This is a genomic window from Sphingomonas arabinosi, from assembly GCF_036663715.1.
Classification (GTDB): domain Bacteria; phylum Pseudomonadota; class Alphaproteobacteria; order Sphingomonadales; family Sphingomonadaceae; genus Sphingomonas.
The window spans coordinates 1-54,714 of record NZ_JAXOJN010000012.1 but is presented as its reverse complement, the minus strand read 5'-3'; the positions used below and the strand labels follow the sequence as shown (position 1 = coordinate 54,714).

Annotated in this window: 64 protein-coding genes, 1 other RNA gene and 1 pseudogene (1 of these 66 only partly in view); 31 read left to right on the top strand and 35 right to left on the bottom strand. The window is 65.8% G+C overall.

Annotation, left to right across the window (positions count from 1 at the left end; all coding sequences use genetic code 11):
- The 3 genes from U1708_RS16695 to U1708_RS16685 all read right to left on the bottom strand — a co-directional run.
- Positions 1–370: the 5' end (the start) of a glycoside hydrolase family 130 protein gene (locus U1708_RS16695; RefSeq protein ID WP_332747056.1), read on the bottom strand. Its footprint begins 740 nt before the window's first position; 370 of the gene's 1,110 nt are visible here — the first part of the coding sequence; the start codon lies at positions 368–370; its stop codon lies off the left edge, out of view.
- A gap of 179 nt (positions 371–549) precedes the next feature.
- Positions 550–1,308 carry an SDR family oxidoreductase gene (locus U1708_RS16690; protein WP_332747054.1) on the bottom strand — a complete coding sequence of 253 codons (759 nt, stop codon included), beginning with the start codon at positions 1,306–1,308 and terminating at the stop codon, positions 550–552.
- Positions 1,309–1,367: 59 nt separating this feature from the next.
- Complete coding sequence (locus U1708_RS16685) at positions 1,368–2,249, bottom strand: alpha/beta fold hydrolase (protein WP_332747052.1); 882 nt, start codon at positions 2,247–2,249, stop codon at positions 1,368–1,370.
- 37 nt (positions 2,250–2,286) lie between these two features.
- On the opposite strand from U1708_RS16685, the gene U1708_RS16680 reads away from it, so the two are divergent.
- From U1708_RS16680 to U1708_RS16650, 7 genes are all read left to right on the top strand, one after another.
- Positions 2,287–3,648, top strand: coding sequence for a protein adenylyltransferase SelO (locus U1708_RS16680; protein WP_332747051.1), 1,362 nt, complete (start codon positions 2,287–2,289; stop codon positions 3,646–3,648).
- Between the two features lie 349 nt (positions 3,649–3,997).
- Positions 3,998–5,410 (top strand): succinylglutamate-semialdehyde dehydrogenase, encoded by a 1,413-nt coding sequence (gene astD / locus U1708_RS16675; RefSeq protein ID WP_332747049.1) that lies wholly within the window; start codon positions 3,998–4,000, stop codon positions 5,408–5,410.
- Between the two features lie 253 nt (positions 5,411–5,663).
- Positions 5,664–6,455: a uroporphyrinogen-III C-methyltransferase gene (gene cobA / locus U1708_RS16670; RefSeq protein WP_307084499.1), complete on the top strand. Its 792-nt coding sequence runs from the start codon at positions 5,664–5,666 to the stop codon at positions 6,453–6,455.
- Positions 6,452–6,748 carry a DUF2849 domain-containing protein gene (locus U1708_RS16665; RefSeq protein WP_332747047.1) on the top strand — a complete coding sequence of 99 codons (297 nt, stop codon included), beginning with the start codon at positions 6,452–6,454 and terminating at the stop codon, positions 6,746–6,748. The genes cobA and U1708_RS16665 overlap by 4 nt, the downstream gene beginning before the upstream one ends.
- 201 nt (positions 6,749–6,949) lie before the next feature.
- Entirely contained in the window at positions 6,950–8,581 is a 1,632-nt protein-coding gene (locus U1708_RS16660; protein ID WP_332747046.1) for a nitrite/sulfite reductase, read from the top strand.
- Positions 8,574–9,014, top strand: a complete 441-nt coding sequence (locus U1708_RS16655) for a DUF934 domain-containing protein (protein ID WP_332747045.1) — start codon at positions 8,574–8,576, stop codon at positions 9,012–9,014. The genes U1708_RS16660 and U1708_RS16655 overlap by 8 nt, the downstream gene beginning before the upstream one ends.
- On the top strand, positions 9,007–9,759 hold the full coding sequence (locus tag U1708_RS16650; protein WP_332747044.1) for a phosphoadenylyl-sulfate reductase: 753 nt from the start codon (positions 9,007–9,009) through the stop codon (positions 9,757–9,759). Before U1708_RS16655 ends, U1708_RS16650 begins: the two co-directional genes overlap by 8 nt.
- A 166-nt stretch (positions 9,760–9,925) precedes the next feature.
- Here U1708_RS16650 and U1708_RS16645 read toward each other — a convergent pair whose 3' ends face one another.
- On the bottom strand, positions 9,926–11,416 hold the full coding sequence (locus tag U1708_RS16645; protein WP_056050676.1) for a replicative DNA helicase: 1,491 nt from the start codon (positions 11,414–11,416) through the stop codon (positions 9,926–9,928).
- A 259-nt stretch (positions 11,417–11,675) separates the two neighbouring features.
- Here U1708_RS16645 and U1708_RS16640 point away from each other — a divergent pair, with 259 nt between their 5' ends.
- Genes U1708_RS16640 through cdd form a run of 3 tightly spaced genes read left to right on the top strand, consistent with a single transcriptional unit; the run spans position 11,676 to position 13,289 of the window.
- Positions 11,676–12,158 carry a UPF0262 family protein gene (locus U1708_RS16640; RefSeq protein WP_332747043.1) on the top strand — a complete coding sequence of 161 codons (483 nt, stop codon included), beginning with the start codon at positions 11,676–11,678 and terminating at the stop codon, positions 12,156–12,158.
- A 7-nt stretch (positions 12,159–12,165) separates the two neighbouring features.
- Positions 12,166–12,843 (top strand): glycoside hydrolase family 25 protein, encoded by a 678-nt coding sequence (locus U1708_RS16635; protein ID WP_332747042.1) that lies wholly within the window; start codon positions 12,166–12,168, stop codon positions 12,841–12,843.
- Positions 12,840–13,289 carry a cytidine deaminase gene (gene cdd, locus U1708_RS16630; RefSeq protein WP_332747041.1) on the top strand — a complete coding sequence of 150 codons (450 nt, stop codon included), beginning with the start codon at positions 12,840–12,842 and terminating at the stop codon, positions 13,287–13,289. Before U1708_RS16635 ends, cdd begins: the two co-directional genes overlap by 4 nt.
- Here cdd and U1708_RS16625 read toward each other — a convergent pair.
- The 11 genes from U1708_RS16625 to U1708_RS16575 all read right to left on the bottom strand — a co-directional run bounded on the left by U1708_RS16625 (position 13,286) and on the right by U1708_RS16575 (position 17,277).
- On the bottom strand, positions 13,286–13,570 hold the full coding sequence (locus tag U1708_RS16625; RefSeq protein ID WP_332747040.1) for a hypothetical protein: 285 nt from the start codon (positions 13,568–13,570) through the stop codon (positions 13,286–13,288). The genes cdd and U1708_RS16625 overlap by 4 nt on opposite strands.
- Positions 13,549–13,989 (bottom strand): HPP family protein, encoded by a 441-nt coding sequence (locus U1708_RS16620; RefSeq protein ID WP_332747038.1) that lies wholly within the window; start codon positions 13,987–13,989, stop codon positions 13,549–13,551. The genes U1708_RS16625 and U1708_RS16620 overlap by 22 nt, the downstream gene beginning before the upstream one ends.
- 75 nt (positions 13,990–14,064) lie before the next feature.
- Entirely contained in the window at positions 14,065–14,559 is a 495-nt protein-coding gene (locus U1708_RS16615; RefSeq protein ID WP_332747036.1) for a CheR family methyltransferase, read from the bottom strand.
- Between the two features lie 85 nt (positions 14,560–14,644).
- Positions 14,645–15,025, bottom strand: a complete 381-nt coding sequence (locus tag U1708_RS16610) for a chemotaxis protein CheB (protein WP_503676849.1) — start codon at positions 15,023–15,025, stop codon at positions 14,645–14,647.
- On the bottom strand, positions 14,974–15,138 hold the full coding sequence (locus U1708_RS16605; RefSeq protein WP_332747033.1) for a hypothetical protein: 165 nt from the start codon (positions 15,136–15,138) through the stop codon (positions 14,974–14,976). The genes U1708_RS16610 and U1708_RS16605 overlap by 52 nt, the downstream gene beginning before the upstream one ends.
- Positions 15,116–15,475 (bottom strand): hypothetical protein, encoded by a 360-nt coding sequence (locus U1708_RS16600; RefSeq protein ID WP_332747031.1) that lies wholly within the window; start codon positions 15,473–15,475, stop codon positions 15,116–15,118. The genes U1708_RS16605 and U1708_RS16600 overlap by 23 nt, the downstream gene beginning before the upstream one ends.
- Before the next feature lie 14 nt (positions 15,476–15,489).
- On the bottom strand, positions 15,490–15,675 hold the full coding sequence (locus U1708_RS16595; RefSeq protein WP_332747029.1) for a hypothetical protein: 186 nt from the start codon (positions 15,673–15,675) through the stop codon (positions 15,490–15,492).
- Positions 15,672–16,352, bottom strand: a complete 681-nt coding sequence (locus tag U1708_RS16590) for a chemotaxis protein CheW (RefSeq protein WP_332747028.1) — start codon at positions 16,350–16,352, stop codon at positions 15,672–15,674. Before U1708_RS16590 ends, U1708_RS16595 begins: the two co-directional genes overlap by 4 nt.
- A 97-nt stretch (positions 16,353–16,449) precedes the next feature.
- Positions 16,450–16,689, bottom strand: coding sequence for an ATP-binding protein (locus U1708_RS16585; RefSeq protein ID WP_332747027.1), 240 nt, complete (start codon positions 16,687–16,689; stop codon positions 16,450–16,452).
- A 40-nt stretch (positions 16,690–16,729) separates the two neighbouring features.
- A complete protein-coding gene (locus U1708_RS16580) occupies positions 16,730–17,167 on the bottom strand; it encodes a hypothetical protein (protein WP_332747025.1) in 438 nt (145 codons plus the stop codon).
- Positions 17,089–17,277 carry a hypothetical protein gene (locus tag U1708_RS16575; RefSeq protein ID WP_332747148.1) on the bottom strand — a complete coding sequence of 63 codons (189 nt, stop codon included), beginning with the start codon at positions 17,275–17,277 and terminating at the stop codon, positions 17,089–17,091. The genes U1708_RS16580 and U1708_RS16575 overlap by 79 nt, the downstream gene beginning before the upstream one ends.
- Here U1708_RS16575 and U1708_RS16570 point away from each other — a divergent pair.
- The gene (locus tag U1708_RS16570) at positions 17,221–17,448 is read left to right on the top strand and encodes a hypothetical protein (protein WP_332747024.1); all 228 of its coding nucleotides are present in this window, start codon (positions 17,221–17,223) and stop codon (positions 17,446–17,448) included. The genes U1708_RS16575 and U1708_RS16570 overlap by 57 nt on opposite strands.
- Positions 17,449–17,486: 38 nt before the next feature.
- Here the strand turns inward: U1708_RS16570 and U1708_RS16565 are convergent, their stop codons facing one another.
- Entirely contained in the window at positions 17,487–18,131 is a 645-nt protein-coding gene (locus U1708_RS16565) for a histidine phosphotransferase family protein (protein ID WP_332747023.1), read from the bottom strand.
- A gap of 271 nt (positions 18,132–18,402) precedes the next feature.
- Positions 18,403–18,795 (bottom strand): M67 family metallopeptidase, encoded by a 393-nt coding sequence (locus U1708_RS16560; RefSeq protein ID WP_332747021.1) that lies wholly within the window; start codon positions 18,793–18,795, stop codon positions 18,403–18,405.
- Between the two features lie 17 nt (positions 18,796–18,812).
- Here U1708_RS16560 and U1708_RS16555 point away from each other — a divergent pair, with 17 nt between their 5' ends.
- From U1708_RS16555 to mtgA, 5 genes are all read left to right on the top strand, one after another.
- Positions 18,813–19,760 (top strand): RluA family pseudouridine synthase, encoded by a 948-nt coding sequence (locus U1708_RS16555; protein ID WP_332747019.1) that lies wholly within the window; start codon positions 18,813–18,815, stop codon positions 19,758–19,760.
- Between the two features lie 78 nt (positions 19,761–19,838).
- A complete protein-coding gene (gene rpoH, locus U1708_RS16550; protein WP_056048373.1) occupies positions 19,839–20,741 on the top strand; it encodes an RNA polymerase sigma factor RpoH in 903 nt (300 codons plus the stop codon).
- A 4-nt stretch (positions 20,742–20,745) separates the two neighbouring features.
- The gene (locus U1708_RS16545) at positions 20,746–21,387 is read left to right on the top strand and encodes an FAD-dependent oxidoreductase (protein ID WP_332747018.1); all 642 of its coding nucleotides are present in this window, start codon (positions 20,746–20,748) and stop codon (positions 21,385–21,387) included.
- A 38-nt stretch (positions 21,388–21,425) separates the two neighbouring features.
- Positions 21,426–22,013 (top strand): flavin monoamine oxidase family protein, encoded by a 588-nt coding sequence (locus tag U1708_RS16540; protein WP_332747016.1) that lies wholly within the window; start codon positions 21,426–21,428, stop codon positions 22,011–22,013.
- Between the two features lie 9 nt (positions 22,014–22,022).
- On the top strand, positions 22,023–22,700 hold the full coding sequence (mtgA, locus tag U1708_RS16535) for a monofunctional biosynthetic peptidoglycan transglycosylase (RefSeq protein WP_332747014.1): 678 nt from the start codon (positions 22,023–22,025) through the stop codon (positions 22,698–22,700).
- A gap of 57 nt (positions 22,701–22,757) precedes the next feature.
- Here mtgA and U1708_RS16530 read toward each other — a convergent pair whose 3' ends face one another.
- The 8 genes from U1708_RS16530 to U1708_RS16495 form a co-directional block, all read right to left on the bottom strand.
- The gene (locus tag U1708_RS16530; RefSeq protein ID WP_056063013.1) at positions 22,758–23,081 is read right to left on the bottom strand and encodes a YbaB/EbfC family nucleoid-associated protein; all 324 of its coding nucleotides are present in this window, start codon (positions 23,079–23,081) and stop codon (positions 22,758–22,760) included.
- The gene (locus U1708_RS16525; protein ID WP_332747012.1) at positions 23,078–24,787 is read right to left on the bottom strand and encodes a DNA polymerase III subunit gamma/tau; all 1,710 of its coding nucleotides are present in this window, start codon (positions 24,785–24,787) and stop codon (positions 23,078–23,080) included. Before U1708_RS16525 ends, U1708_RS16530 begins: the two co-directional genes overlap by 4 nt.
- Before the next feature lie 328 nt (positions 24,788–25,115).
- An RNA gene (gene ffs, locus U1708_RS16520) (signal recognition particle sRNA small type) lies at positions 25,116–25,209 on the bottom strand.
- A gap of 58 nt (positions 25,210–25,267) precedes the next feature.
- Positions 25,268–25,507: a hypothetical protein gene (locus tag U1708_RS16515; protein ID WP_332747011.1), complete on the bottom strand. Its 240-nt coding sequence runs from the start codon at positions 25,505–25,507 to the stop codon at positions 25,268–25,270.
- A 93-nt stretch (positions 25,508–25,600) separates the two neighbouring features.
- On the bottom strand, positions 25,601–25,915 hold the full coding sequence (locus U1708_RS16510; protein WP_332747010.1) for a hypothetical protein: 315 nt from the start codon (positions 25,913–25,915) through the stop codon (positions 25,601–25,603).
- Positions 25,916–26,039: 124 nt separating this feature from the next.
- Entirely contained in the window at positions 26,040–26,345 is a 306-nt protein-coding gene (locus tag U1708_RS16505; protein ID WP_332747009.1) for a 2Fe-2S iron-sulfur cluster-binding protein, read from the bottom strand.
- Complete coding sequence (locus tag U1708_RS16500) at positions 26,342–27,661, bottom strand: cysteine desulfurase family protein (RefSeq protein WP_332747008.1); 1,320 nt, start codon at positions 27,659–27,661, stop codon at positions 26,342–26,344. Before U1708_RS16500 ends, U1708_RS16505 begins: the two co-directional genes overlap by 4 nt.
- Positions 27,658–28,677, bottom strand: coding sequence for a cysteine desulfurase family protein (locus tag U1708_RS16495; RefSeq protein ID WP_332747006.1), 1,020 nt, complete (start codon positions 28,675–28,677; stop codon positions 27,658–27,660). The genes U1708_RS16500 and U1708_RS16495 overlap by 4 nt, the downstream gene beginning before the upstream one ends.
- 81 nt (positions 28,678–28,758) lie before the next feature.
- Between U1708_RS16495 and U1708_RS16490 the strand changes: the two genes are divergently transcribed.
- Complete coding sequence (locus tag U1708_RS16490) at positions 28,759–29,415, top strand: alpha/beta hydrolase (RefSeq protein WP_056048342.1); 657 nt, start codon at positions 28,759–28,761, stop codon at positions 29,413–29,415.
- A 147-nt stretch (positions 29,416–29,562) separates the two neighbouring features.
- Here U1708_RS16490 and U1708_RS16485 read toward each other — a convergent pair whose 3' ends face one another.
- A complete protein-coding gene (locus tag U1708_RS16485; RefSeq protein WP_332747003.1) occupies positions 29,563–29,793 on the bottom strand; it encodes a hypothetical protein in 231 nt (76 codons plus the stop codon).
- Positions 29,794–29,839: 46 nt separating this feature from the next.
- On the opposite strand from U1708_RS16485, the gene U1708_RS16480 reads away from it, so the two are divergent.
- On the top strand, positions 29,840–30,421 hold the full coding sequence (locus U1708_RS16480) for a hypothetical protein (RefSeq protein WP_332747001.1): 582 nt from the start codon (positions 29,840–29,842) through the stop codon (positions 30,419–30,421).
- Here U1708_RS16480 and U1708_RS16475 read toward each other — a convergent pair whose 3' ends face one another.
- Entirely contained in the window at positions 30,422–31,384 is a 963-nt protein-coding gene (locus U1708_RS16475; RefSeq protein WP_332746999.1) for a threonine ammonia-lyase, read from the bottom strand.
- Positions 31,385–31,521: 137 nt separating this feature from the next.
- Between U1708_RS16475 and U1708_RS16470 the strand changes: the two genes are divergently transcribed.
- From U1708_RS16470 to U1708_RS16450, 5 genes are all read left to right on the top strand, one after another.
- Positions 31,522–32,757, top strand: a complete 1,236-nt coding sequence (locus U1708_RS16470) for a type III PLP-dependent enzyme (protein ID WP_332746997.1) — start codon at positions 31,522–31,524, stop codon at positions 32,755–32,757.
- A gap of 198 nt (positions 32,758–32,955) precedes the next feature.
- The gene (locus U1708_RS16465; protein WP_332746995.1) at positions 32,956–34,026 is read left to right on the top strand and encodes a 1,9-bis(guanidino)-5-aza-nonane synthase; all 1,071 of its coding nucleotides are present in this window, start codon (positions 32,956–32,958) and stop codon (positions 34,024–34,026) included.
- Positions 34,027–34,235: 209 nt separating this feature from the next.
- Positions 34,236–34,661, top strand: a complete 426-nt coding sequence (locus U1708_RS16460; RefSeq protein WP_307084421.1) for an MAPEG family protein — start codon at positions 34,236–34,238, stop codon at positions 34,659–34,661.
- A 75-nt stretch (positions 34,662–34,736) separates the two neighbouring features.
- A complete protein-coding gene (locus U1708_RS16455) occupies positions 34,737–35,741 on the top strand; it encodes an alpha/beta hydrolase (RefSeq protein WP_332746991.1) in 1,005 nt (334 codons plus the stop codon).
- An 89-nt stretch (positions 35,742–35,830) separates the two neighbouring features.
- Positions 35,831–36,022 carry a hypothetical protein gene (locus U1708_RS16450; RefSeq protein ID WP_332746989.1) on the top strand — a complete coding sequence of 64 codons (192 nt, stop codon included), beginning with the start codon at positions 35,831–35,833 and terminating at the stop codon, positions 36,020–36,022.
- Positions 36,023–36,032: 10 nt separating this feature from the next.
- On the opposite strand, the gene U1708_RS16445 is transcribed toward U1708_RS16450, so the two are convergent.
- From U1708_RS16445 to thiS, 3 genes are all read right to left on the bottom strand, one after another.
- On the bottom strand, positions 36,033–36,704 hold the full coding sequence (locus U1708_RS16445; protein WP_332746987.1) for an HAD-IA family hydrolase: 672 nt from the start codon (positions 36,702–36,704) through the stop codon (positions 36,033–36,035).
- 241 nt (positions 36,705–36,945) lie between these two features.
- On the bottom strand, positions 36,946–37,128 hold the full coding sequence (locus tag U1708_RS16440) for a CsbD family protein (protein ID WP_307084414.1): 183 nt from the start codon (positions 37,126–37,128) through the stop codon (positions 36,946–36,948).
- A gap of 123 nt (positions 37,129–37,251) precedes the next feature.
- A complete protein-coding gene (thiS, locus tag U1708_RS16435; protein ID WP_332746983.1) occupies positions 37,252–38,244 on the bottom strand; it encodes a sulfur carrier protein ThiS in 993 nt (330 codons plus the stop codon).
- 132 nt (positions 38,245–38,376) lie between these two features.
- On the opposite strand from thiS, the gene aroQ reads away from it, so the two are divergent.
- The 7 genes from aroQ to U1708_RS16400 all read left to right on the top strand — a co-directional run bounded on the left by aroQ (position 38,377) and on the right by U1708_RS16400 (position 44,895).
- Positions 38,377–38,811: a type II 3-dehydroquinate dehydratase gene (aroQ, locus tag U1708_RS16430; RefSeq protein ID WP_332746981.1), complete on the top strand. Its 435-nt coding sequence runs from the start codon at positions 38,377–38,379 to the stop codon at positions 38,809–38,811.
- 14 nt (positions 38,812–38,825) lie between these two features.
- A complete protein-coding gene (accB, locus tag U1708_RS16425) occupies positions 38,826–39,314 on the top strand; it encodes an acetyl-CoA carboxylase biotin carboxyl carrier protein (RefSeq protein WP_332746979.1) in 489 nt (162 codons plus the stop codon).
- Positions 39,314–40,666 (top strand): acetyl-CoA carboxylase biotin carboxylase subunit, encoded by a 1,353-nt coding sequence (gene accC / locus U1708_RS16420; protein ID WP_332746977.1) that lies wholly within the window; start codon positions 39,314–39,316, stop codon positions 40,664–40,666. Before accB ends, accC begins: the two co-directional genes overlap by 1 nt.
- Positions 40,667–40,796: 130 nt before the next feature.
- Positions 40,797–41,132, top strand: coding sequence for an arsenate reductase family protein (locus U1708_RS16415; RefSeq protein ID WP_132896629.1), 336 nt, complete (start codon positions 40,797–40,799; stop codon positions 41,130–41,132).
- A gap of 181 nt (positions 41,133–41,313) precedes the next feature.
- Positions 41,314–41,652: a P-II family nitrogen regulator gene (locus U1708_RS16410; protein ID WP_055875939.1), complete on the top strand. Its 339-nt coding sequence runs from the start codon at positions 41,314–41,316 to the stop codon at positions 41,650–41,652.
- A gap of 143 nt (positions 41,653–41,795) precedes the next feature.
- Entirely contained in the window at positions 41,796–43,208 is a 1,413-nt protein-coding gene (gene glnA, locus U1708_RS16405) for a type I glutamate--ammonia ligase (RefSeq protein WP_176498911.1), read from the top strand.
- Between the two features lie 349 nt (positions 43,209–43,557).
- Positions 43,558–44,895, top strand: a complete 1,338-nt coding sequence (locus U1708_RS16400) for an ABC1 kinase family protein (RefSeq protein WP_332746969.1) — start codon at positions 43,558–43,560, stop codon at positions 44,893–44,895.
- 3 nt (positions 44,896–44,898) lie between these two features.
- Here U1708_RS16400 and U1708_RS16395 read toward each other — a convergent pair whose 3' ends face one another.
- The 3 genes from U1708_RS16395 to U1708_RS16385 form a co-directional block, all read right to left on the bottom strand.
- Positions 44,899–45,921 (bottom strand): phytase, encoded by a 1,023-nt coding sequence (locus tag U1708_RS16395; protein ID WP_332746967.1) that lies wholly within the window; start codon positions 45,919–45,921, stop codon positions 44,899–44,901.
- Positions 45,921–48,989 (bottom strand): TonB-dependent receptor, encoded by a 3,069-nt coding sequence (locus U1708_RS16390; protein WP_332746965.1) that lies wholly within the window; start codon positions 48,987–48,989, stop codon positions 45,921–45,923. The genes U1708_RS16395 and U1708_RS16390 overlap by 1 nt, the downstream gene beginning before the upstream one ends.
- Before the next feature lie 490 nt (positions 48,990–49,479).
- A complete protein-coding gene (locus tag U1708_RS16385) occupies positions 49,480–50,454 on the bottom strand; it encodes a quinone oxidoreductase family protein (protein ID WP_332746962.1) in 975 nt (324 codons plus the stop codon).
- Positions 50,455–50,573: 119 nt separating this feature from the next.
- Between U1708_RS16385 and U1708_RS16380 the strand changes: the two genes are divergently transcribed.
- Positions 50,574–52,034, top strand: coding sequence for an aldehyde dehydrogenase family protein (locus U1708_RS16380; protein WP_332746960.1), 1,461 nt, complete (start codon positions 50,574–50,576; stop codon positions 52,032–52,034).
- Positions 52,035–52,081: 47 nt separating this feature from the next.
- Here the strand turns inward: U1708_RS16380 and U1708_RS16375 are convergent, their stop codons facing one another.
- Positions 52,082–53,857, bottom strand: a complete 1,776-nt coding sequence (locus U1708_RS16375) for an SLC13 family permease (RefSeq protein WP_332746958.1) — start codon at positions 53,855–53,857, stop codon at positions 52,082–52,084.
- 69 nt (positions 53,858–53,926) lie between these two features.
- A pseudogene (locus U1708_RS16370) lies at positions 53,927–54,526 on the bottom strand (vitamin B12 dependent-methionine synthase activation domain-containing protein); the annotation flags it as partial.
- Positions 54,527–54,714 lie beyond the last annotated feature (188 nt).

Sequence of the window (54,714 nt, the reverse complement as noted above, 5' to 3'; positions counted from 1 at the left end):
CGACGACCGACCGCCCCTCGGCATCCAGCTCGACCGGTAACAGCCACGACAGCGAGGTCAGCGCCATTACCTTCCACCCGCCGCCGGGGATCAGGAATTTGCGCGGATCCTTGGTATCCACCATCGACAACGGCCACGCATCGCGCAGATACGCGCCGTCCTGCCAGCGGATCGCGTGGACGTTGCCGTCCTTGATCGGCTGCTTCAACGCTTCGGCGACGCGGACCATCAGCAGCAGGTTTCCATTCGCCAGCCGCGTCATCCCGGGATTGAACGCGCCGAGCACATAGGTCTCGGCACCGACCTTCCCCGCCAACGGAGAGCGCGACAGGTCGATGTCGGCGGGAGTGAAGACGAGCTGATCGAACATGCTATTCTCCTTGGTGCGTTGTTGCAGACATTACGTCCCAACCATCTTCGTCCCCGTTTCCGTCCGCCCCACCCTTCCGTTCGCCCTGAGCGAAGTCGAAGGGTGTGCCCCAAACGGCGGTGCTTCGACTTCGCTCAGCACGAACGGAAATTGGGAGACCGATCAGGATCGAAGATGCGTCATTCCCCTTCGAGCGCCCGCGGCACGATCACGATCTGCTGGATCACCGACCGCGTCGGCTGGGTGAGCAGGAACTCCACCCCGGCCGCGATGTCCTCGGCGCGCAGCATCTGCTCCGCCTCGATCATCTGGCGCTGCTTGTCGTCGGGCACGTCGGGATACTGCATGTCCGATCCGACCTTGCCCGGCTCGACCAGCGACACCCGGATCCCCTTGGGACCCAGTTCGCGCCGGAGCGCCTCCGAGAATCCGGCGATCCCCGACTTGATCCCTGCATACACCGTGGAGCTGGGCCCGAGGATATGCGCGCTCAGCGAGCCGATGATGACCATGTCGCCGATCGGCGTCATCCGGTTTGCGGCATGATGCGCGCTCAGCAGATACGCGGTGAAGTCGACCGCGATCGCATAGCGCAGTTCGTCCTCGGTCATCTGCATCAGCCCACCGGCCGCGACCGCCGCGTTGACGACGGTGATGTCGAACCCGCCGAGATACGCCTCGCCCGCATCGAAGAACGCGCGGACCTTGTCGGGATTGGCAAGCTCGGTGATCATCCCGTCTCCATCACCGACCTGTCGGATATGCGCCAGCGCGTCCCGCAGATACCGCTCGTCGCGCCCGCAGACATAGACCTTCGCGCCTTGGGCAGCGAGCATCACCGCGATCGCGCGGCCGATCCCGGTCGTGCCCCCGGTAATGATCGCACGGCGACCCTTTAGCGGGCGGGCGGTCGTGTGGAGGTCGGCGCGTTCGGTCATCGAGTTTCCCGGCTTGTCAGTAGCATCCACGCCTAACGCGCAGCTTTAGCGGGCTGTCCCTAGGCGCGGATCGCCGCACCCTCAAGCGCACGCGCCAGCAGCCGGTCGATCGGATCCTGCAGCATCGCCTCGCTCAGCGTCGGCGCGTGTCCCACGCCCGGCACCGTCACCAGCTCGGCATGGTCGAGCGACGCCGCCATCCGCTCCGCCGTCGCCGCCGACAGAAGGTCCGATCGCCCGCCGCGCACGATCAGCGTCGGCACGTCGCGGAGCGAGGCCAGCGCCTGCCACATGTCCGGCCCCGCCTCGTTGCCCGGCACGCGGAACGGCTCGGCGATCTTCAGGTCGTAATCCAGCACGATCCGCCCCGAACTGTTCAACCGGTACAGACGCTTGGCCATCGCCAGCCAGTCCTCGATCGCGAAGTCGGGATAGACGTCGCCGTTGTTCTCCGCAACGCAGCGCGCGGCATGCATCCAGGTCGGAAAGACGCTCGCCTTGCCGACATACCCGCGGATCCGCGACAGCCCCTGCGCGTCGATCTCCGGCCCCACGTCGTTGAGCAACGCCGCCATCATCCGCCCGCGCGACGGCCCCGCCATCAGCATCGTGACGATCCCGCCGAGCGACGTGCCGAACGCGATGTACCGATCGACGCCCTGCTCGGTCAGCAACGCCTCGACGTCCTGCACGTACGTCAGCGGCACGTACGACATCGGATCCTTCGCATACGCGCTCTCGCCCCGCCCGCGAAAGTCGATCGCGATGACCCGCCAGCGCCCCGCCAGCCTTGCCGCCAACGCATCGAAATCGCGTGCATTCCGCGTCAGCCCCGGCATGCAAATGATCGGCGGCTGCCCTTCCGCTCCGCCCGGATAGTCCCGCGCATGCAGTCTCAGCCCATCATTGGACCACCAATAGAGGTTTTCGTAAGCGGCCATGGTTGCGTCCTTCGGGTAGCGGCCACCATATCGCCGCATGCCCATCCGCCCGCAAGCCTATCGCCCCGAAACCGAACTCCTGACGCTCGGCGACGGCTTCTTCGACCCCGTAGCCCCCGCCGACTTCCCCGAGACCCGGCTCCGCTTCCGCAACGACCGCGCCGCCGGGCAGGTCGGCCTCGACGCGCTCACCGACGACGAGTGGACCCGCCACTTCGGCCGGTTCGAGCCGCTTCCCGGCACACTCCCCCAGCCCTTCGCGCTCCGCTATCACGGCCACCAGTTCCGCAATTACAATCCCGATCTTGGCGACGGCCGCGGCTTCACCTTCGCGCAGATGCGCGACGATCGCGGCCGGCTGATGGACCTCGGCACCAAGGGCTCGGGCCAGACTCCCTGGAGCCGCGCCGGCGACGGTCGCCTCACGCTCAAGGGCGGTGTCCGCGAGATCTTCGCAACCGAAATGCTCGAAGCGCTGAACGTCCCCACCTCGCGCACGCTGTCGCTGATCGAGACCGGCGAGCAGTTGCAACGCGGCGACGAGCCCAGCCCGACACGCTCCGCCGTCCTCGTCCGCCTCAACCACAGCCATGTCCGCATCGGCAGCTTCCAGCGCCTCGCCTACCACCGCGACGAAGCCGCCTTGCGCAAGCTCGTCGGCTACACCCTGCGCAACCTGTATGACGAGGACAGCGACGACCCGGTCCGCCTGCTCGACCTCGTCGTCGGCCGCACCGCGCGTCTCGCGGCGCGCTACATGGCGGCGGGCTTCGTCCACGGCGTCCTCAATTCCGACAACATCAACGTCACCGGAGAGAGCTTCGACTACGGCCCCTGGCGCTTCGCCCCGACCTGGGACCCGGCCTTCACCGCCGCCTATTTCGACCACCAGGGTCTCTACGCGTTCGGCCGCCAGCCCGAGGCGATCCATTGGGACGTGATGCAACTTGCCGTCGCGCTCCGCCAGATCGCCGACAGCGACCCGCTAGTGGCGGCTCTCGATCAGTTCGGCCCGCGCTACCAACCCGAAGTCACGCAGGCGATCCTGTGGCGGCTCGGCGTCCGTCCCCGCGATCCTGAGGCCGACCAGACCCTCGTCCAGGCCACCCAACGCGCACTCCGCACCTCGGGCGCCGGCATCGACCGCTTCTTCTTCGACGCATTCGGCGGAGCCCTGCCCGAAACCTACGCCGAACCCTGGGCCGAAGTCCGCGCCGCGTTGGCATCCTACGAACCACGGAAAGACCGCTCGCACCCCTATTGGTCTGGCGAGCCTTGCAGCATGCTGATCGACGAGGTCGAAGCGATCTGGGCGCCGATCGCCGACCAGGACGACTGGACCCTGCTCAACGCCAAGGTCGCCGCGATCCGCAACATGGGCGAAGCGCTAGCCGAATAACCGCTCCCCTCCCTGGAAGGGAGGGCTGGGGGTGGGTCGGCCCGTGAGGTGCGCTATCGCCCGACAACCAGCCGACCCACCCCCGCCCCCTCCCTTCCAGGGAGGGGGGAAGAAGGCGCAAAGACCGCCCGCATTCCCAATTGGTCGCCGCGATCCGCAACATGGGCGAAGCGCTAGCCGAATAACCGCTCCCCTCCCTGAAAGGGAGGAGCTGGGGGTGGGTCGGCCCGTGAGGTGCGCTATCGCCCGCCAATTAGCAGGCCCTCCCCCGCCCCCCCTCCAGGAAGGGGAGAAGCAGCGCGGCGCATCCCAGTGGAAACCCGCTGCGAATCAAGGCAAAGAGCATCGCATGCCCGACGAGATCATCTCCTACGAGCCGGCCACCGGGGCGGTCCTCTGGCGCCAGCCGATCGGCGACGTCGATGCCGAAATCGCCTGCGCCCGCGCCGGCTGGTCGAGCTGGGCGTCGAAACCGCTCGCCTTCCGGATCGAGACGATGCGGCGCTTCGCCAACATCGTCCGCCAGCGCAACGACGCCTTCACCGACCTGATCGCCCGCGAGACCGGCAAGCCGATCTGGGAAGCGCGCGGCGAGGTCGAGACGGTCATCGCCAAGGTCGACATCTCGGTCAGTGCCTATGCCGATCGCACCGCACAGCGCCGGCTGGAAGCGACGATGGGCTCGCGGATCGCCGTCCGCCACAAGCCGCACGGCGTGCTCGCGGTGCTCGGGCCGTACAACTTCCCCGCACACCTCCCCAACGGCCACATCGTCCCGGCGCTGATCGCTGGCAACGCGGTCGTCTTCAAGCCGTCCGAAAAGACGCCCGCAGTCGGTGCGCTCCTCGTCGAATGCTTCCGCGCCGCCGGAGTCCCGGCAGAGTGCATCCGCCTCGTCATCGGCGGCCCGAACGAAGGCAAGGCGCTCGCCGCGCACCCGGACATCGACGGCTTGCTTTTCACTGGCTCGGCCAGCACCGGCCTCGCGCTTAACCGCGCCTTCGCCGACAAGCCGGAGAAGATCCTCGCGCTCGAAATGGGCGGCAACAACCCGATCGTCGTCTGGGACACGCCCGACCTTCACACCGCCGCGATCCTCGTCATCCAGTCCGCCTTCACCACCGCAGGCCAGCGCTGCACCGCGGCCCGTCGGCTGATCGTCGACACCAAGCTCTATGAGCCCTTGATCGCCACCGTCGACAAGATGGTCGGCCGGATCATCGTCGGGGAACCTCACGCCAACCCCGCCCCGTTCATGGGCCCGGTGATCGACAACGAAGCCGCCGGGCAACTGACGGAAAGCTTCCTCGAACTGCTCAAGCGCGGCGGCCGCCCGATCCGCCACCTCGAACGCCCGGTCGAGGACATGCCGTTCCTCAAGCCCGCGCTGATCGACGTCACCGACATCGCCGACCGCCCCGATATCGAGCTGTTCGGCCCGATCCTGCAGGTCATCCGCGTCGACGATTTCGACGCCGCGATCGCCGAGGCGAACAACACGCGCTACGGCCTGTCCGCATCGTTGATCAGCCAGACGCCTTCGCTCTACGACCGCTTCTGGGCCAACATCCGCGCCGGTATCGTCAACTGGAACAAGCCGACCAATGGTGCTTCGTCGGGCGCGCCGTTCGGCGGCATCGGCTGGTCGGGCAACCACCGCCCAAGCGCCTACTACGCGGCCGACTACTGCGCCTACCCGGTCGTCAGCAGCGAATCCGAAAGCGCCCGCGCGAGCATCGGCATCGGTCTCGCCGACGGGTGACGGCAAAATTGGCGTAGCCCCATGATATCGATTGAAGGCTCGGTCAAAGCGCGTTCCGTCATTCCCGCGCAGGCGGGAACCCATACTGGCAGGCTTTGCCGCAGGATTGCATTCGTCCGAGCATATGGGTCCCCGCCTCCGCGGGGATGACGAGTGGTCGTCGGGCCTGCCGACCCGGCGCAAAAGCAATCCTACCTACCGCCAAAGCATCATTCGGTTGCAGCACAGCGCCCATCCGCCCATCTCCGGTCGCATGGCAAGCCTCCTAGACCCTACCGCCCGCGGACGCGTCATCCTCGTCGGGGCGGGCCCGGGCGATCCCGGTCTCCTGACCGTCCGCGCGGTCGAGGCGCTGAAGACCGCCGACGTCGTCGTGCACGACGGACTGATCGACCCACGCGTGCTCGACATCGCGCCGCCGTCCGCACAGCGCATCTCGGTCGCCAAGCAGCGCGCGCGCCACACGCTGCCGCAGGAGGCGATCAACGCGCTGATCATCGCGCATGTGAAGACCGGCGCGATCGTCATCCGCCTCAAGGGCGGCGACCCGTTCGTGTTCGGTCGCGGCGGCGAAGAAGTCGAGGCGGTCCGTGCCGCCGGCCTCCCCGTCGAGGTCATCCCCGGCGTCTCGGCAGCACTTGGTTGCGCCGCCGAAGCGATGCTGCCGCTCACCCACCGCGATCATTCCAGCGCGGTCAGCTTCGTCGCAGGCCAGTGCAAGGGGCTCAGCGACCAGAACTGGGCCGGACTTGCTGGCCAAGGCCGCACGCTCGTCATTTACATGGGCATCGCGTCGGCTACCGACATTGCCGATAAGCTGATGGCCGATGGTGTCGCGCCCGACATGCCGGTTGCCGTGCTTGAGCGCGGCACGTTGCAAGGCAGCCGGGCGATCCGCACGCTACTCGCCGACCTCGGTGCGATGGTGACTCGCGAGGCCGTCAAAAGCCCCGCGATCATCGTCGTCGGCGAAGTCGTCGAACTGTCGGACGCCGAAGACAAACTCGCCCGCTGGGCCCGCGTAGCAGAGGACGCCGCCGCATGAAGCTGTTGACCGGAAACGACCTTCCTACTGGCGATGTCGTGTGGTGGACCGGCAACGGCTGGTCGCGCCACGTCAAGGACGCGGTCGACGTCGGCGTTGCGGGTGAATCCATCCTCCAGGCTGAGGAAGGCGCACGCCGCGTCAACGTGCCCTATTTGATAGAGGCGACGCAAACCGACGAAGGCCCCCGCCCCGCCCACATCAAGGACCGCATCCGCGCTTTAGGCCCGACGATGCGGCCCGACCTGACCCTCAAACCCGCCGACCCGACCGCCGGCAGCTGGGTGATATGATTCACGCGGAGACGCGGAGACGCGGAGGTGTTGCGCTTGCCGCGCAGCGGCCTTCACGCTCGCTAGCCGCTTCAGCTTTGTTGCCCGCAAGCGCGGGTGCTTTCTCCTCCGCGTCTCCGCGTCTCCGCGCGAACAAAATCCTTCTGAATCTCTTCGCGCCATCGCGCCTTCGCGTGAACCAATCCTTCTCCGGAACCCCGCATGTATAAATACGACGAATACGACCAGGCGATCGTCGACCAGCGCGTCGATGAATTTCGCGACCAAGTCCGCCGCCGGCTGTCTGGCGAGCTGACCGAGGATCAGTTCAAGCCGTTGCGGCTGATGAACGGCCTGTACCTCCAGCTGCACGCATACATGCTGCGCGTCGCGGTGCCGTATGGGACGCTCGACGGGCGCCAGATGCGGATGCTCGGCCATATCGCGCGTAAGTACGATCGCGGCTACGGGCACTTCACCACGCGGCAGAACATCCAGTTCAACTGGATCCAGCTCGATCAGACTCCGGACATCCTCCAGGAGCTGGCGACAGTCGAGATGCACGCCATCCAGACCAGCGGCAACTGCATCCGCAACATCAGCTCCGACCAGTTCGCCGGCGCCGCCGCGGACGAGGTCGCCGATCCGCGCCCGTGGGCCGAACTGATCCGCCAATGGTCGACGTTCCACCCCGAATTCACCTACCTACCGCGCAAATTCAAGATCTGCGTGATCGCGGCGGACGAGGATCGGGCGGCGATGCGCCTCCACGACATCGGCATTGGGCTGCACGTTCGCGACGGCGAACTCGGCGCGAAGATCTTCGTCGGCGGCGGCATGGGCCGCACGCCGATGATCAGCCACGAGATCCGCGACTTCGTCCCCGCCGACGACCTGATGAGCTATCTCGAGGCGTGCCTGCGCGTCTACAATCGCTATGGCCGCCGCGACAACATCTACAAGGCGCGGATCAAGATCCTGCTCCACGAGATCGGCCCCGACGAATATCGCCGCCAGGTCGAGGAGGAGTTCGCCGCGGTGAAGGGCTTGGGCCTCGATCCGCCGCGCGCCGAGCTCGAGCGTATCACGAGCCACTTCGGCGCGCCCGATTTCGACCCGAACGCGTCGACCGATATCGACCGCAGCGATCCCGATTTCGCCGTCTGGCTCGACCAGAACGTGAAGGCGCACAAGCAGCCGGGCTATGCGATCGTCAATATCAGCCTGAAGCCGATCGGCGGTATCCCCGGTGACGCGTCGGCGGACCAGATCGACGTCATGGCCGATCTCGGCACGCGCTACAGCTTCGACGAACTGCGCGTCACGCATGCGCAGAACATCGTCCTGCCGCACGTCCGTATCGCCGACCTGCACGCGGTTTGGTCGGCGCTCAACGATGCCGGACTCGCCGAGGCCAATCTCGACCTGATCAGCGACATCATCGCCTGCCCGGGTCTCGACTATTGCAGCCTCGCCAATGCGCGTTCGATCCCGCTCGCGCAGAAAATCGCGACGCGCTTCGGCAGCCTCGATCGCCAGCGTGATCTGGGCGAACTGAAGCTCAAGATCAGCGGCTGCATCAACGCCTGCGGCCACCACCATGCCGGCCACATCGGCATCCTCGGCGTCGACAAGAAGGGCACCGAGAATTACCAGCTCTCGCTCGGCGGCTCGGGTGCGGAGGACGTCAGCCTCGCGAAGATCACCGGGCCCGGTTTCTCGGAGGACGGCGTGGTCGACGCGATCGAGCGCGTTACCGACCGCTATCTTCAGGTCCGCGAGACCGGCGAGCGTTTCCTCGACACCTACCGCCGCGTCGGCTTCGAGACGTTCAAGGAGGCGATCTATGGTTGAGTATCCGGACCAGACATTGCTCCGATTCCGCGACGACGAGCCGCATGACGAGCCCGCGGTGACGCTCGATTCGTTCATCGGCCAGAGCAACGCGGCCGCCGTTCGCCTGGAAGCGGGTGACGATGCACGCGCGCTGTTGCCGCAGATCGACCAGCTCGCGCTGATCGAGGTGAGCTTTCCCGGCTACCGCGACGGGCGCGGCTATTCGTCCGCGCGAATCTTGCGTGAGGCGGGGTATACCGGCGAATTGCGGGCGCAGGGCGACGTGCTGGTCGACCAGATTACGCTGATGCGGCGCTGCGGGTTCGACAGCTTCGCACCCCAGGCACCGATCGACATCGACGTGCTGCGTGCGAGCCTGGAGCGGTACGACACGCCGTACCAGAAGGCGGCGGACGGTGCTGTGCCGGTGTGGAAGCTGCGCCATGGGTGAGCCCGCACGCAAGCTTGACATGATCGACGTGACCCCCGCGTTCACGCGCGCCGACGCGATGGCGATGCAGGACCGGTTCGAGGGCGTCTCCGCGCAGGAGATGCTGTTCGAACTGCTGGTCGGCGAGCTGCGCGGTCGGATCGCCGCGGTGTCCTCGTTCGGCGCCGAATCCGCGGTGCTCCTCCACATGATCGCCCAGGTCGACGTCGAAGTCCCCGTTATATTCACCAACACCCAAAAAATGTTCGGCGAAACTCTGGCGTACCGGGACGAACTGGCGGAGAAACTGGGCTTTACGGACCTGCGGGTGTTCCGTCCCGATCCGCGGTTGCTGGCGATCAAGGACAAGACGGGGTTGCGCTGGTCCTACGATCCCGATGGCTGCTGCGACCTGCGCAAGGTCGAGCCGCTACGTCGTGCCCTTGCCCCGTTTGATGCCTGGATTTCGGGGCGAAAGGGATTCCAGTCCGGGACCCGCACCGCGCTGCCGCGGTTCGAGGAGGACGAGGGCCGGTTGAAGATCAACCCGCTCGCCGACTGGGACAAGGCAAAGCTCGACGCCTATTTCGCCGAGCACGAGTTGCCGCGGCATCCGCTCGAAGCGCAAGGGTACCTGTCGATCGGCTGCGCGCCCTGCACCACCAAGGTAGCCCCGGGCGAAGACCCCCGCGCCGGCCGCTGGCGGAGTTTCGACAAGGTCGAATGTGGCATCCACGCCCCGACCGACTATGATCCGATGATTTGAGCACTTTCCCTCGCCCCTACGGGGAGAGGGAGGGAGGAGCCACTTGGCGACGGAAGGGAGAGGGGCGTTGGGACGCAACGTCCCGAGCCGCACTCCCCTCTCCCTTCCCACGGCGAGAGCCGCGGGCCCCTTCCCTCTCCCCAAAGGGGAGAGGGACACAATGACCTCAATACTCCGCGAGATCCGAGAACTTCGTGATCGTGGGGTCGAACTTCATCCGGACCTTGCCCGTTGCGCCATGGCGCTGTTTGGCGATGATCAGTTCTGCCAGACCATACACCCGCTCCATCTCCGCCGCCCACGACGCATGGTCCTCGAAGATCTTCGAGCTATCGCCCTCCGCCGGCCGCTTGGGCTCCTTCGACGCGACGTAATAATCCTCGCGGTAGACGAACCAGACCATGTCCGCGTCTTGCTCGATCGATCCCGACTCGCGCAAATCCGAGAGCATCGGCGTCTTGTCCTCGCGGCTTTCGACCGCACGCGACAGCTGCGACAGCGCCAGCACCGGCACGTTGAGGTCCTTCGCCAGCGTCTTCAGCCCGCGCGAAATCTCGGAGATTTCCTGGACGCGGTTGCCGTCCTTGCTCTTGCCTGAGCCCGACAGGAGCTGAAGATAATCGACCACGACAAGGCCGATCTCGTTGTTGTGCCGACGCTGCAACCGACGGACGCGCGTATGCAGCGCGCCTATCGACAGGCCGCCGGTGTCATCGATGAACAGCGGCAGGTTCTCAAGCTCGGCGGCAGCGGCGGCGAGCTGCGCGAACTCGGTGCGGCTGATCTTGCCCATGCGGAGCGATTCGGAACTGATCTGCGATTGCTCGGCAAGGATACGCGTTGCCAACTGATCCGCGGACATCTCCAGCGAGAAGAACGCGACCTTCGCGCCAACCGAATCCTTGGGCGCGATCCCGTCGGCCATGTCGCGCATCCAGCGCCGCGCGGCGTTGAACGCGATGTTGGTGGCGAGCGAGGTCTTGCCCATGCCCGGACGGCCGGCGAGGATCATGAGATCGCTGTGATGCATGCCGCCGATCTTCGCGTTGATCGAATCGATGCCGGTGGTGACGCCCGACAGGTTGCCGCCCGAGTTCAGCGCGCGCTCGGCCATCTTGACCGCCGCGGTAGTCGCCTGCGCGAACGACTTTACCGTGTTCTCGGAGCCGCCATCCGCCGCGACCTTGAACAGCTCCTCCTCGGCGAGTTCGATCTGCGCGCGCGGATTGACCTCCTCGGAGGTGTCCATCGCGCGATCGACCAGCGTCCGCCCCACCGACACGAGCGCGCGGAGCATCGCGAGGTCGTAGATCTGCTGCGCGAACTGACGAGCGCCGATCAAGCCGGCGCCGCTGCCGGTCAGCCCCGCCAGATACGCCGGTCCGCCGAGCTCGCGCATACCCTCGTCCGCGTCGAACATCGGGCGGAGAGTCACCGGCGTCACCAGCATGTCGTTGCCGCGCAGCGTCTTGATTGCGGCGAAGATCCGACCGTGGACGGGTTCGAAGAAATGCCCCGGTTCGAGCTTGTCGACGAGATCGTCCGCCAAACGGTTGTCGATCATCATCGCGCCGAGCATCGCGGCCTCGGCCTCGACGTTGCGGGGAAGCTGCTGCGGTTCGGGGACAGCGGGAACGGGGAATGCGAGAGTTGCCATACCTCGCACCTACGCGATGCGCGCGCGCGCGTCCAAGCACGCTGCGACGGAATGTGAGGATAAGTCGTCTCCTTCTTCGCCCCTCCCTGGCAGGGAGGGGTTGGGGGTGGGTCGGTTTCCGTATCGCGGAACGGTTGCGGCCAAAGCTGGCCTATCCACCCCCAGCCCCTCCCCTTCAGGGAGGGGAGCGCGCTGCAATGTTGGCTTGGGTGGCGTTCGTATCAGTGACAGGTCGAATGCGCCCCGCTATCGAAAGCGAATGTCAGACCCGCGGATCATCGACGTGCAGCTCGACGAGACCAGTCTCGGCTGGCGCTCGCCCGACGTCGAGCAGGAGCGGCGGATCGCGATTTTCGACCTGATCGAGGGCAATCACTTCGCCCCGCAGCGTCCCTATGCCGACGGCTATGCCGGGCCTTACAAGATCAAGCTCCAGTCGGAAGAAGGACGCCTCGGCATCCATATCCACCGCGAAGACGACACGCATCTCGAGACTTTGGTGCTCGCGCTCGGGCGGTTCCGCCGCCCGATCCGCGATTATTTCGCGATCTGCGACAGCTATTACCAGGCGATCCGGCAATCCTCCCCGGCGCAGATCGAAACGGTGGACATGGCGCGCCGCGGCATCCACAACGAGGCGGCAGAGCTGCTGAAAGAGCGCCTCGACGGCAAGATCGAGGTCGATTTCGACACCGCGCGGCGGCTGTTCACGCTGATCTGCGTCCTCCACATCCGCAACTAGAAGACTCATGGCTCACGGACTTTTTAAATTCGCGGCCGCGCTGGCCGCAACCGGCTTTGTCGGTATCTGCGGCTGGACCGCGGCAACTGGATGGCACCCTGACGTCAAACACTACCCGTTGCAGGGCATCGACCTTGCCGAGAACCCCGGCTCGGTCGAATGGGGCACGGTGCGCGCGAGTGGTGCCGACTTCGCCTATATCGTCGCGACGTCGGGCACCGACCGCCGCGATCCGACATTTGAGGGGAATTGGGCGGCGCTTCCTGAGGCCGGCCTGCGACGCGGTGCGGTCCATGTCTATTCGCTGTGCCAGCGCGCGGACGAGCAGGCGAACGCTTTCAACACCTTCGTGCCGCGTACGTCGGACGCATTGCCGACCGCGGTCGATATCGCGTTCCACGACGACTGCACCGCGCGGCCCGACCGCGCGACGCTGATCGCCGACGTCGCGCAGTTCGTGACGATGGTCGAGACGCACACGAGGCAACCGGTGATGCTGCGGATCAGCAAGGCGGTGGATTCGAAATACACGCTGTCGGACGCCGTCCCGCGGCCACTATGGGCGGTGGAGAATATCCTCAAGCCCGACTACACCGCGCGGCCGTGGCGGATTTGGCGCGCGAGCGATTTCCGCCGCATCGACGGGATCGAGGGACCGGTGAACTGGGACGTGGTGGCATCATGACTGATCAAGCAATCCAACTCGTAGCAGCAGCGCGCGACGCCGCGCGCAACGCCCACGCGCCCTATTCGCGGTTCGCGGTCGGCGCGGCAGTCTTGCTGAACGACGGCAGCGTGATCACCGGCGCCAATTTCGAGAATGCCAGTTACGGCCTGTCGCTGTGCGCTGAAACGGTTGCGATCGCCACTGCAAGCGCTGCGGGACGCCTCTGCGATATCGTCGCGATCGGCGTGATCGGCGGCGCGATGGACGCCGAGGGTCGCGCGACCGGCAGTTCCCCAGTGAGCCCCTGTGGGCGCTGCCGTCAGATCATCAACGAGGCCGCGCAGATGGGTAAGCGCGACCTCCGCGTGCACTGCGGCGCGGCGGAAGGCGATGCGATCCGCACCTATGTCGTATCTGAATTGCTTCCCGACGCGTTCGGCCCCGCCGATCTCGGGATCAGCTAGGACTCGCGTCCGATTGGAACGCCGCCGGTACTGCCTGTCCGGCGATGCCTGGCATGATACTCGACGCGGCCGAACAGCAGATCGAGATCCTGGCGGCTGACGTCGAGCGTCTCGCCGAGATCGGCTAGCGCCTTGTCCAGGTCCTCGGCCTGCAGCGCAGCATCGATCGACGCAGGTGCGATCCCGGCAACACGGTGCGGATAACTGTGCCCGGAGAACCGGTGGAACAGAACTCCGCATAAAGTCAGGATAGCCGAGTTCACCGCGATCGGCACGAGCACGAACGCGAAGCCAGCGTCGAGGACGGCGGGCCGCCAACGACCGCGGTCAGCGCCACAGCGCCAGCAGGCGGATGAAGCGAGCGGGTCAGCGACATCACGAGGATCGCCGCGCCGACCGCGAGCGGTGCTGCGAGTTCGGGCGCCGGTACGAGCATCCTTACGGCAACACCCATGAGCGCGGAGGCCGTGTTTCCGCCGATCACCGGCCAAGGCTGTGCAAGCGGGCTTGCCGGGGTCGCAAACCCAAGCACCGCCGCCGCTCCCATCGGTGCCGCAATCAGTAGGAATGCGCCGTGAGGGTGAACGAACGCTGCACTGATTGCGCTGGTTAGGCCGATGCCGAGCAGCGCCCCCAGACACGCCAGGAGGCGATCCTTGAGGTTTGCTCCCGCGAGAATGGGATCGAAGAATTTGCGCATGCGGGACACCTGTGAATGATGCCTCGCCCTTATGGCCAGATCGTCGGCAAGTCACGGCGACCATGTCCGACCGGGTCAGGCTTGAACGACCTTTTTGTAAAATCCTCGGAACCACATGCTGGGCGCAAACACGTAAGTCTGGCCAATAACGGTTTGACCGACCCCCATCACCAATATGCCTTCAGGCCTCATAGCCTTCGCGATTTTCGGAAACACCGCGCTCTTCGTGTCGGCGGACGAGTACAGCAGCACGTTGCGGCACAGGACGATGTCGAACTGTCCGGACGGTGGCGGATCGGATACCAGGTTCATCCGGCGGAATGCGATCATTCCGAGGAGTTCGGGTTTGGCGATCCAGTCGCCTCCGGTCGTGTCGGACCAGCGGATCATGCGACGTACCGGCAGACCGCGCTGGATCTCGAACTGCGAGAACCGGCCGGACCGCGCGCGCGCAATTGCGGCGTCGGATACGTCCGTGGCGACGATCTCCGGCATTAAGGCACCACGGGTCTCGCGCCGGCGCCATGAGCTATATGCGGCGATCTGTTGATCGGTGCGCGCCTCAAGCAAGGCGTTCAGGATGTCTATCGTCGTCTGCGATGCCGCAAGTGATGGAGCAATGCCCTACATCATGGCCGACGCGGTTGCGACCAGTCTACCGATCGCGCTCTGGGCCAACACCGCGTCTGCGATGCCCAAGGAGGCGATCGCCCTCGGCATACCCACACCACCGAGCTTTGCCGATCCTGCACGACGACGTGGCCGCCACTTTCGTGCACGCGCCGCGCACCCTCCCCGCGCCGTCGGGCCCCATTCCGCTCAGTACGACCGCGAGCAGGCGTGGACCGTACACGTCGGCGAACGAGGCCATCATTGGGTCGACCGACGGCATGCAGCCGCTTGCCACCGCCTCGTGTGCGAGAAGGAACGCCGCGCCGCCTTCGGACAGTTTCACGGCTTTCAGATGCGCATCGCCCGGCGCGATTATAATCCGACCCGGGCGAGACTCCGCATCCGATCGACCGCCACATCGCAAGGACGCTTGGCGAGCAAAGCGATCTGTATCGCGAAATACGGCATGAACGATTCCTGTAGATGCTGTGTGATGACGATCGGCAGGCGGAACTCAGCGGGCAGTTCGCGGAACACCTGGCTCAGCGGATGCCGCCGGTCGAGGCACCGACCGCGACGATGTCATAGTCTTCGCTCGTCGACACGAGCGCCCCAAAGTCACTACCGGCGCACGCGTGTCGCGCAACGGCGTATCTTCCATCGCCAGCGCAACCGCAGCGGTCTCTCCCTTGACGAGCGCAGTGACGCATCGGTAGCCGGATGCTTCCAGCGCGAGCTTGAGGAGCGTCTCCATCCAGCCCGAACCGTCGACCTGCAACAGGCATATCGTCTGCGATGCGATCGTCACCGGCTGACCCGAAAACAGCGCGTGAGGATCAACCAACTCGACCTGTTCGCCCGCGATCAACACCACGCTCGCGATCGGACCTACGCCACGGGCAGGCGCAATATTGGCATATCGGCGGGCAGCTCGACGATCTCGATCGCCTCGGCGATCGCATAGGCCATCTTGCTATCCCCGTCGGTCAACCGGAGCACCGCGACGTCGCGCCGCGTGCCCAGATCGCCGATAGCGTATAACGGAATGATCGCTTCACCGACCAACAGCCTCATCGCGCCTGCAGACCAGCAGATCGCATCGATTGAAACGGGCTCGATACGGTCAATGACGGCAGGGCGATCGCGCAGCGTTGTCCATCGAGATCATCGAACAACAGCACAGGAACGCCTGCCACAGCCGCTTCGGCCACCGATGCGTCGATTGCTGCGATCCGGGCAAAGCGAGGGCCGGCGATCGCGGCTATGCCAGAGGCATCGAGCACCAGCATCGGCAGCCCGTTGTCCGGCAAGGTCAGTCCCGGATAGACAGCGGCCGCCATCACCGCCGGCGACGCGGTGTTTACGACCAGTTCCTTGGTATCCAGAACAGTATCGACGCCGAGCGCGTAATTTCCCTCGCGAGTCGATACGATGACCAACGTGGGCGGCGCAGCGGTGCCAAGGGAGGAAAGCGTTGCCAGCCAGACGAGCGGAATCCGACGCCCCCGCACCATCGCGGTCACCGCATCACCGATCTTGTTGAGTCGCACCTGATGGCCACGGACCATGACGATCCCCTCGATCGCCTGACGCGGCAGAGCAAAGCGTTGCGAGCCGACGCCGACGATAATCGTCGACAGGATCGAGAGGGTCAGCGGTACATGAATGACGATCCGCAAACCTCGCCCGGGATCGTTTGCCAGCACGACACGGCCGCCGATCTGCTTGATATTGGCGCGTACCACGTCCATGCCTACGTCACGGCCCGACGTTGCCGTAACCGCATCGCGGCTCGACAGGCCGGGAGCGAAGATCAATTCAAGTCGCGAAGCCTCGTTCATTGCGCGGCTAGTTCGGCCTGACTATGCAGTCCTCTTGGGTAGCCCTCGCGACGATCCGAGCGACGTCTATGCCCCGCCCATCATCGCTGATCTCGATGAGTATCTGGTTGCCCAATTGACGCGCAGAAACGACCAAACGGCCGGTTTCCGGCTTTCCCGCCGCGCGACGTGCCGCCGGGGTCTCGATGCCGTGATCGATCGAGTTGCGAATTATATGGACGAGTGGATCGCGCCTCAGTTCGATCATCTCGCGGTCCAGCTCGACATCGGCCCCTCGATCACGAGGTTCACCGCCTTGCACAGCTCCGCGCTGGTATCGCGTACCATCCGCGGCAGTACAGAGAACGGCGCCTCGACGTTTTGCATCCGAGTTCGCGCACGGTATCGTGCATGTCCGCGACGGTCAACGACAACCGCTCGAGTGCTGCCTCGACCTTTGGATCGATGTCGCCGTCGCGGAGACCGCGGGCCAGCTCGTTTCGGGCCAACACCATGTCCGATATGCCGCTCATCATGTGATCGGGCAGATCGACGTTCAGTCGGACGCTGTGGCTAGTGCTGCGTTCAACGGGTATGGCAGCAACGGACGCCGCGGGTAGCGAACCGGGCGCAAGCGCGGCGATCAACAGGTCCTCGCCCGCCTCGTCTAGAGGAATGCCCGCATCGAACCCATCGACGATCGCGGCGATCCGATCGACGATCCCGGGTACCGCGTTGACAAGCAAAGTGTTGGGAACACGTTGCCGTCGCGGACCGCAACGAGCACGTCTTCGGCCGCATGGCTCATTCGGGCGAGCCGTGGGAGATCAAGGAAGCCGCAACTTCCTTTAACGATATGGACGAAGCGACAGATCGCGTCGAGGCGCGCGCGCGATTGGCAGGATCGGTTTCCCTTGCGACGATTTCTCCGGAGATCCCCTCCAGCGTTCCACGCGTCTCGGCGGTCAATTCCTCTAACAGATCGTCCATGCCAGCCCGGCGTTCCGAACCTGTAATGCAGGGATGAGGTTAAGGGTGGGTTATCCCTGCTGCGGCTGCGATCACTTACCGCGCGTCGAACACCGCGCCGAAGATCATGATGCCGTCGGCAGGTTCCGATACAATCACCGTACCGCCCGCATCCTTGACGAGCGTGTTAATCATGTAGGCGGCAGCCGCGCGCGGAGTGACGTCGTGTACGCCCTCGCCCTCAACCAGGGTCCGGCGGATTTCCGGGTCCAGCACGATCCGACCACCTTCGATCTTCACGACGATCTCAAGCTGGCCATCATTCTCCTCGCCGCCCACTTCCATCGTGCCGCCACGTACCAGCGATTCGGTCGCGATCAGTGCAAGGTTCAGCAGGACCTTCACTGCCGATTTGGGCATTGCCGGTGTCTCGACGCCCCAGACAAAATTGATCCGCTTATTCTCAGCAACGAGGCCTTCGATCGCGTTGCGTGCCTCGTGCGTGTCGACATGTTCGCCGAACCCGCCGGCAGCGCCGAATGCCAGGCGGAAGAATTTCAGCTTACTCGCGGACGCGCGCGCGCTGTCGGCTAGCAATTCCATGACCCGCTCGCGCATCACCGGATCGGTCTCGTCGGCGAGCAGTTCCAGCCCATTGTTGAGCGCACCGACCGGTGACATCAGGTCATGGCACAGGCGCGAACAGAGCAGGCTCGCGAAGTCGACCGGGCTGACCGTCATGAAATTCCCCTAATTCTGGAGGGCCTTGTGGCGGGGGTGCGGCAAGTGCGCAATGCCAACTTTTGAGGTTCGAGTGACTTATGGGTCGGGTCGACAACGCTATTTCTGCCATACCTGCACGGAAAGGGGTGAGGATACTTCTTCGCCCATCCCTGGAAGGGAGGGTTGGGGATGGGTCGGTTTCCGGATGTTTAATGCGTCGTGGATTAAACCGGCCGATCCACCCCGGCTCCTCTCTTTCAGGGAGGGGGGAAAGAGAATGGCGTTCCCCTCAGATGTGCTCGATTGTCTGTTCGACGAACACGCCGACCTCCACCGATCGCCACACTCGCGCGATGCCACCGCCGAGGATCAACCAAACCGCCCCATCACCCATTGCCTGCGCCGCATCGCGTGGTGACGGGACAGGAAGACCGGACGGATGCGAATGATAATGCCCGATCACGGGGACGCCCCCTCCCCGCGCCCGCCGATGAGCGGCGAACAACGCCCTTGGATCGATCTCGAACGCCCGCGCCGGGTTCGCCGCGACGTTCGCACAAGCCTCCGCCGTGTCGATCCGCTCAGCCGCCCCGAACAGCAGTCCACAAATCTCCGCGTCAGGCGACGCTTCCGCCGCTGCGACCAACCGCTGCACCAATTCGCTTGAAATCGTCACGCTCATCGCCACATCGGTAGGACATGGACCGGGGGGTTTCCATCGTCGAAGCATCGATTACGCCAGCCATCGATGGCTGGAGGCTCGATCGTGCGCTCGCCGAAGTGCTGCCAGACATGTCGCGCGAGCGGTTGAAAGCTTTGATTGCCGCGGGGCACGTGACGCTAAACGGTCGTGAATGGCGTGACTCGGCGAAGAAGACCGCCGCGGGACAGGTGTTCGCCGTCGCGATCCCGCCGCCGACGCCGTTACATAACGAAGCGCAGGATATTCCGCTCGTCGTCGCCTATGAGGACGACGATCTGATCGTGATCGACAAGCCCGCGGGCCTCGTCGTCCATCCCGCCGCGGGCAATTTCGACGGCACGCTGGTCAACGCGCTGCTTCACCACTGTGCCGGCAATCTGTCGGGCATCGGCGGCGTCGCGCGGCCGGGAATCGTCCACCGCATCGACAAGGACACGTCGGGGCTGATGATTGCCGCAAAGACCGACCGCGCGCACGAAAGCCTGGCGAAGCAGTTCCACGACCACAGTATCGACCGGCGCTACACGGCCATCGTTGGTGGCATCCCGCGCCCGCCGAGCGGCACGGTCAATGCGCCACTCGCTCGGAGCCCGCAGAACCGCAAGAAGATCGCGATCGTCGAGGGCGGCAAGCGGGCGGTGACGCATTTCTCCACGATCGAGACGCTCCGCGATGCCGCGCTGATCGAGTGCAGGCTAGAGACCGGGCGCACGCATCAGGTGCGCGTGCACATGGCGTCGATCGGCCATGCCTTGTTGGGAGACCCGGTCTATGGTAGAACAAAACAAGCTCAGAAGTCGCTGCTCGAAACGCTCGGTTTCCGCCGGCAGGCCTTGCACGCGGCGCATCTGGGGTTCATCCATCCGGTGAAAAGCGTCGCTTTGGCGTTCGAAAGCGAAATGCCCGCAGACATGCAGGAACTGTTCACCCAACTTCACGTATAGATAATCGACACCATGCCGCAACGCGGCAACCGGGGGCCGCAGTGCGGCAATCGGGGTCAGCAGAAAGGGATTACGACCATGGCAGCCCGCTCCAACGTTCCAGCGACGATACCTGCGCTCGGCAGCGAGGCGGGTCTCAATCGCTATCTCGCCGAGATCAAGAAGTTCCCGCTGCTGAAACCTGAGCAGGAATACATGCTCGCGAAGCGCTTTCAGGAGCATGGCGATACCGAGGCTGCGGCGCAGTTGGTGACCTCGCATCTCCGCCTCGTGGCAAAGATTGCGATGGGCTATCGCGGCTATGGCCTGCCGACGTCGGAGCTGATCTCCGAGGGCAATATCGGCCTTATGCAGGGCGTGAAGAAGTTCGAGCCCGAGCGCGGTTTCCGTCTTGCCACCTATGCGATGTGGTGGATCCGCGCGTCGATCCAGGAATATATCCTGCGCTCGTGGAGCCTCGTGAAGATGGGCACCACCGCGGCGCAGAAGAAACTGTTCTTCAACCTGCGCCGGATGAAGAGCCGTCTCGACGCGTTCGAGGACGGCGATCTGCGTCCGGAGCACGTCACCAAGATCGCGACCGACCTAGGTGTCGCCGAGACCGACGTGGTCAGCATGAACCGTCGCATGGCGATGGGCGGCGACACGTCGCTCAACGTGCCGATGCGTGAGGATGGGGAGGGCCAGTGGCAGGATTGGCTGCAGGACGATGCACCGTTGCAGGACAAGATCGTCGCCGATGCGCAGGAGGCGGATGTTCGCCACTCGATGCTCGTGTCGGCGATGGACGATTTAAACGAGCGCGAGCAGCATATTCTTACCGAGCGCCGTTTGACCGACGATCCCAAGACGCTCGAAGAACTGTCACAGGTCTACGGCGTGTCACGCGAGCGCGTACGCCAAATTGAGGTCCGCGCGTTCGAGAAGCTGCAAAAAGCGATGATGCGCATCGCGGGCGAGAAGCGCCTGCTGGCGGCTTAGTTTGGTGCGCACCGTCGTCATCGGCGGCGGTGCGGCCGGGATCGCGGCGGCAAGGACGCTGCATGACGCGGGGCTGGAAGTCCTGCTCATCGAGGCCTGCGACCGGCTCGGAGGCCGCGCCTGGAGCTTGTCCCTGAAAAGCTTGTTCCCCCGCGAGGGCAAGGGCCGGGACTGGAATCCCTCCACGGGGGAACATGTCGACGCTGGTTGCGGCTGGCTACATTCCGCCCAGCGAAATCCTTGGACGTCGATAGCAGAGGCTACCGGCTTCACTGTCGATCGCTCGGACGCGAACTGGCGTAGCCAATGGCGCAACCTTGGCTTCCCACCTGAGGATCAAGCCTCTTCCTCCAACCGCTTACCAAATCTGGAACGCGCGCGCAATGGCGGCGCTGGACGGCCCCGACCACCCCCTTTCCGACTTCATCGACGCCCACGACAAATGGCGCCCGAAGATCGACGCGATCTCGGGCTACGCCAACGGCGCGAACCTCAGCCAAGTTTCGCTCCACGATTGGGCCGCATACGAAGAGGCCTCCACAGACGACAACTGGACTGTGAGAGAAGGCTACGGCACGCTCGTGGCCAGCCACGCGGCCGGGCTGAACATCCACATCTCAACACCGGTCGCCCGGATCGACCATAGCGGCCGCGTCCTCAAGCTCGACACCCCCGCCGGCACAATTGAAGGCGGACCGCGTCGTCGTCTGCGTCCCGACCACCGTTCTCGCCAAATCGCAGATCGTCTTCGACCCGCCGCTCCCCGGCAAGCATGCCGCCGCTGCCGACCTCCCGCTCGGGCTCGCGGACAAGGTATTCCTCCACGTCGACCGCCCTGAATGGCCGACCAACGCGCACCTGATCGGCAACCCGTACAGCGCGTGTACCGCCAGCCACCGGTTGTCGCCGTTCGGCTGGCCAATCGTCGAGAGTTTCTTCGGGGGCGATTGTGCGGAGATGCTGGAGGACGGCGATGCGGCGCAGTTCGCGATCGACGAACTCGTCGGCCTGCTCGGCAGCGACTGGCGCAAGCGCTTCACGCCGCTCGCCGCGACCCGCTGGCGCAACGAACCCTTTATCGGCGGCAGCTACAGCCACGCGCGCGTCGGCCGGGCCGGGCAACGTGCCGTCCTCGCCGCGCCGGTCGACGGCCGCATCTATTTCGCCGGCGAAGCGTGCCACCCGTTCGACTTCTCGACCGCGCACGGGGCATACGAGACCGGGGTCGCGGCGGCACGGGCGGTCATTGGCGAGTCCGTGACGATCGCATAAGGAACGCCGATGGGCTTCCTCCGCATCTTCGCCAAGATCGTCTTCACGTTCGTGCTGGTCACGGGCGCCTGGGTCGGGCTGTACCGCTTCGTGCCGGTGCCGTTCACCTGGACGATGATGGGCGACCTGATGTCCGGGCACACCATCACCAAGGACTGGATGCCACTGTCGGAGATGGACCCGGACATGGCGCGCGCCGCGATCGCAGGCGAAGATTCGCGGTTCTGTTCGCATCACGGGTTCGATTTCAAGGCGATGGCGGGCGCTGCGGCGCGTAATGCGCAGGGCGGGCGGATCCGTGGCGGCTCGACGATCAGCCAGCAGACCGCGAAGAATGCGTTCCTGTTCCAGGGCGGTGGCTATGTGCGCAAAGCGTTCGAGGCGTATTTCACCGTGCTGATCGAAGTGCTGTGGCCGAAGCGGCGGATCATGGAAGTGTATCTCAACATCGCGGAGACCGGGATCGGGACGTACGGCGCGAACGCCGGGGCGATCCGGTATTTCAACCACGACGCGTCGAAGCTGTCGCCGACCGAGGCGGGGCGGATCGCAGCGGTGCTGCCATTGCCGAAGAAGCGCGCTGCGATCGACCCGCATGGGTTCGTGCGGAAGCACGGGAATACGTTGTCGCGGCGGGTTTCGGTGGTGCGGAACGACGGGCTGGACGGCTGCTTGCGCACGTCCTGATCGACACCGTCACCCCAGCGAAAGCCAGGGTGACGGCGCAAGGTTAGGTCGCAGGTATCAGAACGGCAGCTTGAAGCCTGGTGGCAGCTGCAACCCGCTGGTCATCTTCGACATTTCGCTACCCGACACGGCATCGGCCTTCGCACGCGCGTCGTTGAACGCGGCCGTCAGCAGGTCCTCGAGCATCTGCTTTTCGCTCACCTGCATCAGCGAATCGTCGATCGCGATGTTGATAATACGGCCCTTTGCGGAGGCCTTGATCTTGACCAGGCCGCCGCCGGATGCGCCCTCGACCTCGATCGTGTCGAGATTGGCCTGCGCCTTTTCCATCTCGCTCTGGACGTTCTGCGCCATGGCGAGGATTTCATCGATATTCTTCATGCGTTGCTCCTTTGACCTGGCCACGATTCGAGCTGAGCGTCCGGAAACGCAGCCACCGCGGCCTTCATGATGGGGGATTCGAGAATAGCCTGGCGCACCGCGGCGTCCGCGGCGTCCTGCGCCTCGCGCAATGTCGGCTCGCCGGGTGCGTCGACGATCGAGACCTTCCACGCCGTCCGCGTCACCGCCTTCAACAGCGTGTTGAGTTCGGCGAGCGTGTCCGCCGAGACCGGGCGGCTGCCGCTGAGCGCGAATTCGGGCGGCGCGTAGCTTACGACACGCGCACCGTGACGGAGGCGCGCGGCAATCGCGAGCCCGCCCGATTCGTCGAGCAGATCGACCAGCGCCTCAAACGTCGGCGGCAGGATCGGGCCGGTGGCCACGGGTTCTGGCGCCTTCGCAGCGGATGCCGCGTTCCAGGGCGGCGCTTCGCCGGACGGGGACACAGGTGGCGGCGGCGGTGACGACGCTGGTGCGGCCGCGGGGGCGCTGCCGCTGGCGATTTGCCGCGCCAACTCGCCGGGGTCCGGCAGCGTCGAAGCGTAGATCGCGCGCAGCAGCGCCATCTCCGCCGCCTCGATCGGGAGCGCCGCCTTGGCGACCTCGTCATGGCCCTTGAGGAACAGCTGCCACAGACGGTGGAGCGCGGGATAGCCGAGCGATGCCGCCCATTCCTCGCGCGCCGCACGCTCCTCCATCGGCTGCGCGGCATCGGGCGGCGTGCCGACCTTGGTCAGCGTGATGCCGTGGACGGTTTCGAGCAGCGAGCGGAGCACCGACAGCGGGTCGACGCCGTAGTCATATTGACGGCGCATCGAGGCGAGCGCCCCTGCCCCGTCGCCGGCGAGGATCAGCGTGAGCAGGTCACGCACCGCACCGCGATCGGACAGGCCGAGCATCTGGCGCACCGCGTCCGCGGTTACGCCGCCACCTTCGAGCCCGGCATGCGCGATAGCTTGGTCGAGGATCGACAGGCCGTCGCGCGCCGAGCCCTCCGCGGCGCGGGCGATCAGCATAAGCGCCTCGGGTTCGGCGACGACGCCCTCTTGTTCGGAAACCCAGGCGAAGTGCTTCGACAGTTGCTCGGCGGAGATGCGGCGCAAGTCGAAGCGCTGGCAGCGTGAGAGCACCGTCACCGGCACCTTGTTCACTTCCGTCGTCGCGAACAGGAATTTTACGTGGGGCGGCGGTTCCTCCAGCGTCTTCAGCAGCGCGTTGAACGCGTTCTTCGACAGCATGTGGACTTCGTCGATGATGTAGATCTTGAACCGCGCGGTCACCGCCGAATAACGCGACGCGTCGATGATCTCGCGGACGTCGTCGACGCCGGTGTGGCTGGCGGCGTCCATCTCGATCACGTCGATATGGCGGCCCTCGGCGATCGCGCAGCACGGCTCGCAGACGCCGCACGGGTCGATCGTCGGGCCACCGTCGCCGTCGGGGCCGATGCAGTTGAGCGCCTTGGCGATCAGTCGCGCGGTCGAGGTTTTGCCGACGCCGCGGACGCCGGTCATCAGGAAGGCGTGGGCGAGCCGGTCCCGCTTGATCGCGTTGCCGAGCGTCTGGACCATCGCATCCTGTCCGATCAGCTCGGAAAAGGTCTGCGGACGGTATTTCCGTGCGAGCACGCGGTAGGCGACGTCCCCTGTTTGGGCTGGCGCCTTAGCCGGCTGCGGGGGTTCGCCCAAGTCGAAGGAATCTGACATTCCGGTCGTCATAGCGGGTGCTGCGCGTGCTGTCGAAGGGGAGTGAAGTATAGGAAGTATAGACGCTGGGAAGAGTCTGTACTTCGCTTGGCGCGGCGGCTTGCGGGGGCGGTTTTGGCGGGGGTGTGGGTCATGAGCCGGGCTTGGCACGGGGTGATCGTGTAGGACACTGGTTTGGAACGTTTGGGGAACGGGTGGTTGCGTTCCGGGCCGCTGATGGTGTTCGGCGTGCTTGAGGAGACGTTTAGAAGTGCGCTGCGGCTTAGCCGCATCGTCAGTCAGCGCTCCCGCGCTGCTGGCCGCGCTCACGTTTGCTGGCAAACGTTCGCGGTGGGAGCCGGGACGACCCGTAGCTGAGTCGTTGTGGCTGCTTCCTTCCGGATCTGACCAAGTTGGCGACGACCACGTCCGCCCGACTCCCGCGGCGCATATGGCGGGGTCGGGCGGGATGATCAAGCCGCTTTAGGCGCGGGCTCGGTCTTAGCGACGAACGCGGACCGTGCGGCAGACGCGCTGACGATGATGGTTGCGGTAGACGTTGCGGCAAACCTGGCGCGTGCGGACGACGTGGCGACGATAGCCCGGACGGTTGTCGTTGTGACGCACGACGGTGCGCTCATGGACGACCGTGCGCTGTGCCGAGGCTTCGGCGGCGATGCCGACCGGTGCGAGCCCGGTGAGTGCGACGAGACCGGCGGCGGCGAGGGTGAACAACTTCATGATAATCTCCTACTGGGTGCGAACTCCGCTGAGCCCTGCAACCTATGTTAATAAACTAGGCTCGGTCGTTACGGTTCCGTATCAGCGCGCGATTTAGCGGCGGAAGCAGCGACGGACCGGCCCGTAATAGCCACGCTCGATCCGGCATACGACGCGCGTGCGGCCATAGCCGCGGGGTCCGCGATACCCGTAGCCACCACCACGATACCCGCCGCGGTAGCCGCGATAGCCGTGACGCGGACCGTCCCAGCCACGACGGCCGTGCCAACCGCGGTTACCATGCGGCCCATGCCAGCCGGGGCCGCCGCGTGGGCCGTCCCAGCCGTGGCGCTGGGCGTCGGCGGGGGCTGCGGCAAAGACGGTTCCCGCGGCCAGGGCGCCAGCGGCGAACATTGCGATGATCTTCATGTCCGGTACTCCTCTCAAGACCTCGTACATTGAGGCGATGAGGGGATAATCCGCTTCCGGCCGTGCACGTTCCATGAACCGGCCGTTGTCTTCCTGTAAGCTTTGCTGTCCGAATTTGGCTGGCTTAACCGGGGATCCGCACGGTCAGTCCGTCGAGCGCGTCGGTCAGGCGGATCTGGCAGGCGAGACGGCTGGTGCGCGTCGCATTGTGCACGAGATCGAGCATGTCCTCCTCGTCCTCGCTTGCCGGCGGCAGACGGGCGAAATCGGCGGGGTCGACGATGACGTGGCAGGTCGCGCAGGACAGCTGGCCTTCGCAGGTGCCTTCGAGTGGCTGGTTATGCGCCTGCGCGGCATCGAGCAGGCGGTCGCCGGGGGTTGCGGCGGCCGTGGTCGCGGTGCCGTCGCGGGCGATGAAGCGGACGATCATGGCCATTGCGCCTCGGCTGCGGCGACGATCGCATCGATAGCGTCGCGGAGTTCGGTTTCGGTGGTGTATCGGCCGAAGCCCAGGCGGATGCTGGAGCGCGCTTCTTTTTCCGTGAGGCCGATCGCGCGGAGGACGTGGCTGGAGCGGCCCGAACCGCTGGCACAGGCGGAACCGGCGGAGAAGGCGATGTCGCGCAGGTCGGACATCAGGCGATTCACGTCGAGGCCTTCGCGGCGGATGTTGAGGTTGCCGTGATAGCGGGAGTCGGTCGCGCCGTTGATCGTCCAGCCGGGGCCGAGGCGGTCCAGCGCAAGCGACCAGAGACGGTCGATGTGCGCGCCATCCTGATCCTTGCGGTCGGCCATGAGTTGCGCGGCAACGCCGAAGCCGGCGCAGAGTGCGGGCGAGAGTGTGCCGGAGCGGCCGGGGGCTTCCTGTCCGCCGCCGTGCATCAGGGGGGCGAGGTCGATGCCGTCTCGAATCCAGAGTGCGCCGATGCCCTTGGGGCCGTGGATCTTGTGTGCGGAGATGGCGACGAGGTCGACGGTGCTTGGGATTGCTACCCGGCCATACCCCTGGACCACGTCGCAGAGCATCAGCGCGCCGGCTGCGTGGGTGGCGTCGGCGAGCGCGGCGATCGGCTGGATGACGCCGATCTCGTTGTTGACGAGCATCGCGGTGACTAGACGGGTCCCCGGGGGGATCGCGGGGCAGGCTGTGTCGGGGTCGACTGGCGTGGATCGACTTTCGACTTCCCCCTTCCCTGGAAGGGAGGGGTCGGGGGCGACTTCTCCCCTCCCTGGAAGGGAGGGGCTGGGGGTGGGTTGGCCAGCTTTTGCCGCCGACGTTCGATCATACGGAAGCCGACCCACCCCTGACCCCTCCCTTCCAGGGAGGGGAGAAGAGTCGTGCTGACTGCCTGCACCTTGAATGTCGCTTCCACAAAGGCCGTCTGCGCCGAAACTTAGGCCGCTGGCGCCGACTGGGAGGATCGTGACGTGACGGGCCCTCGCCGCCTCCGCTGCCACCGTGTCGAGGACGGCCGCGTGTTCGGTAGCCAGGGTAACGATCGGTCCGGTCGTGCCCTTGATCGCCCAGTTGAGCGCCTCGGTCGCGCCGCTGGTGAAGGCGACGCGGCCCCCGGGCGGGAGCAGTGCGGCAACCTGGTCGCGCGCGACTTCGACGGCGGCTTTGGCGCGACGGCCTTCGCGGTGGGGGGAATGCGGGTTGGCGTGCTGCGATTCGAGCCAGGGGAGCATCGCGGCGAGCGCTTCGGGCGCGAGCGGGGTGGTCGCCTGGTAGTCGAGATAGGTCATGCCGCTCGCCTTATGTCGGTGGCGATGCGCGTCCAGGCTTCGGCGAACCTGGCGACGTCGTCCGCGGTCGTGGTCCAGCCGAAGCTGACTCGGACGACTTCGGCGGCGGCTTCGGGAGAGTAGCCCATTGCAGCGAGGACGTGGCTCGGGCGCATGCTGCCCGACGAGCAGGCGCTACCCGCGGAGACGGCGAACCCGGCCATGTCGAGGCGGATCAACTGCGCGGCGGAGCTGACGCCCGGCATGCGGTAGGAGGCGATCGTGGGGAGGCGCGGGGCGTGCTGCGCGACGATCTCGCCGCCGCCCGCGAGGATCGCGGCGTCGAGCGTGGCGCGGAGATCGGCCATGTCCGCGAACCAGTCCCGGGGGGCTTCGAGTGCGGCGGCGAAACCCAGCGCGCCGGGGAGGTTCTCGGTGCCGCCGCGATAGCCGCGTTCCTGTCCGCCGGTCGGGTCGAGCAGGCTGAGGTCGCGGACCAGCAGCGCGCCGATGCCGGGGGGGCCACCGAGCTTGTGCGCGGACACGATGACGAGTTCAGCGTCGGGGAGCGGGAGCTTGCCGGCGGTCTGCGCGCAGTCGGCGATGCGGAAGCCGGTGGCGGAGCCTTGCAGAACGCCGGTTTCGCTGTTGGCGGACTGGAGCGCGATCGACCCTGAGCCCTCCCGATTCATCACGATGCCGCTGGCATCGACGTCGAGCATGACCGGCTGTTCCGCGGCTCGGAGAATAGCGTCATGCTCCAACGCCGCTACGCCGATGCCCGGCCGCCCCCGCAACGCGAGCGCCGCGGACTCGCTGGCGCCGCTCGTCAGGATTACGTGATGCGGCCAGTCCAGCGCCTTGGCGATACGCCTCCGAGCATCCTCCAGCGCAGCCCGCGCCGCGCGACCCTCGGCATGCGGCGAGGACGGGTTCGCCCAGCGCGCCATGCCTTCCGCAACCGCCGCCATCGCCTCGGGGCGCATCGGCGTGGTGGCGGCGTGATCGAGGTAGATGCGGGACAGGACCGGTTCCAATTGCGAAAAGGGGCTCGAACGCTATATAGCGCGCATAATCAGGCACTCCACCCGAGTGCGTATCCCAGCTCGCGAGTGCCCATGCCAGAAGTCATTTTCCCCGGCCCCGAAGGCCGTCTCGAAGGTCGTTTTGCGCCGGGCCCGCGTCCGCGCGCGCCGGTCGCGATGATCCTCCACCCGCATCCGTCGGCCGGTGGCACGATGAACAACGCGATCGTCCAGCAGCTCTACAAGACTTTCCAGCGGCGTGGCTTTGCGACGCTTCGGTTCAACTTCCGCGGTGTGGGGAAGAGCCAGGGCGTGTTCGACAATGGCGTCGGCGAGCTGAGCGATGCGGCGAGCGCGCTCGACTGGGTGCAGAGCTTCCACCCCGAGGCGCAGACGACCTGGATCGCGGGCGTCAGCTTTGGTGCGTGGATCGGCATGCAGCTGCTGATGCGCCGTCCGGAAATCCGCGGGTTCATTTCGGTCGCACCGCCGGCGAACCTGTACGACTTCACGTTCCTTGCGCCTTGTCCGTCGAGCGGGATCATCATCCAGGGGGAGGCCGACGAGGTCGCTACGCCGGGGGCTACGCAGAAGCTGGTGGATAAGCTGCGGACGCAGAAGCACATTACCATCCATCACGATACGATTCCGAAGGCTAACCACTTCTTCGAGCATGAGATGCCGGAGTTGATGGGGAGCGTGGACAAGTATCTGGATATGCGGTTGGACCCGAACTCGCCGATTAGGTGATTCTGTCCTTCTCCCCCTCGGGGAGAAGGTGGCGCGGCAGTGTCGGATGAGGGGGAGTTGGGATGGGCTAGCGCGTGCCAACTCCCCTGTCCCTTCCCACCGCAAGCGCGGCAGGCCCCTTCCCTCTCCCCCGCAGGGGCGAGGGAGTTAGAGCGTCCAGATTGCTACGTTGGCCAGCAGGACGGCGGCCATTACAAGCATCAGCACGCCTTTCTTCGTGTCCTGCCTCTTCACGATCAGCGCCATCCCGCCGATCAGGCAGGCGAACATCGCCAGCATGGCGATAACAGGGGCTGCGGCGGCGATGCTGGTCAGGGCGGGGGTCATGCCGTCCGATACGCCACGCAGCGCCGGGATTGAAGCGCGTTGACTTCGCACGGCGCGGCAATAGCTTGGCAACCTCGATCGAACACTCGGAGGTAAGATGCTGGCCTTTCTCGCGATGATCGCCGCGCAGACACCTCCCCCAGCCGATTGCCGGTACGACAAGCCCGCGATGCTGGCGCTCGACGAACGCGCGTTCGACCAGACCATGACCGGAGGCTGGCGCACGCTCGCCAACGCCGGATGCGATGCGCAGGCCGCCGACCTGATCGCTGAGTGGCGGGCGGGGCATCCCGCCAACCCGCGCACCGCCGGGCTGTTGCGGTGGCACGAAGGCCAGTTGCGCGCGAACGCTGGGCAGACAGCGCGCGCGGTGGCGCTGTTCGAAGCGGCGCGAAGGCCTACGGGGGAGGATGCGGGGTTCGGCTGGAATCTCTATGTCGACGGCAGCATCGCGTTTCTGCGCCGTGATCTTGCCGGACTGGATACCGCCCGTGCCAAGCTTGCCGCGCTGCCGCGCCCGGCCGGCTATGCTCCGGTCGGTCCGGACGGCAAGCCGCGCGCCTATGCGTGGCCGATGAACCTCAACATTCTCGACGGGTTCGTCGCGTGCTGGAACCAGAGCTACAAGCAGGCCTATGCGTGCGCGAAGCCGGCGGTGAAGACCCTGCCGCCAGCCTAGTCAGCCAGCCATCGCCTTTGCGTAAGCGGCGAGGTCGACGTTGCCGCCGGAGAGGATGACGAGCAGGCCGGGTTCCAGCTTTACCTTGCCGGCGAGCACCGCAGCCAGCCCGACCGCGCCGCCGGGTTCGATCACCAAGCGCAATTTCTCCGCGGCCCAGCGCTGTGCCGCAGCAATTTCCGGTTCGCTGACCGCCACGCCGGTCGCGTCGCGGCTGGAGAGGACATCGAAGGTCAGTGGCGACACGCGCAACGTCTGGAGCGAGTCGCAGGCGGTCGGCGGCGGGTTGGGGCCGACGGGTTCGATCCAGGAGGCTTCGAGCGAGCGGCGCATGTCGTCCCAGCCTTCGGGCTCGACGACGGTGATCGCGCTGTCCTTCAGCGCCAGCGCGATGCCTGCCGAGAGGCCACCACCGCCGCACGGGATTATCACGCGGCTCGGCACGCCCAAGCCGAGCGCCGCCATCTGTGCGGCGGCCTCGATGCCCGTGCTCCCCTGCCCTTCGATGATCCACGGATCGTCGAAGCTCGGCACCAGCGTCGCGCCGCGCGCTTCGGCCAACTGCGCGGCGATCGCCTCGCGGCTTTCGGTTGCGCGGTCGTAGGTGACCACCTCCGCACCCAGTGCCAGCGTCGACTCGCGCTTCAGGCGCGGCGCATCGGACGGCATCACGATCGTCGCCGCGATGCCGAGCCGCTTGGCTGCCCAGGCAACGCCCTGTGCGTGATTGCCCGACGAAAACGCGACGACACCTTTTTTTCGCGCGGCTTCGTCCAATGCGGTGAGCCGATGCCACGCACCGCGAATCTTGAACGCGCCGATCGGTTGCAACGATTCGGCCTTGAACGCGACCGGTACACCCTTGATTTCACTTAAAAACAGCGGGGTCGGCGGGAGTATCCGCGCGATCTTTTCCGCGGCGTCCCGTACCCCCGCCCGCGTCGGCTGTCGCAAAATCGTCACACACTGGCTCCTATGCGCCCAACCCTATTTACATGGGGGGCAAGCGACCGTAGATCGCGCTTCCGCTGCCCCATGGGACTTCCAACCGCAAGGCAGTGTTTTCGTAATTTGTCTCAGGACATTGGAGGTCCCTTGAATTGGTCAAGCATCATATCGCGCTGGGGTTAGCGAAAGCCCATTCGACCGCCGACACCTCCCACATCGGGAGCGGCATCGACATCGCTAAAGGGCGCCCGGTCAACCCGGTAACGCTCGTTCGTCCGCACGCTGCTGCGCGCGCCGCTCGGTTCTTCGTCGAGAAGTTCCCGGGCCGCTCGATGTATGCGGTCAAGGCGAACCCGTCTCCCGAACTCCTGCAGATCCTGTGGGACAATGGCATCACGCATTACGACGTGGCGTCGATCGCCGAAGTGCGCCTGGTCGCACGGACGCTCCCCGAGGCTACGCTCTGCTTCATGCACCCGGTCAAGGCCGAGGAAGCGATCGCCGAGGCGTATTTCACGCACGGTGTCCGCACCTTCAGCCTCGACAGCCTGGAAGAGCTGGACAAGGTCGTTCGTGCCACCCGCGAAGCAACCGACCTGACGCTGTGCGTGCGTCTGCGCGTGTCGTCGGAGCATTCGAAGCTGAGCCTAGCGTCGAAGTTCGGTGCGGCCCCGCACGAAGCCAAGGAGCTGCTGTTCGCGGCTCGCCAAGCGGCGGATGCACTCGGCATCTGCTTCCATGTCGGTTCGCAGGCGATGACCCCGGAGGCCTATTCGAACGCGATGGAGCGCGTCCGTGCGGCGATCGTCGAGGCGGCGGTCACGGTCGACGTGATCGACGTCGGCGGCGGCTTCCCGTCGTCGTACCCCGGCATGGAGCCCCCGCCGCTCGAGCATTTCTTCGAGACGATCCACCGTGCGTTCGAATCGCTGCCGGTCAGCTATTCGTCCGAGCTGTGGTGCGAGCCGGGCCGGGCATTGTGCGCGGAATATTCGTCGATCATCGTGCGCGTCGAAAAGCGTCGCGGGACCGAGCTGTATATCAACGACGGCGCTTACGGCGCGCTGTTCGATGCGGCGCATATAGGCTGGCGTTTTCCGACCGAACTGCTCCGCGAGCCGGACAGCCGTGCGAAGGACATGGAGTTCAGCTTCTATGGTCCGACGTGCGACGACATGGATTACATGGTCGGCCCGTTCATGCTGCCCGCGGACACGCAGGCTGGCGATTATATCGAGATCGGCATGCTGGGCGCGTACGGCTCGGCGATGCGGACCGCGTTCAACGGGTTCGGATCGGACGAGACGGTGATCGTTACGGATGAGCCGATGGTTTCGCTGTATGACGAGCGGTTCCAGGACCTCGCGTCGAACGTCGTCAAGCTGTAACCAACACCAAGTAATCGCTCGCTCTTCGTCTTCCCCTCCCGCTGGGTCCCATCAAAGTACTACTTTGACGGGTGCCCTTTGCGGGAGGGGACCGAGGGGTGGGCGCGCGTTTTCCACATCCGGAGCGTTCGCGGTGAGCGGGCGCCCACCCCCTAGCCCCCTCCCGCAGGCGGGAGGGGGGATCAGGAGAAATTAGACATGACCGAAGCCCCCTCCGACACCCGCATCGACGCGCAGCGCAAGGCGGAACTCCTCTCGACCACCGTCGAGCATATCGACATCAAGAGCTTCGACGCGCGGCCGATCGTCGACGCGATGAAGAAGATGTCGTTCACCAGCCGCGATCTCGGCCGTGCGACCGACATCTACAACCAGATGCTCGCCGACAAGGACTGCACGATCTTCCTCGTGATCGCGGGCTCGACCTCGGCCGGCGGTTGCATGGACCTGTATGCCGAGCTGCTGCGCAACAACATGATCGACGGCATCGTCGCGACCGGCGCGACGATCGTCGACATGGATTTCTTCGAGGGCCTCGGCCACAAGCATTATCAGGCGCTCGAAGTGCCGCACGACGACGTGCTGCGCTCGCTGATGATCGACCGGATCTACGACACCTATATCGACGAGGAAGAGCTTCAGCACGTCGACCACACGATCTTCGAGATCGCCGAGACGCTCGAGCCGCGCGCCTATTCGAGCCGCGAGTTCATTCGCGAGATGGGCAAGTATCTTGTCGAGCACGGCAAGAAGGAGAACAGCCTCGTCAAGCTCGCCTACGAGCATGACGTGCCGATCTTCTGCCCGGCATTCGTCGATTCGTCGGCCGGCTTCGGTCTGGTCAAGCACCAGGTCGACGCGGTGAAGGCGGGCAAGCCGTACATGGTCCTCGACGCGATCGCCGACTTCCGCGAGCTGACCGAGATCAAGATCAAGGCGGGCACCACCGGGCTGCTGATGATCGGTGGCGGCGTGCCGAAGAACTTCATCCAGGACACGGTGGTTTGCGCCGAGATCCTCGGTCACGACGACGTCCAGGTCCACAAGTATGCGGTGCAGATCACTGTTGCCGACGTTCGCGACGGTGCGTGCTCGTCGTCGACGCTGCAGGAAGCGGCTTCGTGGGGCAAGGTGAACACGGGTATCGAGCAGATGGTGTTCGCGGAAGCGGGCTCGGTAATGCCGCTGCTGGCGTCGGATGCGTATCATCGTGGGCTCTGGAAGGACCGCCCGGTCCGCAAGTGGGGCGCGAGCTTCGACAAGGCCTGAGGAGGCCTCGCTGATCCTCCCACGCTAGGGGGAGGTGGCGCGAAGCGACGGAGGGGGCGGCGGCGATAACCTCGGTTTGCCCTTTCCTCCCCATCCGTCAGGCAAGAGCCTGCCACCTCCCCCTGGCGGGGGAGGATCAGAATCGATCTACGTTGCCCCTTCCGGGCAATTGATGCAGCCTCCTCCGGGTAACCGGGGGAGGCTTTTTCATGCACAGCGAGATCCTGCGACCGATGGTCGTCCTCATCGCGTGGACGCTCGTGATGCTGGGCTGGATGCTCGTCACCCGGCTGCCGGCAATGAAGGCGGCTGGGGTCGACATGGGCACGCTTGTCGGGACCAAGGCGTCCGATGCCGACCGGTCGTTGCCGCCTCAGGCGCAGTGGAAGGCGCACAACTACAATCATCTGATGGAACAGCCGACGCTGTTCTACGCGGTCTGCGCCGTGCTCGCGCTCAGCGGCACGGGCAACGGCGTCAACGCGTGGATCGCCTGGGCCTATGTCGGGCTGCGGATCGCTCACAGCCTGGCGCAGGCGACCAGTAATCGCGTCCGCATCCGCTTCCTGTTCTTCATGCTCTCGAGCGTGATGCTCGCCGCGCTCACGCTGCACGCGGCTTTGGCGGTGTTTTGAGGTGTCGATGCGAATAATCGCCGTTCGCGTCATACGCCCCTCCCCCGACGCCGATCGATCGTCTAGAAATCCGGCATGACCTTCGACCGCCGCTCGCTTCTTACCCTTCCCCTCGCCGCCGGGCTGACGCTACCGGCGTTCGCGCGGACCGGTGCGCAATCGACTGCTGGCCAGCCTCGCGCGACGGACGTGCCGATGTGGCCGCCGACCGAGCGGTTCGCGCTGTGGCCCGGTATTCCGCAGGGCGCGCCGAACCCGTTGCCGGTCCCGCAACCCCGCATGCCGCGGTACCCCGACGGCTATCGCGATTTCCAGATGCGCGGCGTGGTACGTCCCGAGGTCGGCGTGTTCCGGCCTGCGCGTCCCGACGGCCGCGCGGTGCTGATCGTGCCCGGCGGCGGCTATTCGATAACGTCGCTGCGCAACGAGGGCATCGACGTCGCGCACGCGCTGAACGCGTTCGGGATCACCGCGTTCGTGCTGAGCTATCGCTTGCCGGGCGAAGGTTGGGCGGATCGCGCCGACGTACCGCTGGCCGATGCGCAGCGGGCGATGCGGCTGATCCGCGCCAACGCACGCAGCTATGGGATCAGGGCGGAGAAGCTCGGCGTGCTCGGCTTCTCGGCTGGCGGACATCTGGCCGGGTCCTTGACCGTATTGCCCGACTACAAGGCCTATCGTACCGTCGACGCGGCCGATCGCCATTCCGCCCGTCCCGCCTGGGCCGGACTCATGTATGCGGTTTCGAACATGGATCCCGGGCGCAGCCATGGCGGGTCGCGCGCGAACTTGCTGGGCCCCGACCCGCTGCCCGCGGTGCAGGCGCGCTATGCGATCGACCGCCAGCTCAAGGCTGGCGCTCCACCCTTGTTCCTCGTCCATGCCGAGGACGACAACACCGTTCCGGTCGCCAACAGCGTCGACACGCTCGCCGCGGTGCGCCGCGCCGGTATTCCCGCCGAAGCGCACTTCCTGCAACATGGTGGCCACGGTTTCGGCACGCGCCTGTCGCCGCGTTCCCCGGGGTCTTTGTGGCCGCAGCTGTTCGACCGGTGGATGGGCGAACTCGTTTCCGGCTGATCGCTTTGGCGCGATGCTCGGCAGAGCTTGCCGGGTTACAGGGAGCTTGCGGCCTGACGACGCGTTGATCGTGCGACGGGAGACTTGCGATGACACTGCCCTTTGCCGAACCACGCGACGTGTTTCACGAAAACGGGGAGGTCATCATCGACGGCCCCAATGGCTGCGTGATCGCGATGACGCCGGAAGCCGCATTGCGTACGGCCGGGCGTCTCGACGAAGCCGCGCTGAACGAACTGATCGCTCGCGCTGCGAACGCTGCTGGTAGCCGGCCGGGGTGAGTAGATACTGCTAGCTTGAGGGGGTCGTAACGAGCGTCAGGGTTCCGTCCGGTTCGACGGTGGTCGAAATACCGAGATAGTTCGGCACGTGCGGATGGAGACCGCGAACGCCGTGCCCTGGCCGATGCGTCGCCGTGATGACGAGCACGTCGGCGCCAGCGGCTTCGCCCGCGGCGATGCCGGCGGCCGCATCCTCGAACACCAGGCAATCGCGTGCGGCGACGCCGAGCCGTTCGGCGGCGACCAGGAAACAGTCGGGGGCGGGCTTTCCGTTGGGGATGTCGTCCGCGGCGATCATCGTTACGGGGATCGGCAGGCCCGCTGCCCTGAGGCGGACTTCGGCGAGCGCGCGCGGGGCCGAAGTCACGATCGTCCAGCGTTCGGGGGGCAGGCTGGCGAGGAACGCGGCTGCACCGGCGATCGGTTCGATGTCGTCCACATCCACCATCTCGGCAGCGGTGATCGCAGCGGCTTCCGCGACCGGGTCGACGCCGGGGAGGTTCAGGCGGCGAACCGTCTCGACCGACTGCACGCCGTGGATCGTTGGCACGAACGTCGCGGCGTCGAGACCGTGTGCGATCGCCCATTTGGTCCAGGTGCGCTCGGCGGAGGCGATCGAGGTGAGGATCGTGCCGTCCATGTCGAATAGGAACGCGGCGTAGCTGCGGGTGGGGAGGGTCATGTGGGCGCTCGTGATGGGGTTTGACGGGTTGAGCAAGAAGGTTTGGTTTAGCTCTCTGCACCACCCCGGCGGAGGCCGGGGCCCAATTGGGATGCCTGAGGTAACAGCGCGGCGACCTCGATCACTATCGTCCCCCAATTGGGCCCCGGCCTTCGCCGGGGTGGAGCTGTAGAAGCGTTACGCAAAGAAAAGGCCGCTCCGGTTTCCCGAAGCGGCCTGTATTCTCACATCAAGCGGAAGCTTAGATGTCGTCGCCGAGCGCGCCCTTGACGCTGCCCTTGACGTTCTGCGCAGTACCCTTGGTCTGCTGCGCCTCGCCTTCGGCTACCAACCGGTCGTTGTCGGTTGCCTTGCCGACGGCTTCCTTGACGTTGCCTGCGACCTTGTTGCCGGCTGCTGCAACCTTATCGGTGAACTCGCCCATGAAGGCCTCCATTGTCTATGCGAACCCGACTGCCGGGCCGCTTGATCTTGCGAAGGTATAACGGCTGTCTTTACCGTGGGTTCCGTGACGTTTGCGTCATGACCGGGTTTGGGATCAGGCGGGTCAGATCAGCCCCGCAAGCGGGCTCGACGGGTCGGCATAGCGGCGCTGCCCCATCCGCCCGGCGCGATAGGCGAGCCGCCCCGATTCGACCGCCGCCTTCATCGCCGCAGCCATCATCAGCGGATCCTTCGCCTCGGCGATCGCGGTGTTCATCAGCACGCCGTCGCAGCCGAGCTCCATCGCCACCGCCGCATCCGACGCGGTGCCGACGCCGGCATCGACCAGCACGGGCACCCCTGCCCCCTCGACGATCAGCCGAATCGTTACGCGGTTCTGGATGCCGAGGCCCGAGCCGATCGGTGCGCCCAGCGGCATGATCGCGACCGCGCCGGCGTTCTCGAGGCGCTTCGTCGCGATCGGATCGTCGACGCAATAGACCATCGGCTTGAAGCCTTCGTTCGCCAGGATCTCGGTGGCGCGCAGCGTCTCGACCATGTCGGGATAGAGCGTCTTCGCCTCGCCGAGCACTTCGAGCTTCACCAGCTCCCAGCCACCAGCCTCGCGCGCCAGTCGCAGCGTGCGAATCGCCGATTCGGCATCGAAGCAGCCAGCGGTGTTGGGAAGGTACGTGATCTTCTTCGGATCGATGAAGTCCGTGAGCATCGGCGCGTTGCGATCGGAGACGTTGACGCGGCGGACGGCGACCGTGACGATCTCCGCGCCCGACGCCTCGACCGCGGCTGCGTTCTGCGCGAAATCCTTGTACTTGCCGGTGCCGACTATCAGCCGCGACTTGAACGTCTTGCCCGCGACCGTCCAGCTGTCCTCATGATCGCCACCGCCGACGAAATGGACGATCTCGAGGTCGTCGCCGTCCTCCACCATCACGTCCGCCAGCGTCGAGCGCGGTACCACCTCGAAGTTCCGCTCGACCGCGATCTTCTCGGGCACGAGGCCCAGTTCGGTTGCAAGTCCTGCCAGCGAAAGCCCGGCGGCGACGCGCTTGTGCTCGCCGTTGACGGTGATCGAGACGGTGCCATCGGAATGGGGCATGGGTGTGTGATCCACTATACTGCAAAGGCGCGGCTCGACTTGTCGCGAGACGGGCCTGTAAGGAATGGCGTGACGCGCATATAGAGGCCGCACCACAGCGCCCGCAACCGACCCGTAACCGAAAGGCCACCCTTGCCCGATACGATATTCGTCCTGAACGGCCCCAACCTCAACCTGCTGGGAACGCGCGAGCCGGAAATCTATGGCGACGAGACGCTCGACGATATCGCCGGGATGCTGGAAGACCGCGCGCGCGAACTCGACCTTGAGATCGACATGCGCCAGTCGAATCACGAGGGGCACCTCGTCGACTGGATCCAGGAGGCGCAGGCGCGCGGTGCCAAGGCCGTGATCCTCAACGCGGGTGCGTTCACGCATACTTCGGTCGCGGTGCACGACGCGATCAAGGGCGTGAAGACTCCGGTGATCGAAGTGCATCTTTCCAACCCCCATTCACGCGAATCGTTCAGGCATGTGAGCCTGGTCGGGCAGGCGGCGAAGGGAACGATCGCGGGTTTCGGCGCGCTTTCGTATCTGCTCGCGCTTGAAGCCATCGCACGGTTCTGACAGGAGGCCCCGCCATGACCGACAATACAGAAAACACCGGTGCGATGCAGGTCGACGTGACCCTGGTGCGCCAGCTCGCCGAACTGCTCGACACCACGCAGCTGACCGAGATCGAAGTCGAGGACGGTTCGCGCCGGATTCGCGTCGCGCGCAAGGCCGCTCAGGCGGCACCGGTCGCGCACTACGCGCCGTCGCCCGCTCCGGCCCTCGTCTCGGCGCCGCTGTCGATCCCGCAGGCCGAGGTCGGCGCGTCCGCCCCCGCGATCAGCGCGAGCGCGGTCAAGTCGCCGATGGTCGGCACCGTCTATCTCGCCGCCAACCCCGAGGCGAAGCCGTTCTCGACGGTCGGCCAGAAGGTCGCTGCCGGCGACACGCTGCTGATCATCGAGGCGATGAAGGTGATGAACACGATCGTCGCGCCATCGGCCGGCACCGTGACCGCGATCCTGGTCGAGAACGGCCAGCCGGTCGAGTTCGACCAGCCCCTCGTAGTGGTCGAATAATGCCGCAAATCAAGAAGCTGCTGATTGCGAATCGCGGCGAGATCGCGCTGCGGATCCACCGTGCCTGCCATGAGATGGGCATCAAGACGGTGGCGGTGCACTCGACCGCCGACGCCGACGCGATGCATGTGCGGCTTGCCGACGAGGCGATCTGCATCGGACCGCCGTCGGCGACCGACAGCTATCTGAACATCCCCAACATAATCTCGGCCGCCGAAATCTCCGGCGCCGATGCGATCCATCCGGGCTACGGCTTTCTCAGCGAGAACGCGCAGTTCGCCGAGATCGTCGAGCTGCACAACATCCTGTTCGTCGGTCCCAAGCCCGAGCACATCCGCACGATGGGCGACAAGGTCCAGGCCAAGCGCACCGCGGGTGCACTCGGGTTGCCGCTCGTCCCCGGCTCGGACGGCGCGATCAGCGACATCGCCGAGGCCAAGCGGATCGCCGAGGACATCGGCTATCCGGTGATCATCAAGGCCGCTAGCGGCGGCGGTGGTCGCGGGATGAAGGTCGTCAACGACGCCGACGATCTCGAGACGCAGATGCAGCAGGCCGGCAGCGAGGCGAAGGCCGCGTTCGGCGACGCCACCGTCTACATGGAAAAATACCTCGGCAATCCGCGGCATATCGAATTCCAGATCTTCGGCGACGGCAACGGCAACGCGATCCACCTCGGCGAGCGCGACTGCTCGTTGCAGCGCCGCCACCAGAAGGTGCTCGAGGAAGCGCCCTCGCCGATCATTACCGCCGAAGAGCGCGAGCGGATGGGCGGGATCGTCGCCAAAGCGATGGCCGACATGGCCTATCGCGGCGCGGGGACGATCGAGTTCCTGTGGGAAGCGGGCGAATTCTACTTCATCGAGATGAACACGCGGCTTCAGGTCGAGCATCCGGTGACGGAGATGATCACCGGGCTGGATCTGGTGCGCGAGCAGATCCGCGTCGCCGAGGGTCATCCGCTGACGTTGCGCCAGGAAGACGTCCAGTTCCGCGGTCATGCGATCGAGTGCCGGATCAACGCCGAGGACCCGCGTACGTTCGCGCCGTCGCCGGGGCTGGTGAAGGTGTATCATGCACCGGGCGGGATGCATGTGCGCGTCGATAGCGGGCTGTACGCCGGGTATCGCGTGCCGCCTTACTACGACTCGATGATCGCCAAGCTGATCGTCTACGGGACGACTCGGCAGGGCGCGTTGCGGCGGTTGCGGCGGGCGCTGGAGGAGATGGTGATCGAGGGCGTCACGACGACGATCCCGCTGCACCGTGCGCTGCTCGACGATCCTGAGTTCCAGGAAGGCGCGTACACGATCAAGTGGCTGGAAGAGTGGTTGGCCAAGCAGGGGGCTTAACCGTCTGACGTCCCCCCTCCCTGGACGGGAGGGGCCGGGGGTGGGTCGGCTTGGGGCTGGCCGGACGTTCCCTCGAAACCACCACCCCCTACCCCTCCCTTTCAGGGAGGGGAGTTTTGACGGAGCATTCGTGAAGGCGACGATCTACCACAACCCGCGTTGCTCCAAGTCCCGCGAGGCGCTCGCGTTGCTGCAGGAGGTCGGGGCGGACGTTACGATCGTCGAATATCTGAAGAACCCGCCGTCCCGGGCCGAGCTGGTCCGCCTTTACGACCGCGCGGGCATGACTCCGCGCCAGGGTCTCCGCATGGCCGAGGATGGCGCGAAGGCGGTCAAGCACGGTGACGCCGAGGCGATCCTCGATGCGATGATGATCGATCCGCTGCTGATCGAACGCCCGCTGGTCGAGACCGACAAAGGCGTCCGGCTCGGCCGCCCGATCGCACGGCTGCACGAGATCCTGTGACCGCTTCCCCTGCCTTTGCATTGCGCACGCACCTACCGCGTGCCGCAATTTCAGGCAGCAAGATCGACGTTATTCCGTGGTTGCCCGAGAGGGCCGCGGCTGGCACGCTTGGTGCAAGGCGCCCGCAAGGGCGGACGGCTCGCTCGCAAGGGCGAAGGTTTCAACAATCGGGGGCGTACCTGTGAAAAAGATCGAAGCCATCATCAAGCCGTTCAAGCTGGATGAGGTCAAGGAAGCGCTGCACGAGATCGGCGTAAGCGGCATCACGGTGACCGAGGCCAAGGGTTTCGGCCGGCAGAAGGGCCATACCGAACTGTACCGCGGCGCCGAATACGTCGTCGACTTCCTGCCGAAGGTGAAGCTCGAGGTCGTCGTCGAGGACGGGCTCGCGCAGCGCGTCGTCGAGGCGATCGCCGCGGCCGCGCAGACCGGCCGGATCGGCGACGGCAAGATCTTCGTCATCCCCGTCGAGAGCGCACTTCGCATCCGCACCGGCGAGCGCGACGACGACGCAATCTAGCTTCCGGCCACACATACGGCGTTGACGGCACGCGATGAGATCGTCATTTGACGCGGCGCAACATTGTGTGGAAATCCAGTTCCATACAGCAATTAGATTCCCGCACACCGCGTGGGCAATCTCCTAAACGAAGGGCAAGCATCATGGCGAATTCGGCCTCCGACGTTCTCAATATGATCAAGGACCAGGAGATCGAGTGGGTCGATCTGCGGTTCACCGATCCCAAGGGCAAGTGGCAGCATCTGACGATGGTCGCGAGCCTGATCGGCGAAGACGAACTGACCGACGGACTGATGTTCGACGGTTCGTCGATCGAGGGCTGGAAGGCGATCAACGAGAGCGACATGACGCTCAAGCCCGATCTCGACGCGGTCTATGTCGATCCGTTCTCGGCGACGCCGATGATGATCCTGATCTGCGACATCGCCGATCCGTCGACCGGCGAGCTGTACGCACGCGATCCGCGCTCGACCGCCAAGCGCGCCGAGGCGTATCTGCTGACCACCGGTGTCGGCGACACGGTGTATGTAGGCCCCGAAGCCGAATTCTTCATGTTCGACGACGTCCGCTTCGAGAACAGCTATTCGACGAGCTATTACAAGATCGACGACATCGAGCTCCCGGGCAATTCGGGGCGCGAATATGAGGGCGGCAATCTCGGTCACCGTCCGCGTGCCAAGGGCGGCTATTTCCCGGTCGCACCGGTCGACAGCGCCGTCGACATCCGCGGCGAGATGGTCTCGACGATGATCGAGATGGGCCTGCCCTGCGACAAGCATCACCACGAGGTTGCAGCCGCACAGCATGAGCTGGGCCTGACGTTCGGCACGCTGACGCAGACCGCGGATCGCATGCAGATCTACAAGTACGTCGTCCACCAGGTCGCGCATGCTTACGGCAAGACGGCGACGTTCATGCCGAAGCCGATCAAGGAGGACAACGGCTCGGGGATGCACACGCATTTCTCAATCTGGGAAGGCAAGACCCCGCTGTTCGCCGGCAACGGCTATGCGGGCCTGAGCGACATGTGCCTGTATTTCATCGGCGGCATCATCAAGCACGCCAAGGCGGTCAATGCGTTCACCAACCCATCGACGAACAGCTACAAGCGCCTCGTCCCCGGCTACGAAGCGCCCGTGCTGCTCGCCTATTCGGCGCGCAACCGTTCGGCATCGTGCCGCATTCCGTACGGCACGGGGCCCAAGGCTAAGCGCGTCGAAGTGCGTTTCCCGGACGCGCTGGCCAACCCGTATCTTGCCTATGCAGCGCTGATGATGGCCGGCATGGACGGCATCCTGAACAAGATCCATCCGGGCGAGGCGATGGACAAGAACCTGTACGACCTGCCCCCGGCAGAGCTCGCACAGGTCCCGACCGTCGCGGGCTCGCTCCGCGAGGCGCTCGACTGCCTGCTGGCCGATCATGACTTCCTGCTGAAGGGCGACGTGTTCTCGAAGGACCAGATCGAGAGCTATGTCGAGATCAAGCGCGCCGAGGTTGCGCGCTGGGAGATGACGCCGAGCCCGGTCGAGTATGACATGTACTACAGCGGCTGAGTTGCCGTGCCGGCAGTGGTGCGCGAGAGCGCACAGCCGCTGTCGGCCGGCGTCGCGGGTAGTGACGACCGACGGCGTGGCTTTGCCACGGCGCTGAGTGAGAAAAGGGCGCGCGGAGCAATCCGGGCGTCCTTTTCTTGCAGATCCTCTCTGCAATCGGAGGATGACGTTGCATTCGGCCCAAAGCTTGTTTCCCCGCGAAGGCGGGGATCCAGTCTGGGCTCCCGCCTTCGCGGGAGAAGAAGAACGGGTAGCTTCGGTTAACTTCGCTCGCTGGGTTCGATTGATCGATCGGCCCCGCCACCCATATCCCTCACAAGAGCCCCCCCAAAAAACCCAAGGAACATCCGTGACCGAAGACAGCGGCAACAGCGCCGGACGTGCGATCCCGAGCGGCCGCCTCGCCCGCCTCGGCGTCTTCGGCAAACTCGCGGGCGGGGTCGCCGGCGGGGTCGTTGCCGAGGGAGCGCGCCGGCTTGCCAGCGGCGAACGCCCCAGGATCGGTGATCTCCTCCTCACCCCTGCCAACGCCACGCGAGTCGCCGACCAGCTCTCCCACCTCCGCGGCGCGGCGATGAAGCTGGGACAGATGATCTCGATGGACGCGGGCGACATGCTGCCGCCCGAACTCGCGACGATCCTGGCGCGACTGCGCAACAACGCGCACCACATGCCGCCGCAGCAGCTCGACCGCGTGCTCGCCGCCGAATGGGGCAAGGACTGGCGCCGTCGTTTCGCGCATTTCCAGGCGCACCCGGTTGCCGCCGCCTCGATCGGCCAGGTTCATCGTGCCCGCTTGCCCGATGGTACGGAGCTGGCGATCAAGGTCCAGTATCCCGGTGTGAAGGAGAGCATCGACGCCGATGTCGACAACGTCGCGACACTGCTCCGCGTGTCGGGGATGCTGCCCAAGTCGCTCGATATCGCGCCATTGCTCGACGAGGCGAAGAAGCAGCTTCACGAGGAAGCCGATTACCTCCGCGAGGCGCAGATGGTCGCGCGCTACGGCGAATTGCTCGCCGATCAGCCGCAGTTCGTCGTCCCCACTCTCTATGCCGATCTCACCACGCCGCGCGTCCTCGCGATGAGCTTCGTCACCGGCGTTCCGGTCGAGACATTGGAGACCGCGCCGCAGGATGTCCGTGACCGCGTGATGCACGACCTGATCTCGCTCGTGCTGCGCGAACTGTTCGATTGGCGGCTGATGCAGACCGACCCGAACTTCGCCAATTATCGCTGGCAGCCCGAGACCGAGAAGCTGGTCCTGCTCGATTTCGGCGCCGCCCGCCCCCTGCCCGCCGAAACCGGTGAAGGCTATCGCCGACTCCTCGCCGCTGCGCTTGCGGGCGACCGCGATGCCGTACGCGAGGCCGCCATCGCCGCCGGGTTCCTCGGCGAAGCGGCGGTGCTGCAACACCGCGCGCTGGTCGACCGGATGATCGACGTGATCCTTGCCGAACTCGCCAAGCCCGGCCCGTTCGACTTCGGTGATCGCGCGTTCGTCGGGGTCCTGCGCGAACAGGGCACCGAGATCGCGCGCGACCGCGATACGTGGCACCTGCCGCCGATCGACACGCTGTTCGTCCAGCGCAAGATCAGCGGCACCGCTCTGCTCGCCGCGCGGTTGAAGGCACAGGTCGACGTCCGCGCGATGGTCGCCGCCTATTGCGTGGACGATCGACCGTGACGCCTATCGCAACCGGAGCGCCTTTCGGACCGCGTCCCAGCTGACGTATTTGAAGTTCTGCGTGGCGGGGGCGTTGTCGCCGTCCTGCGCCACCAGCAGGCCGCGTGGATAGTCCGGACCGAAATCGCCGAGCATTAGGTCGATGCCGTCGGTGTCGCTAGTGCCGTCGATGTTGCCGCTTCCGATCCGGAAACGGCCGACATAGGTGACGCCCGGCAGGCGGTAGAGCGTGTAGGCGTTGTCACCCTGGCTCGACACGACGAGATAGCCGCCGGTCCTACCCGACGGTGCGAGGGCGAGGCCCTCGGCGTCGGCGACCAGCGTCTTGCCGTCGACCTTGGCGATCGGCGTTGCGGTCACCAGTGCGGATGGGTCGGCATCGAAGCGCCAGAGGCCGACATCCTCTTCCGCAACGTAAAGCTGACCGGTACGATCGTCGACGACGCAGCCTTCGGACTGGGTGCCGAGCTTCATCGAGCGGACCGTCGTGACCTTGGGCGATGCACCCGACAAGTCGATCGCGACCTGGTCGATGCGACCGTCCTTCAGCACGACGAAGCCGAACAGCGCCTTGTCGCTGGCACGGGTCCAGAGGCACATGCCGTACGCCTCACCTGCGCCCACCGGGAAGCGGCCGAGCGGCACGAGCTTTGCCGCCACCGTTTCGAGCGTGAACAGCGAGACGTGTGCGGTGGCGATGTCGGCACGGTCGCTCGCGGCTGCGATCACCCGTCCTCCGAGATCGCGCAGGTCGACGTTGTTGAGGCGGGCGGCGGGCGTGAAGCTCAGTCGCTTGCCCGCCAGGCTGTAGACGTGGATGCCGGCCTTCTTGTCGGTGCCGATGACGAGGCTCTTCGCCGGATCGGCGGCGTTACGCCAGATCGCGGGGTCGTCGGCGGCATCGGCGGCGGTGTCGACCGGATCGGTCTCCGCGGTTGCGGCGACCATCGGTGCCTCGACCGCCACCGGGACCGAGGTCGTTGCACATCCCGCGAGCAACACAGCGATCAACGAAAGTACCCGCATCAGAACGTTACCCGCACGCCGCCGGTGTAGCGCCGGCCGAACGTCTCATGCTCGATGGTGTAGGCCGACGTGCCGACATAGCGGCGGCCCGGACCGTTGAGCAAATTGGCAAAATCGCCGTAGATCTCGACATTGCCGTTGATCGCGTAGCGGACCGACGCGTCGAGCTCATTGTCCTTCGCCCAGTAGAAATCGCCGCCGTCGACACCGCGGACGACGCCGCCGACGTCCGCGACCGAACCGATCGCGTCGAGCCATGCCGAGCGGTTCTGATACGAGACGCGGGCGGAGAAGCCGTATTTTTCGTAATAGCCGATCAGATTGTAGATCGCGTCGGATGCACCGGGCAGCGGCACCTTACGCGACGGGATATCGCCAGTGCCGGGCGTGTCCGCACGGCTCTTGTTGATCGTCGCGTTGAGCTGGACGCCGAAGCCACCCATCCAGTCCGGCAGGCCGAGATCGGCCGTGAACGGGTCGAGCTGCTGCTGGATCGCGCCCTCGATGCCCATGATATATCCCTTGCCGCCGTTCAGGACGGTCGAGAACTGATATTGCGAACGATCGCTGCCGCCGCTGTTGAGGATATTACTGCCGAAGGTCTGCACCGAGTCGAACAGAACGTTGGTGACGTCCTTGTAATAGGCGCCGATCGACAGGAAGCCGCGCGGCATCGTGTAATATTCGACATAGGCGTCGACGCCCTTGGCCTTTTCGGGCTTCGCGTCGGGATTGCCGCCGGACACGGTCAGGTTGGCGTCGTTGTACGTCAGGTTCGGACGAAGCTGGTCGTAATCGGGCCGTGCGGCGCCGGTGTTGAACGACAGGCGCGCCTTCATCCGATCGTTGACGTCCCAGTTCAGATGAAGGCTCGGATAGACCAGCGTTTGGTTCGACTTCGCCTCGACCGGCGTCGCCACGCTGGTCGCCGCGTCGATCGAGAAAGCGCGCGCGTCATTGCGGATATGCTCGACGCGCGCTCCGCCGACGATGCTGCCCCAGTTGGTCGTCGCGGTGGCCATCGCATAGGCCGAATAGACCCGCTCGCCGACCTCGTAGAAATTGGCATCGACCGGCTGGTAGCTGGCGACGCTCCTGGCCTGATCGACCAGCCCGAGCACCTTGTCGCGGTCGAAATACTGGAAGGTGTAACCAAGCGGGATCTCGCCCTGGAAGCCGCCGGGCTTGGCGATCGCGGAATAGTTGGTGGAGATCCCCGCGGCGGCGAACTGCGCCGCGCTGTTGATATCTAGCAGATCCTCGTTCGCGGTCTTGGTGCGGTCATCATAGCGGACGCCGGCGGTGAACACCGTCTGCGCGCCAAAGAGCGACGCCTCGCGGCTGACGTCAAGCTTGGCGGTGTAGGCCTCGGTCACGTCCTTTGCCTTCAGAGAGCGGAGACGGGTAAGCGACGTCGGGAAATCCTCGATCGCGGTCACTTGTGCGCCGCGCGAGAACGTCCCGTCGGCGTTGCGGATCGTGCGGAACAACTGGACCTTGGCAAGCTGCGGGTCGGTCAGGTCATAGCCGACGGTCAGCCGGTTGGTGGCGTTCGCGAAGCTCGGGCTTTCGTAGTTCAGCTGCGTCGGCTGGGTGCGGTCGTCGATCGAGCGCGTGAAATTGCCGCGCCATGCGACCTTCCATTCGCCGAGTTCGTGATCGCCGCCGACCGTGTTGGTGAACACCGACTGCTTGTATTTGCGCACCGTGAAGTTCGCGTTGAGATCGATGCCGTAGACGGTGCCGAGCAGCGGCGTGTTGCCGGTGCAGACGTCGGCATAGCCCGTCGTACCGGACGCGGGCCGGGCGTTGACGTTGCAGGCGGCGCTGCCGGTCGGCGCACGCGACTGCTGGTCGTCGAGATCGAAGATGTAGTTGTTGCGCTGTTCGTCGTCCGCGAACGCCGAGTAGATCGTCTCCGCGAACAGCTTGTGGCCGGGCGCCGGGCGCCAGTCGAGCCGGGTCGACAGCGAGTAGTTCTTGCGCGTCAGGCGATACAGCTTGTTCTCGGTCTCGCGCGCCCAGTTGCGCGTCTGATAGCCGGGGCGCTTGTCTTCCTTGACCGCTTCGAAATCGGTCTCGAAATTGTCGGTGACCATGCCGCGACGGTACAGGCTCGCGGACGAGACGATGCCGAACTCGCCGATCCCGGTGTTGATCCGGTCGGACACGACGAGCGAGCCCTCATATTCGGTCTTCTTGCCGAGTTCGACATGGCCGAGGCCGCCCTTGGCCTGCACCTTCATGCCCGGATAATCGAACGCGGATCGGGTGATGATGTCGACATTGCCCGCGATCGTCTCGCCGGTCATGTCGGGGGTGACGGCTTTCCGCACGACGATCTGCGAGGCGATTGCCGAGGGGATGGAGTCGAACCGGGCGTCGCGGCCTTCGGGGCTGACGACGTTGATGCCGTCGATCGACAAGGTGGTCCAGTTGATCGGGGCGCCGCGCAGCGTGATGTAGCGCGCCTGGCCCTGATCGCGCTGGACGCCGACGCCGGGCAAGCGGCTGACCGCCTGCGCGACGTTTTGATCAGGCAGGCGACCGATCGAATCCGAAGCGATGACCGAGACGAGCGAGGGGCTGGTACGCTGGATCTGGAGCGCCGCGGCTTCGGATTCCGCGATCGGGCGCGAGCCGGAGACGACGATCTCGTCACCCTCGCCTGCGGTCGCGCCCGTGGCGGTGTTCATTGCCAGGTCAAGCGTCACAACAGCATCGGCAACCGTGACCGTCCGGCGCGCGTCGGGGAAACCGACATAACGGATCACGAGTTCGTGCGTACCCGTGGGGACACCGACCAGCGAGTACCGCCCGGTACGATCGACCACGGTCGACAGTTCGAGCGCAGGGATCGAGACCGATGCGCCATCGAGATAGTCGCCGCTGCCCGCCTGCGACACAGTGCCGGTGATCGCGCCGGGTGCGCGCGGCGCGCCGACCGGCGTTGCAGCGTCGGGACGCGCATGGGCGCTCGCAACGGTCAGCGGGATCAGCGCGCAGCCGGTGAGCAGCACATGCGCAAGGACGCGACCGCGAACGCGGGTCGACAGGTTCGATTTCATGGTATTCCCCCGGATGGTCCCGACTTCTTCAGCCGGCTTGGGAGGCGCGGTAGCGGCGGCGCATGGCACCGGCGTTACGTCAGCATGACAGCACCATGACAGCTGCTTCGACAGCCATCCGATCGCGCGATCGCGCCATCATAGTGCTCAGCGCGTGGAAGCGGCAGGCTGGTACGGCTCCACGAAAAGCTTATCCCGAGCGAAGCCGAGGAGGCGCGAGGGCGCAAAGAGGCTAGAAGACTGGGTTCACGCGGAGACGCGGAGACGCGGAGACGCGGAGACGCGGAGACGCGGAGACGCGGAGACGCGGAGACGCGGAGGTGCTGAATACGGGACCAACGGTCCCCCTCATCATCGACGTCCGAAGTGTTACGCGACGGTCGTACCGCGCGGGACACCTCCGCGCATCCGCGCCTCCGCGTGAAACAAACCTTCTTCGCGCCTTCGCGCCTTCGCGTGAACCAATCTTCTTTCGTGAGCTACGCTCGGATCAAGGCAGGAGCAGCGTGCTTCCCCAGGTCTCGCCGCTCTCGACCGCGCGATGGGCTTCGGCGGCGTCTTCGAGGGCGAAGGTCTGGCCGATCTCGGGGGTGATCGCGCCGCTGTCGAGCATCGCGAACAGGCGGGCGATGCCGGCCTGCCTCTCCTCGGGCGTGACGTAGTAATCGAACAGCGTCGGGCGGGTCACGAACAGCGAGCCTTTGCGTGCGAGGACGCCGATGTTGACGCCGTCGACTACCCCGCCGGCATTGCCGTAGCTGACGATCAGGCCGCGCCGCGCCGCGCTGTCGAGCGAGGCATTCCACGTCGCGCCGCCGACGCCGTCGAGCACTATTGGCACGCCCTTGCCATCGGTGATCTCGCGCACCCGCGCGGCGATTTCCTCGGACTTGTGGAGGATGACGTGATCGGCGCCCGCCTTGCGGGTCCGCTCGGCCTTGTCCTCGTTGCCGACGCTCGCGATGACGGCCGCGCCGATCGCCTTCAGCCAGCCGACCAGGATGTGGCCGACACCGCCCGCGGCCGCGTGGACGAGGACGGTCTGGCCTGCCTGTACCTTGGCGCAGCGCTCGACCAGGAACTCGGCGGTGGTGCCCTTGAGCAGCATCGCCGCCGCGGTGCGGTCGTCCAGCATGTCCGGCAGCTTGAAAAGGTCCTTGGCGGGAACGTTGCGCTCGGTCGCATAGGCGCCGCGCGATGGGCCGAAAGTGCCGACGCGGTCGCCAGCGGCGAACCCCGTCACGTCCTCGCCGACCGCCATCACCACGCCCGCCGCCTCACTGCCGAGCCCCGAGGGCATGTCGACCGGGTAGACGCCGCTGCGGTGGTAGGTGTCGATATAGTTGAGGCCGACCGCGGTGTTGCGCATCCAGACCTCGCCCTTTGCCGGCGGCGGCAGCGTCACGTCATGCCACTGGATGACTTCGGGGCCGCCGGTCTTCTCGATGAATGCCACTCTCGCCATGCCGGCCTCCTGATGAAATTTGCGCCCACACTACGGCATGCGTTTCGGGTTGCAACCGATCGGCGGCGAGCCCATTCCTTCGCCAGATAAAACGTAGCGACACGATGCGGAGAGGCATGATGAAAAGCTATTTGCAGCAGTATATCGACGGCGCGTGGGTCGATAGCAACGGCGGCACCGTCTATCAGGTGATCGACCCGTCGACCGAGCAGCCCTGCACCGAGATCACGCTCGGCACCGCCGCCGACGTCGACAAGGCAGTCGCCGCCGCTCGCTCCGCGTTCGAGAGCTGGAGCCAGACGAGCGTGCAGGAGCGGCTCGATGTGCTCGGCCGGATCATGACCGAATACAAGGCGCGGATGCCCGATCTGGCGAAGGCGATGTCGCAGGAAATGGGCGCACCGATGGCGCTCGCGTCGATGGCGCAGGCGCCCACGGGCCTCGCGCATTTTTCGGCGACCGCGAAGGCGCTGGCGGCGTTCGAGTTCTCGGAGGTCATCGGCAAGGCGACCGTCGTGCACGAGCCGCTTGGCGTCGTCGCGATGATCACGCCGTGGAACTGGCCGCTGAACCAGATCTGCGCGAAGGTCGCCCCGGCGCTCGCAGCGGGCGACACGATGGTCCTGAAGCCGTCGGAGGAAGCGCCGTCGTGCGCGGTCATCCTGGCGGAGATCATGGACGCGGCAGGCGTACCGGCGGGCGTGTTCAATCTCGTCAACGGCGACGGTCCGGGGGTTGGCGCGGCGCTGTGCGCGCACCGCGACGTCGACATGGTGAGCTTCACCGGCTCGACGCGCGCGGGAATCGCGGTCGCACTGGCAGCGGCACCGACGGTGAAGCGCGTGCACCAGGAGCTTGGCGGCAAGGCGGCGAACCTCGTGCTGGAGGGCTCCGATCTCGCGACCGTGCTGCCGCCGACGGTGGCGGGCGTGCTCGCCAATTCGGGGCAGAGCTGCATCGCGCCGACCCGTCTGCTGGTGCATGCGAGCCAGGTCGCCGAGGCCACCGCGATCGTGAAGTCGATGATGGAGCAGACCAAGGTCGGCGACCCCGCGGAGATGGGCCAGCATATCGGCCCGGTCGTCAACAAGGCGCAGTTCGACAAGATCCAGGGGCTGATCCAGTCCGCGATCGACGAGGGTGCGACCTTGGTGACGGGCGGCGTCGGGCGGCCGGACGGGCGCAATGCCGGGTATTACATCCAGCCGACGCTGTTCACCGACGTGCGGCCGAACATGCGGATCGCGCAGGAGGAAACGTTCGGGCCGGTCGCTACGATTACCGCGTATGCGGATCAGGACGAAGGCATCCGCATCGCCAACGCGACCGAATACGGGCTGTCGGCGACGATCTCGGGCGATCCAGCGGCGGCGGCGATGGTGGCTCCGAGGCTGCGCGCGGGGCTGGTGACGATCAACTCTTGGAGCCCGGATATCGGCGCGCCGTTCGGGGGGTATAAGCAGTCGGGGAATGGCCGCGAGAACGGGCGTTACGGGCTGACGGACTTCATGGAGGTGAAGACGATTACCGGCCTGCCGGGTGACGTGCGCGAGGGGAAGCCGGCTGAAGCCGGGGCCTGACGCTGCAACCATCCGTCATCCTGACGAAAGTCAGGATGACGCGGGACTCAATGCATTGGCCACACCGCTACGATCAGCGGTGTCCCCACCAGCAGCACCAAGAGCGACAGCGGTGCGCCAAGCCGAGCGTAGTCGCCGAACCTGTACCCGCCCGGGCCCATAACCAGCGTGTTGCACTGGTGTCCGATCGGGGTGAGGAAATCGCACCCCGCCCCGACTGCCGTCGCCATCAGGAACGCCTCGGGCCGAAACCCCAGATCGCCGGCGAAGGTGGCGGCGATCGGTGCCATCACCAGCACCGTCGCGGCGTTGTTGAGGAACGGCGTTACGGCCATCGCCGCCGCCAGGATCAGCGCAACCGCGCCCCAGGGCGGCAAGGTCGCCGCGGTCGACGACAGCCACGTCGCGATCACCTCCGACGCGCCGGTGGTACGCAGCGAATCGCTGACCGGAATCAGCGCGCCGAGCATGATCAGGATCGGCCATTCGACATGGTCGTACGCCTCGCGCACCGGCAGCACGCCGGTCGCCATGATCAGCCCCGCCGCGGCGAAGAACGCGACCGCGACTGGCACGAACCCCAGCGCGGTCGCACTCATCGCCACGGCCAGGATGCCGATCGGCAACCAGCTCCGCTTCGACATGCCGAGCCGCATCTCGCGCTGCGCGAGGGGCAGACAGCCGAGATCGCGCAGTTTGCTGGGCAGTTGCTCGAGCGGACCCTGCAACACCAGCACGTCGCCGGCGCGGAGTTCGGTGTTGGCGAGACGGCGCGAGAGATGCTCGCCCTGCCGCGAGATCGCGATCAGGTTGACGCCGTAGCGCGCCTGCAACGCGAGCCGCGCCGCAGTCTTGCCGACCAGCGCCGAGCCGAGCCCGATCACCGCCTCGATCACGCCGACCTCGTCGTCGTCGTCCTCGTCGGCCTTTTCGCGGTCCTCGCCCTCCAGCTTCAACCGGTCGCGCGCGATCACGCGTTCGAGCGCGTCGGGATCGCCGCCGAGGATGAGCGTGTCGCCGGCGCGCAGATGCGTGTGGTCGTGCGGCGCGCTGCGCATGCCGGCGCGCAGGATGCGGGTGATCGTCACCTCGCGGTCGTGGCGGTCGAGGAACGCGTCGACAGTATCGTCGACCGCTGGCGACCCCTCCGGAATCATCGCCTCGGTCACATAGCCCTTGATGTCGAGCGCCTCGCCCATCGTCGGCGCTGCCCTGCGATCGCGCGGCAGCAGCCGGTAGGCAAACCGGAGATAGATGAGCCCCATCAGCGTCAGCCCGAGCCCGACTGGGGCATAGTCGAACATCCCGAAGGGGTGTCCGGTCATCTGTTCGCGGACGCGGCTGACGATGATGTTGGGCGACGTGCCAACCAGCGTGATCAGCCCGCCGAGCAAAGATGCGGACGCCATCGGCATCAGGAAGACCGAGGGCGACGTATCGTTCTTCTTCGCCATCTGGAACGCGGCGGGCATCAGCATCGCCAGCGCACCGATATTCTTGACCAGCGCGGAGGCGAACCCCACCGACGCGGTCAGCAGCAGCAATTGCGAGCGGACCCGCGTCACCCGCTTGGCGAATTTGGCGAGCGCGCGTTCGATGATGCCCGAGCGTTGCACTGCCGCCGAGATCACCAGCGCCGAGCCGACGATGATGACGATATCGTCCGAGAAGCCCTTGAACGCGTCCTTCGGGCTGACGATGCCGAGCGCGATGCTGGCGAGCAACGCGAGGATCGCGGTGACGTCGTAGCGGAACCTGCCCCAGATGAAGAGCGCCATCATGCCGATCAGCGTGGCGATCGAGAGATATTGGGGAACGGTCATCGGGTCTCCGCATGTGGACCCATGATAAGCGCGGGCTCGCGACGGTTGTTCCGCGCGCGAGCCCGGACCTTAGTCGAGGTTAGGACGAAGCCAGCGTTCGGCGGTCTTGAGGTCGGCGCCACGGCGTGCGGCGTAATCCTCGAGCTGGTCGCGACCGACGCGGGCGACGCCGAAATACTCGGCCTGCGGGTGACCGAAATAGAAGCCCGAGACAGCGGCGGTCGGGAACATCGCGAAGCTCTCGGTCAGTTCGAGGCCGGTCGCAGTCTCCGCGTCGAGCAGGTCGAACAGGATCGGCTTGAGGCTGTGGTCCGGGCACGCGGGATAGCCCGGTGCGGGGCGGATGCCGCGATACTGCTCCTTGATCAGCGCGTCGTTGGTGAGCTGCTCCTCCGGCGCATAGCCCCAGAGTTCCTGGCGGACATGCTTGTGGAGGCGTTCGGCGAAGGCTTCGGCGAAGCGGTCGGCGAGCGCCTTGAGCAGGATGTCGTTGTAATCGTCATGCCCTGCCTTAAAGCGCGCGATGTGCTCGTCGATCCCGTGGATGCCGACTGCGAAGCCACCGAACCAGTCGTCCTGGGTGTCGATGAAATCGGCGAGACACATGTTGGCGCGGCCCTCGCGCTTGGCGATCTGCTGGCGAAGCATGGGGAGGCGCACTTCTTCTTGCTCCCTCTCCCCTGCGGGGAGAGGGTTGGGGTGAGGGGCTGTTCCGGGCGCAGCACTGTTTGGCGGGGGCCGCCCCCCCCCCCCCCCCCCCCCCGCGCGGGGGGGCCGGACCCCCCCCCCCCCCCCCCCCCCCCCGGGGCGCCCCCCCCCCCCCCCCCCCCCCCCGGGCCGCCCCCCCAGCCCCCCCC

Coding starts and splice junctions, on each gene's coding strand:
- U1708_RS16645 (WP_056050676.1), bottom strand. CDS start 11,416: ATGGCAACTCTCGCATTCCCCGTTCCCGCTGTCCCCGAACCGCAGCAG.
- U1708_RS16460 (WP_307084421.1), top strand. CDS start 34,236: ATGCACAGCGAGATCCTGCGACCGATGGTCGTCCTCATCGCGTGGACG.
- accC (WP_332746977.1), top strand. CDS start 39,314: ATGCCGCAAATCAAGAAGCTGCTGATTGCGAATCGCGGCGAGATCGCG.
- cobA (WP_307084499.1), top strand. CDS start 5,664: ATGGCAAGCCTCCTAGACCCTACCGCCCGCGGACGCGTCATCCTCGTC.
- U1708_RS16450 (WP_332746989.1), top strand. CDS start 35,831: ATGACACTGCCCTTTGCCGAACCACGCGACGTGTTTCACGAAAACGGG.
- U1708_RS16555 (WP_332747019.1), top strand. CDS start 18,813: ATGGACCGGGGGGTTTCCATCGTCGAAGCATCGATTACGCCAGCCATC.
- U1708_RS16685 (WP_332747052.1), bottom strand. CDS start 2,249: ATGGCCGCTTACGAAAACCTCTATTGGTGGTCCAATGATGGGCTGAGA.
- glnA (WP_176498911.1), top strand. CDS start 41,796: ATGGCGAATTCGGCCTCCGACGTTCTCAATATGATCAAGGACCAGGAG.
- U1708_RS16465 (WP_332746995.1), top strand. CDS start 32,956: ATGACCGAAGCCCCCTCCGACACCCGCATCGACGCGCAGCGCAAGGCG.
- U1708_RS16650 (WP_332747044.1), top strand. CDS start 9,007: ATGGGTGAGCCCGCACGCAAGCTTGACATGATCGACGTGACCCCCGCG.
- U1708_RS16690 (WP_332747054.1), bottom strand. CDS start 1,308: ATGACCGAACGCGCCGACCTCCACACGACCGCCCGCCCGCTAAAGGGT.
- U1708_RS16570 (WP_332747024.1), top strand. CDS start 17,221: ATGGCTCATTCGGGCGAGCCGTGGGAGATCAAGGAAGCCGCAACTTCC.
- U1708_RS16510 (WP_332747010.1), bottom strand. CDS start 25,915: ATGAAGATCATCGCAATGTTCGCCGCTGGCGCCCTGGCCGCGGGAACC.
- U1708_RS16505 (WP_332747009.1), bottom strand. CDS start 26,345: ATGATCGTCCGCTTCATCGCCCGCGACGGCACCGCGACCACGGCCGCC.
- U1708_RS16640 (WP_332747043.1), top strand. CDS start 11,676: ATGTCAGACCCGCGGATCATCGACGTGCAGCTCGACGAGACCAGTCTC.
- U1708_RS16680 (WP_332747051.1), top strand. CDS start 2,287: ATGCCCATCCGCCCGCAAGCCTATCGCCCCGAAACCGAACTCCTGACG.
- U1708_RS16620 (WP_332747038.1), bottom strand. CDS start 13,989: ATGCGCAAATTCTTCGATCCCATTCTCGCGGGAGCAAACCTCAAGGAT.
- accB (WP_332746979.1), top strand. CDS start 38,826: ATGACCGACAATACAGAAAACACCGGTGCGATGCAGGTCGACGTGACC.
- U1708_RS16565 (WP_332747023.1), bottom strand. CDS start 18,131: ATGACGGTCAGCCCGGTCGACTTCGCGAGCCTGCTCTGTTCGCGCCTG.
- rpoH (WP_056048373.1), top strand. CDS start 19,839: ATGGCAGCCCGCTCCAACGTTCCAGCGACGATACCTGCGCTCGGCAGC.
- U1708_RS16665 (WP_332747047.1), top strand. CDS start 6,452: ATGAAGCTGTTGACCGGAAACGACCTTCCTACTGGCGATGTCGTGTGG.
- U1708_RS16385 (WP_332746962.1), bottom strand. CDS start 50,454: ATGGCGAGAGTGGCATTCATCGAGAAGACCGGCGGCCCCGAAGTCATC.
- astD (WP_332747049.1), top strand. CDS start 3,998: ATGCCCGACGAGATCATCTCCTACGAGCCGGCCACCGGGGCGGTCCTC.
- U1708_RS16375 (WP_332746958.1), bottom strand. CDS start 53,857: ATGACCGTTCCCCAATATCTCTCGATCGCCACGCTGATCGGCATGATG.
- mtgA (WP_332747014.1), top strand. CDS start 22,023: ATGGGCTTCCTCCGCATCTTCGCCAAGATCGTCTTCACGTTCGTGCTG.
- U1708_RS16515 (WP_332747011.1), bottom strand. CDS start 25,507: ATGAAGTTGTTCACCCTCGCCGCCGCCGGTCTCGTCGCACTCACCGGG.
- U1708_RS16635 (WP_332747042.1), top strand. CDS start 12,166: ATGGCTCACGGACTTTTTAAATTCGCGGCCGCGCTGGCCGCAACCGGC.
- U1708_RS16440 (WP_307084414.1), bottom strand. CDS start 37,128: ATGGGCGAGTTCACCGATAAGGTTGCAGCAGCCGGCAACAAGGTCGCA.
- U1708_RS16480 (WP_332747001.1), top strand. CDS start 29,840: ATGCTGGCCTTTCTCGCGATGATCGCCGCGCAGACACCTCCCCCAGCC.
- U1708_RS16590 (WP_332747028.1), bottom strand. CDS start 16,352: ATGGACGTGGTACGCGCCAATATCAAGCAGATCGGCGGCCGTGTCGTG.
- U1708_RS16560 (WP_332747021.1), bottom strand. CDS start 18,795: ATGAGCGTGACGATTTCAAGCGAATTGGTGCAGCGGTTGGTCGCAGCG.
- thiS (WP_332746983.1), bottom strand. CDS start 38,244: ATGCCCCATTCCGATGGCACCGTCTCGATCACCGTCAACGGCGAGCAC.
- U1708_RS16595 (WP_332747029.1), bottom strand. CDS start 15,675: ATGAGGCTGTTGGTCGGTGAAGCGATCATTCCGTTATACGCTATCGGC.
- U1708_RS16585 (WP_332747027.1), bottom strand. CDS start 16,689: ATGATCGAACTGAGGCGCGATCCACTCGTCCATATAATTCGCAACTCG.
- U1708_RS16660 (WP_332747046.1), top strand. CDS start 6,950: ATGTATAAATACGACGAATACGACCAGGCGATCGTCGACCAGCGCGTC.
- U1708_RS16490 (WP_056048342.1), top strand. CDS start 28,759: ATGCCAGAAGTCATTTTCCCCGGCCCCGAAGGCCGTCTCGAAGGTCGT.
- U1708_RS16455 (WP_332746991.1), top strand. CDS start 34,737: ATGACCTTCGACCGCCGCTCGCTTCTTACCCTTCCCCTCGCCGCCGGG.
- U1708_RS16500 (WP_332747008.1), bottom strand. CDS start 27,661: ATGACCTATCTCGACTACCAGGCGACCACCCCGCTCGCGCCCGAAGCG.
- U1708_RS16445 (WP_332746987.1), bottom strand. CDS start 36,704: ATGACCCTCCCCACCCGCAGCTACGCCGCGTTCCTATTCGACATGGAC.
- U1708_RS16525 (WP_332747012.1), bottom strand. CDS start 24,787: ATGTCAGATTCCTTCGACTTGGGCGAACCCCCGCAGCCGGCTAAGGCG.
- U1708_RS16530 (WP_056063013.1), bottom strand. CDS start 23,081: ATGAAGAATATCGATGAAATCCTCGCCATGGCGCAGAACGTCCAGAGC.
- U1708_RS16380 (WP_332746960.1), top strand. CDS start 50,574: ATGAAAAGCTATTTGCAGCAGTATATCGACGGCGCGTGGGTCGATAGC.
- U1708_RS16655 (WP_332747045.1), top strand. CDS start 8,574: ATGGTTGAGTATCCGGACCAGACATTGCTCCGATTCCGCGACGACGAG.
- cdd (WP_332747041.1), top strand. CDS start 12,840: ATGACTGATCAAGCAATCCAACTCGTAGCAGCAGCGCGCGACGCCGCG.
- U1708_RS16390 (WP_332746965.1), bottom strand. CDS start 48,989: ATGAAATCGAACCTGTCGACCCGCGTTCGCGGTCGCGTCCTTGCGCAT.
- U1708_RS16395 (WP_332746967.1), bottom strand. CDS start 45,921: ATGCGGGTACTTTCGTTGATCGCTGTGTTGCTCGCGGGATGTGCAACG.